6 protein-coding genes (2 of these 6 cut by a window edge) are annotated in these 57,671 nt (G+C 73.8%); 4 read left to right on the forward strand and 2 right to left on the reverse strand.

Annotated elements, in window-relative coordinates:
* The 4 genes in view from ABZU76_RS35165 to ABZU76_RS35180 are tightly spaced (at most 42 nt apart) and all read left to right on the forward strand, a layout consistent with a single transcriptional unit that may run on beyond the window.
* On the forward strand, window positions 1-10,746 hold the 3' portion of the coding sequence (locus ABZU76_RS35165) for a type I polyketide synthase (RefSeq protein WP_354877469.1). It extends 3,732 nt beyond the left edge of the window; 10,746 of the gene's 14,478 nt are visible here — the last part of the coding sequence; its start codon lies beyond the left edge, outside the window; its stop codon occupies window positions 10,744-10,746.
* A 15-nt stretch (window positions 10,747-10,761) separates the two neighbouring features.
* Window positions 10,762-22,329: an SDR family NAD(P)-dependent oxidoreductase gene (locus tag ABZU76_RS35170; RefSeq protein ID WP_354877472.1), complete on the forward strand. Its 11,568-nt coding sequence runs from the start codon at window positions 10,762-10,764 to the stop codon at window positions 22,327-22,329.
* Between the two features lie 40 nt (window positions 22,330-22,369).
* Window positions 22,370-31,735 carry a type I polyketide synthase gene (locus ABZU76_RS35175; protein WP_354877475.1) on the forward strand — a complete coding sequence of 3,122 codons (9,366 nt, stop codon included), beginning with the start codon at window positions 22,370-22,372 and terminating at the stop codon, window positions 31,733-31,735.
* A 42-nt stretch (window positions 31,736-31,777) separates the two neighbouring features.
* Window positions 31,778-42,454, forward strand: a complete 10,677-nt coding sequence (locus ABZU76_RS35180) for a type I polyketide synthase (RefSeq protein ID WP_354877478.1) — start codon at window positions 31,778-31,780, stop codon at window positions 42,452-42,454.
* A 164-nt stretch (window positions 42,455-42,618) separates the two neighbouring features.
* On the opposite strand, the gene ABZU76_RS35185 is transcribed toward ABZU76_RS35180, so the two are convergent.
* Both ABZU76_RS35185 and ABZU76_RS35190 read right to left on the reverse strand, forming a co-directional pair.
* Window positions 42,619-48,906, reverse strand: coding sequence for a type I polyketide synthase (locus tag ABZU76_RS35185; protein WP_354877481.1), 6,288 nt, complete (start codon window positions 48,904-48,906; stop codon window positions 42,619-42,621).
* A gap of 45 nt (window positions 48,907-48,951) precedes the next feature.
* On the reverse strand, window positions 48,952-57,671 hold the 3' portion of the coding sequence (locus ABZU76_RS35190; protein WP_354877484.1) for an SDR family NAD(P)-dependent oxidoreductase. The gene runs 3,889 nt beyond the window's last position; the window shows 8,720 of its 12,609 coding nt (coding positions 3,890-12,609); its start codon lies beyond the right edge, outside the window; its stop codon occupies window positions 48,952-48,954.

Genomic DNA, 57,671 nt, shown 5'->3' on the forward strand with positions numbered 1-57,671 from the left:
CTGAGTCCGGCCGGGTCCGCGCGGCCTGGCCCCGACGAGGTGGCGGAGCGCACTGCGCTCGCCGAACTGGCCGCGGCGTGGGCCGGCCTCGACGCGTTCCTCGTGTTCTCCACGGTCGCCGGGATCTGGGGCGGCGCCGGCGATCCGCGGCACCTGGCCGCACACACCCGCCTCGCGGCCCTGGTGCACCGTCGCCGGCTCGCCGGGCAGCCCGCCTGCCTCGTCGCGTGGGGCCCGTTCGCGGGCTCCGGTGAGCGAGCCGGCGCCGCGGGTCTCGTGCCGATGGAGCCCGCCCGCGCGCTCGGCGAGATCGACGCGGCCGGGGACGCGGTCCAGGTGATCGCCGATGTCGACTGGCCGGTGTTCCACCCGACGTTCGCGGCTCTGCGGCCGCGGCCGCTCGTGTCGCTGCTCTACGAGGTCCGAGCTTTGCCGGCCGCGCCGGTACCACGACCGGGGCCGCTCGCCGGCCTGCCGGCGGCCGACCTCGACGGCCGACTGCTGACCGTCGTCCGGACGGCGGCGGCGCTGGTGCTCGGCCACTCGTCCGCGGACGCCGTGCCACCCGAAAGCCGGTTCCGGGAACTGGGTTTCGACTCGCTGCTCGCCGTGCGGTTCCGCGACGCACTGGCCGAGGCGACCGGGCTCGCGGTGCCGGCGACGGTCGGCTACGACCACCCGACCCCGCTCGCCGTCGCCGCGTTCCTCGGCGATCTCGTGCACGGCACCGAAAACACCGACGAGCAGCCCGCAACCGCGGTGCCCAGCGGCGATCCGATCGCGGTCGTCGCGATGGCCTGCCGGTACCCGGGCGGCGTGACCGCGCCGGAACAGTTGTGGGATCTCGTGTCCGGCGGGCGCGACGCGATCGGGCCGTTCCCGGCCGACCGCGGCTGGGACCTGCGTGAGCTGCGACAGGCCGGCGACGCCGAAGCGGGCCGCGCGCTGCCGCTCAAGGGTGGTTTCCTGGCCGGCGCTGCGGAGTTCGACGCCGCCTTCTTCGGTATCTCGCCCCGCGAGGCGACCGCGATGGATCCGCAGCAGCGGGTGTTGCTGGAGGTCTGCTGGGAGTCGCTCGAACGAGCCGGGCTCGACGCGGGCGCGCTGCGCGGCAGCCGGACCGGTGTGTTCGTCGGCGTCGCCGGCTCCGACTACCAAGGCGTGCTGGACCGGGCCACCGGGGCCGAAGGCCACGCGATGACCGGCACCGCCTCGAGCGTCGTGTCCGGCCGGGTGAGCTACACGTTCGGCTTCGAAGGCCCGGCTCTGACGGTGGACACCGCGTGCTCGTCGTCGCTGGTGGCCATCCACCTCGCCGCCCGCGCGCTGCGGGCCGGCGAGTGCGACCTCGCGCTCGCGGGAGGCGTCACCGTGATGAACACGCCGGGTGGTTTCCTCGAGTTCGCCCGCCAGGGTGGCCTCGCGCCCGACGGCCGCTGCAAGTCGTTCGCCGCCACCGCGGACGGGACGGGCTGGTCCGAAGGCGCCGGAGCGCTTGTGCTGCAACGGCTTTCCGACGCCCGGCGCGACGGCAACCGGGTGCTGGCCGTGATCGCCGGCAGCGCGCTGAACTCCGACGGCGCGTCCAACGGCCTCACCGCCCCGAACGGGCCCGCGCAGCAGCGCGTGATCCGCGCCGCGCTGGCCGACGCCGGCCTCCGTCCGTCCGATGTGGACGCGGTGGAGGCGCACGGCACGGGCACCGTGCTCGGCGACCCGATCGAGGCGCAGGCGTTGCTCGCCACCTACGGCCGGGCCCGCGCGGACGAGCAGCCCCTCTGGCTCGGCTCGCTCAAGTCGAACATCGGGCACACCATGGCCGCCGCCGGCGTCGGCGGGGTGATCAAGATGATCCTCGCGATGCGGCACGGGCACCTGCCCGCCACCCTGCACGTGGACCAGCCGACCGGCAAGGTCGACTGGACGGCCGGGGCGGTCCGCCTGCTGACGGAGACCCGGCCGTGGCCGGAGACCGGGCGTCCGCGCCGCGCCGGCGTGTCGTCGTTCGGGATGAGCGGTACCAACGCGCACCTGGTGCTGGCGCAGCCCGACCCGGAGCCCGCAGCCGATCCGGTGTCCGACACCGCTACGCCGGATGCCCGGGAAACCGTTCTGCCCTGGGTGCTCAGTGCCCGCTCGCCGGAGGCGCTGGCCGGGTTGGCGGGACGGCTGACCGAAGAGGTCGCAGGCGGTGCGCTGGCGGACGTGCCGCCCGCGCTGCTCGGGCGGGCGCTGCTGGATTCGCGGACCCGGCTGGAGCACCGCGCGGTGGTCCTCGGCCGGGATCGCGCGCAGCTGCTCGACCGGCTCGCCCGGCTCGCGGTCGAGCCCGAGCCCGCCGGTGTGGTGCGGGGTGTCGCCGTGCCCCCGGTTCGCGGGCACGTCTGGGTGTTCCCCGGACAAGGTGGCCAGTGGGCCGGGATGGCGGCCGCGCTGCTCGAAAGCTCGCCCGTGTTCGCTGCCCGCTGGGCCGAGTGCGAACGCGCGCTGGCGCCCTACCTCGAGCGGTCGCTCACCGAGCTGGCCGCAGCGGACGAGGGGCACCTGGCGGGCGCCCGGGTGGACGTGGTGCAGCCCGCGTTGTTCGCGATGATGGTTTCGCTCGCCGAGGTGTGGCGGTCGTTCGGAGTCGAGCCCGCGGCCGTCGTCGGCCACTCCCAGGGCGAGATCGCCGCCGCGTGTGTGGCCGGCGTGCTGTCGCTCGAAGACGCCGCGAAGGTGGTCGCGCTGCGAGCCAAGGCCCTCACCGCGCTGGCCGGTGCCGGCGGCATGATCTCGCTCGCGGCGCCGGTCGACGTCGTCACCGAGCTCGTGGACGCCTGGTCGGGCCGGGCTTCCGTGGCCGCCGTCAACGGCCCGTCCGCCGTCGTCGTGTCCGGTGAGCCGGACGCGCTCGCGGAGATCCTCGCCGAGGCGGGCGAACGCGGCATCCGCAACCGGCGGATCGACGTCGACTACGCGTCGCACTCCGCCCAGGTCGAGGTGATCCGGGACGAGGTCGAGTCGGTGCTGGCCGGCGTCCGGCCCCGCCAGGGAACCGTGCCGTTCTTCTCGACCGTGACCGGCGAGTGGCTGGACGGGACCACGGCGGACGCCGCCTACTGGTACCGCAACCTGCGTGCGCAGGTGCGTTTCCACGAAGCCGTGGAAACGCTGATGGCCGAAGGGTTCCGCTCGTTCGTCGAGGTCAGTCCGCACCCGGTGCTGGGTGTCGCGATCACGGAGGCCGCGGACCTGGCCGAGCTCGAGACCGCCGTCGCGGGAACGCTGCGCCGGGACGACGGCGGGCTCGAGCGGATGCTCACCTCCGTGGCCGAGGTGTTCGTGGCCGGTGCTCCGGCGGACTTCTCGCCGGTGCTGCCCGCGGCCGCCCGGCCGTTGCCCGAACTGCCGACGTATCCGTTCCAGCGCAAGCGGTTCTGGCCCGAAGGCGCGCCGGCGACCGCGACCGGCGACCCCGAGGACGCCCGGTTCTGGGAGCTGGTCGACGGCCTGGACGCCGAGAAGATGGCCGGCACCCTGGGGCTCGCGGACACCGCCCCGCTGAGCGAAGTGCTGCCGGCGCTCTCGTCGTGGCGGCGTGGCCGCCGCGATCAGGCCGTGCTCGACTCGTGGCGCTACGCCGAGACATGGCAGCCGCTCCCGCCCGCGGCGGTGCGCGGCGGCCGGTGGCTGGTGGTGGTCCCGGACCGGCTCGCCGCCGACCCGGCGGTCGCCGTCGTGCTGAGGGCCGTCCCGGACCACGTGCTCGTTTCCGTTGGCACGGACGATGTCCGGACCAGTGGCGAAAGGCACACTGCAGCCGGAACTCTCACGGAGCGGTTGCGCACGGCGCTGGCCGACCCGGCGATCACCGGGATCCTGTCGCTGACCGCGCTCGACACCGGCGCGCACCCGGCCGACGACGTGGTCCCGGCCGGGCTCGCGCTCACCCTGGCGCTCGTCCAGGCCTTGGTGGATCTAGGCGGCGGGGTCCCGCTGTGGTGCTGCACCGACGGGGCGGTCGGGGTGCCTGGCGACGGCGGCCCGCGCCGGCCCGAGCAGGCGGCGGTCTGGGCGCTGGGCCGGGTCGCCGCACTTGAGCACCCCCGGCTGTGGGGCGGCCTGATCGACCTGCCGAGGCACCTGGACCAGCCGGTGATCGACAGGCTCGCGGCCGCGCTCGGCCGCGACGACGGTGAGGACCAGCTCGCGCTTCGCGAGGACGGCCTGTACGGCCGGCGCCTCACCCACGGCGACAGCGGCCGCGTCACCGGCGGCGGATGGCGGCCGTCGGGCACGGTGCTGGTCACCGGGGGCACGGGCGCGCTCGGCCTGCGCGTCGCCCGGGCGCTCGCCGCCGGCGGGGCCGGGCACCTCGTCCTGATCAGCCGGAGCGGGGACGCCGCGCCGGGGGTCGCCGACCTGGTCGCCGAACTCGCCGGTGCACACGGCGTCGGGGTCACCGTCGCCGCCTGCGACACCGCCGACCGGGCCGAGGTCGCGGCCGTTCTCGACCGCGTGCAGCGGGAATCCGGGCCGATCACCGCCGTGGTGCACGCGGCCGGCGCCGGTGTGCTGGGCCCCCTGGCCGAGGCGTCGTTCGCCGACCTGCGGACGGTGCTGGGCGCGAAGGTCGCCGGGATCGAGAACGTCGAGGCGGCGCTGGAGACCGCCCGGCTGGAGGCGGTCGTGTACTTCTCGTCGATCACCGCCGTCTGGGGCGCGGGTGACCACGGGGCCTACGCCGCGGCCAACGCGGTGCTCGACGCCCGCGCCCAGAGGCGGACGGCCGACGGCGTGCCGACCCTGTCGGTGGCCTGGGGCCCGTGGGCGGGTGGCGGCATGGTCGCCGACGAGATCCACGACACCCTGCGCCGGCGGGGGCTGCCGGTGCTCGACCCCGACCTGGCGGTCGCCGGTCTGCTCCGCCTGCTGGCCGAGGGCAGCGGTGCCGCGATCCTCGCGGAGGTCGACTGGGCGCGGTTCGTGCCGGTGTTCACCTCCGGCCGCGCTTCCCGCCTGCTCGACGCCCTGCCCGAGGCCCGGCCCGAGCCGGAAGTCGCGGAAACCGGCCCGGTGGCGGGAAACGCGACGCTGCGCCGGCTGTCCGAACTGGACGAATCCCAGCGGGTGCGCGCGCTGCGCGAGCTGGTTCGCGAACACACCGCCGCGGTCCTCGGCCACCCGGACGCGGCGGCCGTCGAGCCGCGGCGCGCGTTCTCCGACGCGGGGCTCGACTCGCTCACCGCCGTCGAACTGCGCGACCGGCTGACCAAGGCCACCGAGGTCCGGTTGCCGACCACGGTCGTGTTCGACCACCCCACGCCCGTCGCCCTCGCCGCCTTCCTGGACCGGGTGGCGTTCGGTGTGCGAACCACCGCCGCGGCCCCGGGCCCGGCACGGATCGTGGCCAAGCCCGAGACCGCCGACCCGATCGCGATCGTCGCGATGAGCTGCCGGTTCCCGGGCGGCATCGACTCGCCGGAGCAGCTGTGGCAGGCAGTGTCCGGTGAAGCCGACCTCATCACCCCGTTTCCGGCCGACCGCGACTGGCCGCTGGGAAGCCTGTTCGATCCGGACCCGGACGCGCCCGGGACCAGCTACGTCGACCACGCCGGATTCCTGCCCGACGCCACGATGTTCGACCCGGAGTTCTTCGGCATCTCGCCTCGCGAGGCCGTGGCGATGGATCCGCAGCAGCGGGTCCTGCTCGAGACGGCATGGGAGGTGCTGGAGCGTGCCGGGATCGACCCGAAGTCGTTGCGGGGCAGCCGGACCGGCGTCTACGTCGGCACGACGGACCAGGCCTACGGCGGCCGCCTGACGGCACCGGGCGCGGGCATGGAGGGCTACCTGGCCACGGGTGGCTCGACCAGCGTCGCGTCCGGCCGGATCTCCTACCTGTTCGGGTTCGAAGGACCCGCGGTCAGCATCGACACGGCCTGCTCGGCCTCTCTCGTCGCACTGCACCTCGCGGCGGGTTCGCTGCGCAGCGGCGAGAGCGACCTCGCGCTCGCCGGTGGCGTGATGGTGATGTCGGACCCGACGTCGTTCGTCGCCTTCAGCCGCCAGCGCGCGCTGGCGGCCGACGGGCGGTGCAAGTCGTTCGCCGCGGCGGCCGATGGGTTCACGCTGTCCGAAGGCGCCGGCCTGCTGCTGCTCGAACGGCTTTCCGACGCGCGCCGGCACGGCCACGAGGTCCTCGGGCTGGTGCGGGGGAGCGCGATCAACTCCGACGGCGCGTCCAACGGGCTCACCGCGCCCAACGGTCCGTCGCAGGAGCGCGTGATCCTCGGCGCGCTCACCGACGCCGGGCTGGAACCGTCCGAAGTGGACGCTGTCGAAGCGCACGGCACCGGCACCCGGCTCGGCGATCCCATCGAGGCCCAGGCGCTGCTCGCGACCTACGGCCGGGCGCACTCCGCCGAGGCCCCGCTCTGGGTCGGGTCGGTGAAGTCCAACATCGGCCACACCCAGCACGCGGCCGGTGCCGCCGGGATCATCAAGATGGTCATGGCCATGCGCCACGCGACGTTGCCGCGGACCCTCCACGTCGACGCGCCGTCGCCGCACGTCGACTGGTCGGCCGGCGCGGTGGAACTGCTCACCGAGGCCCGGCCGTGGCCGGAAACCGGGCGTCCGCGCCGCTTCGGCGTGTCGTCGTTCGGCATCAGCGGCACCAATGCGCACGTGGTGCTGGAGCAGGCACCGGCCGCCGAGCCGGAGCCGGTACCCGATCCCGTGGCGGAACCCGGACCGTTGCCCGTGGTCGTCTCGGCGCGTAGCCGGGCGGCGCTGGCCGAGCAGGCCGCGCGCCTGGCGGCCCTGGTGACCGCGGATCCGGCCCTGCGCTCCGCCGACCTCGCGTTCTCCTCGCTGACTTCACGCGCGGTGCTGGACCACAGCGCCGTGCTGGTGGCCGGGGACCGTGACGAACTGCTGTCCGGACTGGCGCGCCTCGCCACACCGGACGGCTCGGACGTGATCCGGGAACGTTCGGCCGAGGGCGAGCTCGCCGTGGTGTTCGCCGGACAGGGCGCGCAGCGGCCCGGCATGGGAAGTGCTCTGTACCAACGGTTCCCCGGGTTCGCCCGAGCCCTCGACGACGTGTGCGCTCAGCTCGACCGGTACCTGGAGCGGCCGCTGCGGACCGTCATGTTCGCGGAGGGGGGCACCGAGGACGCGGCGCTGCTCGACCGGACCGAGTACGCCCAGTGCGCGCTGTTCGCGTTCGAGGTCGCGCTCTTCCGCCTTCTCGAACAGTGGGGCGTGCGCCCGGACGCGCTGCTCGGGCATTCGATCGGCGAGCTGACCGCGGCGCACCTCGCCGGCGTCTGGACGCTGGACGACGCGGCTCGGGTCGTCGCCGCACGGGGCCGGCTGATGCAGGAGCTGCCGGCCGGAGGCGCGATGGTCGCCGTCGCCGCCGCGGAGCCGGTGGTGCGCGAGTGCCTGGCCGGGTTCGCCGGGCAGGCGACGATCGCAGCCGTCAACGGACCCGAGGCCGTGGTCGTCTCGGGTGCCGAGGACGCCGTGCTCGCGGTCGCCGCCACCCTTTCGGAGCGCGGTGCCCGCACCCGGCGGCTGGCGGTCTCGCACGCGTTCCACTCGCCGCTGATGGAGCCGATGCTCGCGGAGTTCGCCGGGATCCTCGCCGGCGTCGAGGCCACCGAACCGGCGGTGGTGGTGATCTCCGACGTCACGGGCGAACCCGTGACGGCCGGGCAACTGGCCGATCCGGCGTACTGGGTCGACCAGGTCCGCCGCGAGGTCCGGTTCGCCGACGGGGTCCGCACCCTGGTGTCCCGGGGCGTCACCACGTTCCTGGAGGCCGGCCCCGGGGCCGAGCTGACGGCCGCGGTGCTGTCGGTGGTCGAGGAACCGGCGGGCGCGCTCGCGTGCCTGCGCCGCGACGGGGACGAGGTGCGGGCCTTGTTCACCACCCTCGGCCGGCTGCACGCCCGCGGCGTGGTCGTCGAGGTTCCCGCGGTGTTCGAGGGCACCGGCGCCCGCCGGGTCGAACTGCCGACGTACGCGTTCCAGCGCCGCAGGTTCTGGTTGCAGCGCGACCACACGACGACGGATCCGGCCTCGGCCGGGCTCACCGCGACCGGGCATCCGGTGTTCACGACGAGGGCCGATCTCCCTGGCGGCGCCCGGCTCTACCACGGCCGCGTGACCGGTGCGGGGGAAGCGGACCTGACCGCGGCCGCACTGTGGGTGGCCGCCGACCTCGGCTGCGCGCGGATCGACCGGCTCGGCGCGCACCGGCCTGTTCCGGCCGGTGCCGACCTGGCCGTGCAGCTTCGGGTGAGCGCACCGGAATCGGACGGCCGCCGGGAGCTGACCGTGCACCACCGGCTCGCCGCCACTCCCGAGCAAGCCTGGGAGCACACGATCACCGCCGCACTGCGGCCGGCGGCGGGCGAACCGTCGTTCGACCTCTCGGCGTGGCCACCGGCCGGTGCGCTAGAGCTCGACGGGAGCGGCGGCACCGCGGTCTGGGCCGCCGGTGCGGACCTCTTCGCGGAAGTGCGCCTCGATTCCGGCGCAGGCGAGGCAGACACGCGCGGTGTCCTGGCCCCGGATCTGCTCGCCGCGCTCGACGCGCTGGTCCCGCAAGCCGACCGCGCGCGAGGTGGGCAGGGGCGGCGGATCCGCGCCTGGCACGGCGTCACGCTCGTCGCGACCGGCGCCGAAACCCTGCGCGTCCACCTCACGCCCAGCGATCCCGATGGGCTCACCCTGCGGCTCGCGGACCCCGCCGGCCGGCCGGTCGCGGTGGTCGAACGCCTGGAGCTGGGTGATCCGGCACCCGTCCGGCCCACCGTGGCGGGGGCGGCGCTGCACCGGCTCGACTGGGTGCCGTCGAGCCCCGCCGTGGAGCTCGACGGCAGCTGGGGCGTGCTGGGCGGGCACGACGGTGTGGACTTCGCCCGCGCGCTCGGATCGCAGCCGGGGCAACAGATCCGCAGCTGGCCCGACCTCGCCGCGTTGCGCGAGGACCTCGCCACGGGAGGAACCGACGCCGTCGCACCGGACCTGCTCGTGGTGGTCGTCGAGCCACCGGTGCGCGGTCTCGCCGACGCCGCGCACCACAGCGCCGAAGAGGTGCTCGAGCTGGTTCGTGCGCTCGTCGCCGAGGAACACCTGGCCGGCACGCGGTTCGTGACGCTGACCCGGGGTGCGACCGGCGCCGCGACGAGTGCCAGGCCCGCCGCGGCGGCCGGGTGGGGGCTGCTGCTCTCCGCCCAGGCCGAGTACCCGGACCGGTTCGTCCTCGTGGACCTCGACGACTGGGCGGGTGACGCCGAGCAGGTTCCGGCGGCGGTGGCCGTCGCACTGGCCACCGGTGAGCAGCAGCTGGCGATCCGCGCAGGTGAGGTGCTCGTGCCGCGGCTCGCGGTCGAGGTGCCCGGCCCTGATACCGAACCCTGGCCTGCGGGGACGGTCCTCGTCACCGGCGCCACCGGCGCGATCGGCGAGGTGATCGCCCGGCACCTGGCCGCGGCGGGTGCCGAGCGGCTGCTGCTGCTCAGCCGCGGCGGGCCCGGTGCCCCGGGTGCCGACCGGCTCGTGGCCGACCTCGCGACGCACGGCACCGTGGCCGAAGTCGTCGCCTGCGACGTCGCCGACCGGGACGCCCTCGCGGCGGTCCTCGACGACATCCCCGCCGAGTTCCCGCTCAGCGCGGTCGTGCACGTGGCCGGCGTGGTCGACGACGGCACCCTCACCGCGCTCACCCCCGCGCGGTTGCACGCCGTGCTGCGGCCGAAGGTCGACGCGGCGGTGAACCTCCACGAGCTGACCGCGGGGCTCGACCTCGCCAGGTTCGTGCTCTTCTCCTCCGCGGTGGGCACGCTGGGTGCCGCCGGGCAGGCGAACTACGCCGCCGGCAACGCCTTCCTCGACGCCCTTGCCCGGCAGCGCCGCGCAGCCGGGTTGCCCGCGACGTCGCTCGCGTGGGGGCTGTGGGGCACCGTCGGCGGCATGAGCGGTGGGCTCGACGCCCTCGACCGGCGGCGGATGGCTCGCGCGGGTGTCGTCCCCCTGACCGAGGACGCCGGGTGCGGGCTTTTCGAGGCGGCGTGGGCGTCCGGCGAGGCGGTGCTGCTGCCGATGCACCTCGATCTGGGGGTGCTGCGCGGAAACGCGCGGTCGGGCACGCTGCCCGCCGCCTTGCGGGGCCTGGTGCCGGCCCCGTTGCGCCGGGCCGCGACCGCGGAGGTCGCCCAGGTCTCGTTCGCCGAACGCCTCGCGGGCCTGCCCGCGCAACGGCGTGCCGAGGAGCTGCTCGACGTGGTGCGCCGGCAGGTCGCCGCGGTGCTTTCTCTCGGCGACCCCGCAGGCGTGGACGAGCGCAAGCAGTTCCGCGACCTCGGCTTCGACTCGTTGACCGCGATCGAGCTGCGCAACGCCCTGACCGCCGCCACGGATGTGGCGCTTTCCGCGGCCGTCGTGTTCGACTACCCGACCCCCGCGGAGCTCGCCGCGCACCTCGAAGCCGGCTTGCGCAAGGCGGAACCGGGTGGCCCGCCGCCGGTGGTGGCGACCCAGCTGGACCAGCTCGAGGCCACCGTCGCCGGGCTCGCCGCGGACGACCGTGAGCGCTCGCGCATCGCGGAGCGGCTCAAGGCGCTGGTCCTCGCGTGCGAGCAGGCCGACCAGTCCACTTCGGACGTTTCCGTCGAAGCGCGGCTCGACACCGCGTCCGACGAAGAGATCTTCGATTTCATCCGCACCGAGCTCGGGCGGGACCGATGACGAGGAGTGCTTTCGATGGCCGATGAGCAGGAGCTCCGGGACTACCTGAAGTGGGTCACGACCGACCTGCACCGGACCCGGCAGCGGCTGGCCGAGCTGACCGACGGTGCCACCGAGCCGATCGCCGTCATCGGCATGGCGTGCCGTTACCCGGGCGGGATCAAGTCGCCCGCCGATCTGTGGCGCACGGTCTCCGAGGGCGTCGACGTGATCGGGCCGCTCCCGGACGACCGCGGGTGGGGAGATCTGGACGCGCTCTACGATCCCGACCCCGACAACCCCGGCACGTGCTACGTGCGTGAAGGCGGCTTCCTGACCGACGTCGCGGAGTTCGACGGCGGGTTCTTCGGGATCTCGCCCCGGGAGTCCACCGCCATGGATCCCCAGCAGCGGCTCCTGCTGGAATCCTGCTGGGAGGCCGTGGAACGGGCCGGCCTCACCGCGGACGCGTTGCGCGGCAGCCGCACCGGGGTGTACGCCGGAGTGTCGCAACAGGACTACGCGACGCTGCTGGCGTCGTCGGAGATCGGCATCGACGGGTACGCCGCGACCGGCATCGCGAACAGCGTCCTGTCCGGCCGGGTGTCGTACGTGCTCGGGCTGGAGGGCCCGGCGGTCACCGTGGACACCGCGTGCTCGTCGTCGCTCGTGGCGCTGCACCTCGCGGTGCAGGCCTTGCGCACCGGTGAATGCGATCTCGCGTTCGCCGGTGGCGCCACGGTGATGTCGACCCCCGCGGTCCTCGTCGCGCTGTCGCGCCAGCGCGCGCTCGGCCAGGACGGGCGGTGCAAGGCCTTCTCGGCCGATGCCGACGGCGCGGGCTGGAGCGAGGGCGCCGGTGTGCTGCTCGTGGAACGGCTGTCCGACGCCCGGCGGCTGGGCCACCCGGTGCTGGCCGTGGTGCGCGGGAGCGCGGTGAATCAGGACGGCGCGTCGAACGGCCTGACCGCCCCGAACGGTCCCGCGCAGCAGCGGGTGATCCGCGCTGCGCTGGCGCAGGCCGGGCTGACGCCGGCCGACGTGACGGCGGTCGAGGCACACGGCACCGGCACGAAACTCGGCGATCCGATCGAAGCGGACGCGCTGCTCGCCACCTACGGCCAGGCCCACACACCGGCCGACCCGCTGTGGCTGGGCTCGGTGAAGTCGAACCTCGGCCACACGCAGGCCGCGTCCGGGGTGGCCGGGGTGATCAAGATGGTCGAGGCGCTGCGCCGCCGCGAGCTGCCCCGGACGCTGCACGCCGACGAGCGGACTCCGTTCGTGAACTGGGATTCCGGTGCCGTCGAGCTGCTCACGCACGCCCGTCCGTGGCCGGTCGCCGAAGACGGGCCGCGTTCGGTGCGCCGCGCCGGGGTGTCGTCGTTCGGCATCAGCGGGACCAACGCGCACGTCGTGCTCGAGGAGGCACCGGCCGACCAGACGCCGGTCGCCGGCCCGGTCCCAGCGCTGCTGCCGTGGGTGCTGTCCGCGCACTCGCCGGCCGCGCTGCGCGGGCAGGCCGAGCGGGTGGCCGCCCGGGTCCGTGCGGACGCGGACCTCGACGTGGCGGATCTCGGGTTCGCGCTCGCGACCACCAGGACGGCTCTCGAACACCGTGCCGCCGTGGTGGGCGAGGACCGCGAAGGCATGCTGCGCGGGTTGGACGCGATCGCGAGCGGCGGCCGCGCGGACGGCGTGGTCGACGGCACGGCCGTCGGGGGCAAGGTCGTGTTCGTCTTCCCTGGCCAGAGCTCGCAGTGGCGGGGGATGGGCCGGCACCTCCTGGAGTCCTCGGAGGTGTTCGCCGAGTCGGCGCAGCGGTGCGCCCGGGAGATCGAGCGACTGGTCGACTGGCGCGTGCTCGACGTGCTGCGTGACGAGCCGGGCGCCGCCTCGCTCGACCGGATCGACGTGATCCAGCCGGTCCTGTTCACCATGATGGTGTCGCTGGCCGAGGTCTGGCGTTCGCTGGGCGTGGTGCCGGACGCCGTCGTCGGCCATTCGCAGGGCGAGATCGCAGCGGCCTATCTCAGCGGCGGGCTCTCGCTCACCGACGCCGTCCGCGTGGTGGTGCTGCGCAGCAAGGCGTGGGTTCCCTTGGAGGGCAAGGGCGGGATGGCGTCGGCTCTGCTGTCGCCCGCCGAGGCCGAGGCCCGGATCGAGAAGTGGGGCGACCGGCTTTCGGTGGCCGCGAAGAACAGCCCGCAATCGTGCGCGGTGGCCGGTGAGGCGCAGGCGTGCGACGAGTTCGTCGAGGCGTGCCTCGCGGATGGGATCCGTGCGCGCCGGCTCCACGGGATCGGTGGTGCGGCAGGACATTCGCGTGGTGTCGAGGTGGTGCGCGACCACATCCTCGACGTGCTGGCGCCGGTGGCGCCGACGTCCGGCACAGTGGCGTTCTACTCGACGGTGACCGCGGGACCGCTCGACACCGCGCAGCTGGACCACACCTACTGGTACCGCAACATGCGGGAGCCCGTCTCGTTCGAGGGCGCCGTGCGCGAGCTGCTGGCCGACGGCCACCGGCATTTTCTCGAGATGAGCCCGCACCCGTTGCTCGCGTTGTCGCTGCAGCAGACCATCGACGACGCCGGCGTGACGGCGCGGGTGGTCAGCAGCCTCCGCCGGGACGAGGGTGAGCTCGCCCGGCTCCTGCGGTCGGTCGCGCAGGCGAACGCGAACGGCGTCGCGCTCGACTGGGACCGGGTCTTCGGTGGTGCGCGGCCGCGGGTCGACCTGCCGACGTACGCGTTCCAGCGGAGCCGGCACTGGTCGGACGTGCGCGCGGAGACCGGAGACGTGTCGGCCGCGGGGCTGGACGCGGCCGAGCACCCGATGCTCGGCGCACTGGTCCGGCTGGCCGACGGCGACGGCGTCGTGCTCAGCGGTCGGATCTCGGTGCGGACCCACGAGTGGCTGGCGGGCCACCGCGTCGGCAGCGACGTGATCTTCCCCGGCACCGGGTTGATGGATCTCGCGATCTTCGCGGGCGACCAGGTCGGCGCCGGCCGCCTGGCGGAGCTCGTGCTGCACACGCCCCTGGTCGTGCTCGACGGGGCCGGGGTGTTCGTGCAGGTGCGGGTGGAGGCCCCGGACGAATCGGGGCAGCGGGCGATCGGTGTCTACTCGCGCCCGGACGGTACCGGGCTCGATCCCGTGTGGACCCGGCACGCCGCAGGCACCGTCACCGCCCCCGGTGCCGCGCCGGCCGCGCTGCCGCCGGGGCAATGGCCACCGTCCGATGTGGATACGGTCGATGTCGGTGCGCACTACGAGCGGATGACCGCGTCCGGCTACGGGTACGGCCCGCAGTTCCGCGCCCTGTCGGCATTGTGGCACCGCGGCCGGGAAGTCTTCGCGGAAGTGAGCCTCGGCGCGGACCTGCCGGTCGACGGGTTCGGCATCCACCCGGCGTTGTTCGACTCCGCCCTCCACGCGATGTACGTGCTCGGCTCCGGCCAGGACGGCGTGCGGCTGCCGTTCACGTGGACGGGTGTCCAGCTGCACGCCGCCGGGGCCGGCCGGCTGCGAGTGCGGATGACCGCGCGTGACGACGACTCGGCGTCGGTCGAGCTGTTCGACGAAACCGGGCTTCCCGTCCTCACCGCGGAATCGCTGGTGGTCCGCCCGCTGCGCGACACCGCCCGGCCGGACCGGGCCGATTCGCTGTACCAGGTTCGCTGGCAGCCGATGCCGATTGCGGAACCGGTGTCCGTCGCCGTGCTCGGCGACTGCCCCTCGCCCGACGGCGCGGTCGTGGTCTCGGACCTCGCCGGCGTTACCGCCGCACTCCCGGCCGGCGGCCACCTCCTGCACCGGATCGCACCGGCCGGTCCGGGTGACATTCCTTGGCAGCCGGCCGAATCCGCGCTGGAGCTCGTGCAGACGTGGCTCGCGGACGAGGCCTTCGCCGATACCCGGCTGGTGCTCGTCACCCGCGGCGGCGTCGGCGTGACGGACGAGGACGTGCCCGATCCGGGCGCCGCCGGTGTCTGGGGCCTCGTGAGGTCGGCGCAGTCGGAACACCCGGGCCGGCTCGTGCTCGCGGACCTCGACGGCGCGGCCGAGTCGCTCGCCGCACTGCCCGGCGCGCTCGGCACCGGAGAGGATCAGCTCGCCTTGCGTGGTGGGGCTCTGCTCGTGCCGCGGCTCGTGAACTGGGACCCCGGCCAGAAGCTGCTGCCGCCGGCGGGCGAACCCACGTGGCGGCTCACGAACACCCGGCCGGGCACCTTCGAAGGACTGGAGCTCCTGCCGTACCCGGAGGCGCTGGCGCCGCTCGGGCCGCGCGCGGTCCGGCTGCGGATCCACGCGGCCGGCATCAACTTCAAGGACGTCGTGGTCGCCTTGAACCTCGTGCCGGGGCTGACCGGCCTCGGCGGTGAGGTGGCCGGTGAGGTCCTCGAGATCGGCGACGAGGTCACGTCGGTCGCGGTCGGTGACCGCGTGCTCGGCCTGAGCACGGAGACGTTCGGTCCGATCGGGACCACCGACGAGCGGTACCTCGTGGGGGTTCCGGAGGGCTGGGGCTGGGTGGAAGCGGCGTCGGTGCCCGTCGCCTACCTGACCGCGTACCTGGGCCTGGCGGAGCTCGCGAAGATCGGGCCGGGTTCGACGGTGCTGATCCACGCCGCCGCGGGTGGCGTGGGGACCGCGGCCGTGCAGATCGCGCGCCTTTCGGGGGCCACGGTGTACGCCACCGCCAGCCCCGGCAAGCACGCCGCCGTCATCGCGGCCGGTGTCCCGGCGGAGCGGGTGTTCAACTCCCGGACCGCGGATTTCGAGGATGAGGTGCGTGCCGCGACGGAGGGCCGGGGGGTTGACCTCGTCCTCAACTGCCTGACCGGCGAGCTCACCGACGCCGGCCTGCGTCTCGTCGCCCCCGGCGGCTTTTTCCTGGAGCTCGGCAAAACCGACCGGCGCGATCCCGGCACCGTCCACACCGGCTACCCGGGGATCCGTTACCAAGCCTACGACCTGCGCGACCTGACTCCGGACGACACCCACACCCTCCTGAAGCGGCTGACCGCCCTGTTCGGCGGAGGGCAGCTCACTCCTCCGCGGGTCACCGCCTACGACGTCCGCCAGGCCCGGACCGCGTTCCGCCACCTCGCACAGGCCACCCTCACGGGCAAAGCGGTGCTGACCATGCCGGCCGCCGATCCGCTGTCAGGGACCGTGCTCATCACCGGTGGCACCGGCACCCTCGGCTCGTTGCTGGCCCGCCACCTCGCCACCCACCACCGCACCCCGCACCTGCACCTCGTCTCCCGCCGCGGCCGCGGCGCCCCCGGCGCCACCGCGCTCGAACACGACCTCGAACAACTCGGCACCACGGTCACCATCACCGCCGCCGACGTCACCGACCCGGAGACGCTCACCGGCCTCATCGCCGGTACCGACGACCTCACGGCGATCATCCACACCGCGGCCGCCCTCCTCGACACCCCCTTCCACACCCAGACTCCCGCCACCCTCACCACCACGGCGCACCCCAAAGTCACGCCGGCGCTCACGATCCACCACCACGGCCACCGGCCTCCGCCGACCCTCATCACCTTTTCCTCCCTGGCCGCGACGATGGGCGGTCCGGGTCAGGCCAACTACGCGGCGGCGAACGCGATGCTCGACGCGCTGGCGCAGCACCGCCGAGCTCACGGCCTGCCGTCGCTTTCCCTCGCCTGGGGTTTCTGGGAGCAGCGCAGCGAAATGTCGGCGCACCTGGACGAAGTGGACATGCGCCGGCTCAGCCGGGGTGGCGTGCTGCCGCTGTCCACGGAGGAGGGTCTGGCGCTGTTCGACCTGGCGCTGCGCACCGGCGAACCGTTCCTCGTCCCGGCGAAGCTGGACGTCGGACGGCTCGCCTCGTCGACCGAACCGGTATCCGCGATGCTGCGGGCCCTGGTGCGCCGGCCGGAGCGCCGGCGCATCCGCGCCGCCGCCTCGACCGGCGAGGAATCACTGCGCGACCGGCTCGCCGCGATGACCGAGGGCGAGCGCCGCCGGAGTGTGCTCGCCCTCGTGCGGGACAACGCCGCCACCGTGCTCGGGTACGGCGACGCCGACGCGATCGGCGCGGACCGCGCGTTCAAGGAGCTCGGGTTCGACTCCCTCACGGCCGTGGAGTTCCGCAACCGCCTCACCACGGCCACCGCGCTCAAACTCCCCGTGACCCTCGTTTTCGACCACCCGACACCGGACGAGCTCACCGAGTTCCTCCACACGGAGCTGCTCGGTGACACCCCGGCCGCGCCCGCCGTGCCGGTGCTGGCCGCACCGGTGGTGTCCGAAGTGGACGATCCGGTGGTGATCGTGGGTATGGCGTGCCGGTATCCCGGCGGGGTCGCCTCGCCCGACGAGCTGTGGCAGCTCGTGCTCGACGAGCGCGACGCGGTCGGCGGGTTCCCGGCCGACCGCGGCTGGACCGGGCCGGAGCGGGCCGGTGGATTCCTCACCGATGCCGCTTCGTTCGACGCCGGCTTCTTCTCGATCACGCCCCGCGAAGCGCTGACCATGGATCCGCAGCAACGCGTGCTGCTCGAGATCTCCTGGGAGGCGATCGAGCGGGCCGGAGTCGCTCCCGGTTCGTTGCGGGGCAGCAGGACGGGGGTGTTCGTCGGTGCCTCCGCCCAGGGGTACGCCACGCTGTTCGCGCCCGGCTCGGAGAACATGACCGGCTACGGCGTCACCGGGACGTCGACGAGTGTCGTGTCGGGCCGCGTCTCCTACGCGCTGGGACTGGAGGGCCCGGCGGTCACCGTGGACACCGCCTGTTCCTCGTCGCTGGTCGCCCTGCACATGGCGGCGCGGTCGCTGCGCTCGGGTGAGTGCGACCTCGCGCTGGCCGGGGGCGTCGCGATCATGGCCGGCCCGTTCCTGTTCGACGACTTCGCCAAGCAGGGCGGGCTGGCAGAAGACGGCCGGTGCAAGGCCTTCGACGCCTCGGCCGACGGCACCGGCTGGTCAGAAGGCGCGGGCGTGCTGGTGCTGGAGCGGCTTTCGGCCGCCCGCCGCGCCGGGCACCGGGTGCTCGCCGTGCTGCGGGGTTCCGCGATCAACCAGGACGGCGCGTCGAACGGGCTGACCGCGCCCAGCGGCCCCGCGCAGCAGCGTGTGATGCGGGCGGCGCTCGCCGACGCGGGCCTCGAACCGTCCGATGTGGACGCGGTCGAGGCGCACGGCACCGGCACCGTGCTCGGCGACCCGATCGAGGCCCAGGCGGTTCTGGCGGTGTACGGCCAGGACCGCGCGGGCACCGGGCCGCTGCGGCTCGGCTCGCTGAAATCGAACATCGGCCACTCCCAGGCCGCGGCGGGAGTCGGCGGGGTGATCAAGATGGTGCACGCGCTCACCGAGAGCGTGCTGCCGAAGACCTTGCACCTGACCGAACCCACGCCGTTCGTGGACTGGACCGACGGTGCGGTCGAGCTCCTCACGACCGCCCAGCCGTGGGCCGGAGACCGGCGGCGTGCGGCGGTGTCCTCCTTCGGGATCAGCGGAACCAACGCCCACGTCATCCTCGAACAGGCGCCCGATCTCACCGCCCCTGCGGGCCCGGAAGCGGTGACGTCGCTGCCGGCCCTGCCCTGGGTCCTTTCCGGACACGACGAGACCGCGCTTCGGGCTCAGGCCCACCGGCTGCACGAGTACCTGGAGCGGAACCCGGAACTGTCCTCTGTGGATGTCGCATGGTCGTTGGCCACCAGCCGCGGCCCGCTCGCCTGCCGGCTCGGCTTGCTCGCCGCCGACCGGGCGGCCGCGCTCGCGGCTCTGGCGGGTTACGCCGCCGGTGAGGCGCCGCGAGAGATCGTCGCGGGCACCTCGGCGACCGGCGGGCCGGCCTTCGTGTTCTCCGGTCAGGGCGCCCAGCGGCCTGGAATGGGCGCGCAGCTCTACGACACGTTCCCCGTGTTCGCCGCGGCCTTCGACGAGGTCTGCGCGCTGGTCGACGAGCCGATGGGCGCGTCGCTGCGGGAGCTGGTTTTCCGTGCTGACGCGGCGGAACTGGACCGCACGGCCGTGACCCAGCCGGCGTTGTTCGCGGTCGAGGTTGCGCTGTACCGGCTGGTCGAGTCGTGGGGTGTCACGCCGGACTACGTGCTCGGGCACTCGGTCGGCGAGATCACGGCCGCGCACGTCGCCGGCGTGCTGAGCCTGGCCGACGCCGCCGCGATGGTCGTCGCCCGCGGCCGGCTGATGCAGGCGCTGCCGTCCGGTGGCGGCATGCTGGCGGTGGCCGCTCCGGAAGCGGACGTGCACGCGCTGCTCGGCGACGGTCCCGTGGTGATCGCCGCGGTGAACGGGCCCGCCGCCGTCGTGCTGGCCGGACCGTCGGCCGCGCTCGGCGAGATCAAGGTCCGCGTGGAGGCCGCCGGGCACCGGACGCGGGAGCTGGCGGTCAGCCACGCGTTCCACTCGCCGCTGATGGCGCCGATGCTCGGCGAGTTCGAGGCCGTGCTCGGCGAGCTGACCTACCGGCCGCCGCGGATCCCGGTCGTGTCCACCGTGACCGGTGCGGTCGTGGACGCCGACGAGCTGTGCTCACCCGGGTATTGGGTCCGGCAGGTCGAACGGACCGTCCGCTTCGCCGACGGTGTCAGCGCCCTGGGGCGCGCCGGGGTCCGGGCGGTCCTGGAGCTCGGGCCCTCCGGTGCGCTCGCGGCGGCCGCGGGCGAAGTGCTCGACCGCGACCTGCCCGCTGCCGCCCTCACGTGTGTGGCGGCGGCGCGCCGGGACCGGCCCGAGGTGGAAAGCCTGCTCACCGCCGCGCTCGGGCTGCACGTGCACGGCTGCGCGGTCGACTGGGCCGCGGTCCTCGAAGGCACGGGCGGGCGGACGATTCCGCTGCCGACGTACGCGTTCCAGCGGCGCCGGTACTGGCCCGACCACGAACGAGGGGCGCGCGCGGATCTCGGCTCGGCCGGGCTTCGCGGCACCGGGCATCCGTTGCTGGCGGCGGAGGTCGCCGCCGCGGGTGGTGAGTCGATCTTCACCGGCGAGTTGTCCGCGGCCGCGCTGCCGTGGCTCGCGGACCACGTCGTCGGCGGCCGGATCCTGTTCCCCGCCACCGGTTTCGCGGAGCTGGCGCTGGTCGCCGGACAAGCGGTGGGCTGCGAGACCCTCGACGAGCTCACCCTGGCCGCGCCACTCGTGCTGCCGCCGCGTGAGGGCGTGCAGGTGCAGGTCGTGGTCGGCGTGCCCGACGAGGACGGCGCGCGGGCCGTGACGGTGTACGCGCGGCCGGAAGAAGGGGAGTGGACCGCGCATGGCCGCGGTTTCCTGCGGCACGAGTCCGCGCAGGCGCCGGCGGCGGCACCCGGTGCGTGGCCGCCGGCCGGGGCGGTCCCGGTTGACGTCACGACGTTCCACGAGAACCTGGCCGAGGCCGGATTCGCCTACGGGCCGGCGTTCCGAGGCCTGCGGACGGCGTGGCGACGCGGTGGCGAGATCTTCGCCGAGGTCGCGGCGCCGCCCATGGTTGCCGGCGGAGAATCGGCGTACACCCTGCACCCGGCTCTGCTGGACGCCGCCCTGCAGATCCTCGCGTTCCGCCCGTCCGCCCCGGCGGGTGGCCGGCCGCAGCTGCCGTTCTCCTGGCGCGGGGTCACCGTCCACCGCCGCGGCGCGGGCGAGCTGCGTGTGCGGTTGACCGAAGCCGGGCCGGACACGGTTTCCGTGCAGCTCGACGACGCCGCGGGGCAGCCCGTCGCGCGGATCGGCGCGCTCGCGTTGCGGGAAGCCGTCCTCGACCGCCTCGGCGGCGGGACGCCCGGGGGTGCACTGTTCACTGTGGACTGGTCACCCGCACCGGAACCCGAAGAAGCGGGCGATCCGGCTGGAGCGGTCCTGGGGATCCTCGAAGCTCCGGTGCCGCCGGACGCGTCCGGAGAGAGCGCGCCCGGGGAAACTGCGCCCGGAGAAACGGTCGCCGAGCGCGTGCACGACGCGGTGCACGAGACGCTGCGCCTCGTCCGCGCCCGTCGCGCGGACGGTCCGATCCTGGTCCGGACCTCGGCCGCGGTGCGGGTCGGGGCTGGTGACTCCGCGCCCGACCCGGCCGCCGCGGCCGCCTGGGGTGTCCTGCGCTCCGCCCGGCTGGAACACCCGGACCGGTTCGTCCTCGTCGACTCCGACGAAGCCCTCGACGACGTGATGGCCGGCCGGGCGCTGGCCCTCGCCCGCACCACCGGGGAGACCGAGTTCGCGCTGCGCGACGGACAGCTGCTCGTACCGCGGCTGGTCAAGACCGTCGCGGACGCACCCGCCGCGGTGGCGCCGTTCGGACCGGACCCGGCGGCCGGCACGGTGCTCGTGACCGGAGCCACCGGTCTGCTGGGGGGCTGGGTGGCCCGCCACCTGGTGGCCGAACACGGCGTGCGGCACCTCCTGCTCGCCGCGCGGTCCGCGGCCGGGGCAGTGGACTCCGCGCTCGCCCGGGACTTGGCCGCACTGGGCGCGACGGCGCGGTTCGCCGCGTGCGACGTCACCGACCGCGAGCAGCTCGCGCGGTTGGTCGAAGCGATCCCGGCCGGACACCCGCTCACCTCGGTCGTCCACGTGGCGGGCGTGGTCCGCGACGGGGTGCTCGAATCGCTCGGCACGGAGCAGGTGGACGAGGTCCTGCGGGCGAAGGTTGACGCCGTCGCCCACCTGCACGAGCTGACGCGGGAGCTGCCGCTCTCGTCGTTCGTGGTGTTCTCCTCGCTCGCGGGCACCCTCGGCTCGGCCGGGCAGGCCAACTACGCGGCCGCGAACGCCGCGGTCGACGCGCTCTGCGAGCAGCGGCACGAGGCCGGGCTACCGGCGTGCTCGTTGGCCTGGGGGCCGTGGGAAGGCAGCGGCGGCATGGTGGCCGCGCTCGCCGAGTCCGACCGCCGGCGGATCGAGCGTGGTGGCCTGCGCCCACTCACGGAGGAGCAGGGCCTGGTTCTGTTCGACCGCGGTTTGGGCGCGGGTCAGGCGGTGGTCGTGCCCGTGCGGGTGGACACCCGTGCGCTAGAGGAGCTTCCCGATGCAGCGGTGCCGGCGTTGCTGCGCGGCCTGGTCCGGCCGGGCCGGGCGGTCACCGCACCGGCCGTCGGACCGGCGCTGCGCGACCGCCTGGCCGGACTGTCCGAATTGGACCGGACCACTACGCTCGTGGATCTCGTCCGGTCGGAGGCGGCGGCCACGGCGGCGCTGGCCGTGCCGGAGGTCAGCGCCGGGAAGACGTTCGCCACCGTGGGTTTCGACTCGCTGATGGCGCTGGAACTGCGCAACCGCCTCACGCAGGTCACCGGTCTGCGGCTGCCCGCGACCATGATCTTCGACCATCCGACCCCGGCCGCGCTGGCGGAGTTCCTCCGCGCGGAGCTGAAGCTGGATCCCGTCCCGGTGCTCACCCCGGCGTTGACCGCGCTCGCCGCTCTGGAAGAGGTGGCGCTGGGCCCGAACGCCGACGGTGAGCACGTCGCGGTGGCCGCGCGGCTGCGCCTGCTGCTGGCACAGCTGGAAGACCGCTCGGCGGGTGCGGCGCCCGATCGGGTGCCGGACGCCGATCTGGCGTCGGTCAGCGCCGAGGAGCTGCTGGACATGATCGGCGACGAGTTCGGGATCCGATGAGGCAACAGTGGGAACAGCAGCGAACAGTGGGAGCCCCGTGATGAGTACTTCCGCCACCGAGGTTGTCGACGCCCTGCGTGCGTCGCTGGTGGAGAACGAGCGCCTGCGCCGGCAGAACCAGCGCCTGGCCTCCGCCGCGGCCGAACCCGTCGCGATCGTCGGGATCGCGTGCCGGTTCCCGGGCGGGGTGCACGGGCCGGAGGAGCTCTGGCGGCTCGTCGCCGACGGCCGGGACGCCATGACGGCGTTCCCGGCGGACCGCGGGTGGGACGGTTTCGACGTGCCGACGGCCCGCGAGGCCGCCTTCCTCACCGAGGCGGGGGAGTTCGACGCGCCGTTCTTCGGGATCTCGCCCCGCGAAGCGCTGACGATGGACCCGCAGCAGCGGCTCCTGCTGGAGGCGGCCTGGGAGGCGGTGGAACACGCCGGTGTCGACCCGGTTTCCCTGCGGGGCAGCCGGGCCGGGGTGTTCGTCGGTGGTGCGTCGCAGGAGTACGGCGCCCTGCTCGCGGAGTCCGGCCAGGCGCCGGGTTACGCGCTCACCGGGGTGCCGGGAAGCGTGATGTCCGGCCGGATCGCCTACTGCCTCGGGCTGGAAGGTCCCGCGGTCACGGTCGACACCGCGTGCTCTTCTTCGCTGGTGGCTCTGCACCTGGCGACCCGGTCGCTGCGGTCGGGGGAGTGTGACCTCGCGCTCGCCGGCGGGGTGCTGGTGATGTCCACTCCGGCCATCTTCGCCGAGTTCGCTGGCCAGGGTGGCTCGGCCGGCGACGGGCGGTGCAAGCCGTTCGCCGACGCGGCCGACGGCACGGGCTGGGGCGAGGGGGTCGGGCTGCTCGCGGTGATGCGGCTGTCGGACGCGCGCCGGCGGGGGCTTCGCGTGCTCGCGACGGTTCGCGGCACGGCCGTGAACTCCGACGGCGCCTCCAACGGCCTGACCGCGCCGAGCGGCCCGTCGCAGCAGCGGGTGATCCGGGCGGCGCTCGCCGATGCGGGCCTATCACTGTCCGATGTGGACGCCGTCGAGGCGCACGGGACCGGCACGCGGCTCGGTGACCCGATCGAGGCCCACGCACTGCTCGCGACGTACGGCCAGGACCGCTCCGGCGACCGGCCGCTGTGGATCGGTTCGATCAAGTCGAACATCGGGCACACGCAGTACGCCGCCGGGGTGGCCGGGGTGATCAAGATGGTGATGGCGCTGCGGCACCGAGTGCTGCCGCGGACGCTGCACGTGGACCGGCCCACCTCGCAGGTCGACTGGACGGCCGGCGCGGTGGACCTGCTGCGGGAGAACCGGCCGTGGCCGGATCCGGGCCGGGTCCGCCGGGCGGGGGTGTCCTCGTTCGGCATCAGTGGCACCAACGCCCACGTCGTCCTCGAACAGGCCGAACCCTCCGAACTCACGGAACCCTCGGCAGCCGAGCCGGCCCACGTCCCGCTGCCGCCGGTGCTGGTGTCCGCCAGGGGGAGTGACGCGCTGGGTGAGCAGGCCGCGCAGCTGGCCACCTGGCTGAGCCGCACCCCCGACGCCGATCCCGGTGACGTCGCGCGGGCGATGGCGGCCGGCCGGGCGAGCCTCGAGGAGCGGGCCGCCGTCGTCGCGGGGGATCGGGCCGGCGTGCTCGCCGGGCTCCGCGCCTTGGCCGGCGGCGAGGTCGCGCCCGGCGTCGTGCGCGACCGGGTGCGGGAGGGCCGGCTCGCATTTTCCTTTGCGGGACAGGGAGCCCAGCGCCCGGGGATGGCCCGGTCGCTGTACGAGGCGTTCCCGGTGTTCGCGGCCGCGTTCGACGAGATCTGCGCGGCGTTCGCGCCGGGGCTCGACCGGCCGCTCGCCGACGTCGTTTTCGCCGTCGAGGGCGCGGACGCCGCGGCGGCGCTCGGCACCACCACCTACACCCAGCCGGCGTTGTTCGCGGTCGAGGTCGCGCTGTACCGGCTGCTCGAGAGCTGGGGTGTGCGGCCGGACGTGGTGCTCGGCCATTCGATCGGCGAGCTGGCCGCGGCGCACGTGGCGGGGCTGTGGACGCTCGCCGACGCCTGTGCCGTGGTGCTGGCCCGCGCCCGGCTGATGGGGGAGCTTCCGGCCGGTGGGGCGATGGTGGCCGTCGGGCTGCCCGAGGAGCAGGTGCGGGCCGTGCTCGCCGAGCACGGGGACCAGGTCGGCGTGGCGGCGGTGAACGGGCCCGCCTCCGTGGTCGTGTCCGGCGTCGAGCCGGCGGTGCTGGAGGTGGCCGCGCAGTTCGCCGCGCAGGGTGCTCGCACCCGGCGGCTCGCGGTGAGCCACGCGTTCCACTCGCCGCTGATGGCACCGATGCTCGAAGCCTTCCGCGCTGTCCTCGAGCGGGTCACCTTCGGTGTCCCGCAGCTGCCCGCGGTCTCGGGTCTCACCGGTGCGCTCGTCACCGCGGAGCAGTGGCGCGATCCGGGCTACTGGGTCCGGCACGTGCGCGAGACCGTGCGGTTCGCCGACGGCGTGGGCACGCTCGTGGACCGCGGGGTCGCCACGATCCTGGAACTGGGACCCGGCAGCGCCGGTACCGCGATGGCCGAGGAATGGCTGGCGTTTCGGGAAATCGAGCCCGGCGCGGTGGTGTGCGCGGCGGGGATGCGCGGTGACCGAGGTGAGGTCGACTCCCTCTACGCCGCCGTCACGCGCGCCTACGTCCGAGGCGCGGCCCTGGACCGGGAAGCCTTCACCGGCGGGCGGCCGCGCTCGGCCGTCGAGCTCCCGACATACGCGTTCCGGCACCGCCGCTACTGGCTCGACGGCGAACCCGGCTCGCGAACCCCGACCCCGCCCGCCGATGCGGAATTCTGGGCCGCGGTCGAGCAGGCCGAGCCGGCTCGGTTCGCAGAACTGCTGGGCTCCGACGCGGCGGTGTGGGAACCGGTGCTGCCCGCGCTCGCGCGGTGGCACCGTGACCGCGACCGCCATGCGCTGCTCGGGTCCTGGCGGTACCGCACGGACTGGTCGCCGGTGCCGGTGGCCTCCGCCCGGGCGCTCGGTGACTGGCTGGTGGTGTTGCCCGAGGGCGAGGACGAGTTCGCGGCCCGCGTGACCGGAGCGCTTCGGGAGCACGGCGCGACCGTTCGCACGGTGTCCGCGACGTCGGCCGAGGACCTGGCGGCCCGGCTTTCCGGGGCGTTGGACGGTTTCACCCCGGCCGGCATGCTGTCGTTGCTCGGCCTGGCCGAGGGCGCGGATCCCGAATTCCCGGCGCTGTCTTCGGGCCTGAGCACCACGGTGTCGCTCTTCGGGAGACTGGCCGGTGTCGACGCTCCACTGTGGATTCTTACGCGGTCGGCCGTGGCCGTCGGCCGGACCGACGAGGCCGTCTCCCCGGTGCAGCGGCAACTGTGGGGTCTGGGCCAGGTCGCGGGGCTGGAGCTGCCACGGTCCTGGGGTGGACTGGTCGATCTCCCGGCGGATCCGGACGAGCGGGTGCTGGACCGGCTGGCCGGGGTCCTCACCGCGACCGGCGGCGAGGACCAGGTCGCGATCCGCGCCGCCGGGGTGTTCGGCCGCCGGCTGGTCCGGGCAGCGGGCGGGCCGGGGCGCGGCCGGGGCGGCTGGCGGCCGCGGGGCACGGTGCTGGTGACCGGTGGCACCGGCGGCCTCGGTGCGCAGGTGGCCCGCTGGCTCGTCGCCAACGGTGCGGAGCGGCTGGTGCTCGCGAGCCGACGCGGACCGGCGGCCGCCGGTGCCGCCGAACTGCGTGCGGAGCTGTCCGCGGCGGGCGCCGAGGTCGTGATCGAGGCGTGCGATGTGGCCGACCGCGAAGCTGTCACGGCGTTGCTGGCCCGAGTACCGGACGAGCAGCCGCTGCGCGCGGTCGTGCACGCGGCCGGAATAGCCGAGTACCGCGATCTGCTGAGCAGCTCGGTGGCCGATTTCGCCGTGGCCGCGGGGGCCAAGGCAGCGGGCGCCCGGCACCTGCACGACCTGACCGCGCAGCTCGACCTCGACGCGTTCGTGCTGTTCTCCTCGGGCGCGGCCGCCTGGGGCGGTGCCGGTCAGGCCGCGTACGCGAGCGCGAACGCCTACCTCGACGGCCTTGCCGAGCACCGACGAGCACGAGGACTCACGGCCACCTCGATCGCCTGGGGCCCTTGGCGGGCCGGAGGGATGGCCGCCGACGTGGACGACGAGGCGCTGCTGCGACGTGGCCTGCGAGCCATGGACCCGGAGCCGGCGCTCGCCGCGCTCGGCGAGGCGGTCGGGTCCGGAGCGGCGACTTGCACGATCGCGGCGATCGACTGGGCGCGGTTCACCTCCGCGTACACGATGTCGCGGCGCCGTCCACTGATCGAGGGCGTGCCCGAGGTCGTGGGAATCCTGAGTGCGGAGGAGGAGCCGGCCGGCACCGAGGCCGGCGACGAGCTGCGCACCCGCCTCGCGGCGATGGCGGAGGCCGAGCAGCGGATGAGCCTGCTCGAGCTGGTCCGCCGCGCGGCCGCGGAGGTGCTGGGCCTGCCCGGGCCCACCTCGATCGGGGCCGGCACGGCGTTCGGCAGTCAGGGGTTCGACTCGCTGACCGCCATGGAGCTGCGGACCCGCCTCGGTACCGCGACCGGCCTGACGCTGCCCGCGGCGCTCGTGTTCGATTTCCCGACGCCGGCGGAGCTGGCCGACGCGCTGCGCGAGCGGCTGCTGGGCGTCACCACCGCACGGGAAGTGGCCGTGGCCCGGTCCGTTGCCGACGAGCCGGTGGCAGTGGTCGGGATGGGCTGCCGGCTGCCGGGCGGGGTGAGCTCGCCGGAGGATCTGTGGCGGGTGGTGTCGGACGAGGTGGACGCCGTGTCAGGGTTTCCGGCTGACCGCGGCTGGGAGTTGTGGCCAGGTTCTGCCGGTGGGCGTGGTGGGTTCGTTGCCGATGTGGGTGGGTTCGACGCGGGGTTTTTCGGGGTGTCGCCGCGGGAGGCGTTGGCGATGGATCCGCAGCAGCGGTTGTTGCTGGAGGTGTCGTGGGAGGCGGTGGAGCGGGCGGGGATCGATCCGTTGTCGTTGCACGGCAGCCGCACCGGTGTCTACGTCGGCGGGACGGTGCAGGAGTATTCGACCGTCCTGGTGAACTCCGCCGAATCCGACTCCGGCTACGTGCTGACCGGTGCCGCCGGGAGTGTCCTTTCCGGACGGTTGTCGTACTTCCTCGGCCTGCAGGGCCCGGCGGTCTCGGTGGACACGGCGTGTTCGTCGTCCTTGGTCGGGCTGCACCTGGCGGCGCAGGCATTGCGCGGCGGTGAGTGCGACCTGGCGCTGGCCGGTGGGGTCGCCGTGATGTCGACGCCGGGCAACTTCGTCGAGTTCTCGCGGCAGGGCGGGTTGGCGGCGGACGGCCGGTGCAAGGCGTTCTCCTCCGCCGCCGACGGGACCGGCTGGGCGGAAGGCGTCGGCGTACTCGTTCTGGAGCGGCTTTCGGATGCGCGCCGCAATGGGCATCGGGTGCTGGCGGTGGTGCGGGGTTCGGCGGTGAACCAGGATGGTGCGTCCAATGGTCTGACGGCACCGAACGGTCCTTCGCAGGAGCGGGTGATCCGGGACGCGCTGGCCGCTGCCGGCCTTGAACCGTCCGAAGTGGACGCGGTCGAAGGGCACGGGACCGGCACGAAACTCGGGGACCCGATCGAGGTCGAGGCGCTGCTGGCGACCTACGGGCGCGACCGGCTCGGTGGTGAGCCGCTGTGGCTGGGTTCGCTCAAGTCGAACCTCGGCCACACACAGGCGGCCGCGGGCGTGGCGGGAGTGATCAAGGCGGTGGCGGCGCTGCGGCACGGAATGTTGCCGGCGACGCTGCACGTCGACGAGCCGTCGGGAGAGGTGGACTGGTCGTCGGGCGCGGTGGAATTGCTCACGGAGGCCCGGGAATGGCCGGCGACGGGCCGCCCCCGGCGGGTGGGAGTGTCGTCGTTCGGCATGAGCGGGACGAACGCGCACGTGGTGCTGGAGCAGGCTCCTGAGGAAGAGCCGGCGGTTTCCGAGCCGTCGGACGGTGTGGTGCTGGTGCCGTTGTCGGGGGTGACGGACGCGGCGTTGGCCGTTCAGGCCGGGCGGCTGGCCGCGCATCTGGCTTCACATCCGGATGTTTCGGAGGTGGAGGTCGCGCACACGCTCTCGGTGGGGCGGTCGCGGTTCGAGCATCGTGCCGTGGTGATCGGTGACCGGACGTCGATGCCGGCGGGATTGTCCGCGCTCGCGGAGGGCACCGAGTCTCCGGATGTGGTGCGCGGGACGGTGTCGGGTTCCGGTGGTGTGGCCGGGATTTTCGCTGGGCAGGGCGGCCAGTGGGTCGGCATGGGCCGGGCGCTGTGGGAAGCGTCGCCGGTGTTCGCGGAGTCGATGGCCGCGTGTGAACGGGCTCTTGCTCCGTGGGTCGACTGGTCGTTGTCCGACGTGCTGGACGATCCGGTGGCGATGGGCCGGGTCTCGGTGGTGCAGCCCGTGTCGTGGGCCGTGGCGACCTCTCTCGCGGCGCTGTGGGCGGACGTGGGTGTGGTTCCGGCCGTGGTGGTGGGCCATTCGCAAGGGGAGATCGCGGCCGCGGGTGTTGCCGGGGCGCTGAGCCTCGACGACGCGGCGCGGGTCGTCGCGGTGCGATCGGGCTTGATCGAACGGTCCTTGTCCGGGCTGGGCACGATGGGGTCGATCGCGTGGCCGGCCGAGCGGGTCGAGGAAGCGATCAGCACGTTGGCTTTGACCGGTGTCGGCGTTGCCGCGGTGAACAGCCCGGCCGCGGTGATCGTATCCGGCACCATCGAAGATCTTGAAACTCTGGTCGCGCACTGCGCGGCCGAAGGCGCGCGGGCGCGTCGGATTCCGGTGGACTACGCCTCGCACTCGGCCCAGGTCGACACGATCGCCGACGAACTGCGTACCGCGCTGAAGGGAATCACCCCGCAGACCTCGGTCATCCCGATGGTCTCCAGCGTCACCGGGCAGCGCATCGACACGACCACCCTCGACGCGGACTACTGGGTGCGGAACCTGCGCTCCACCGTGCGGTTCGCCGACGCGATCGCCGCCGTCGCCGAGAGCGGGTTCAGCCGGTTCCTCGAGATCAGCGCCCATCCCGTGCTGAGCGCTGCCGTCGAAGACACCACGTACGAGTCCGGGGCACCGGCCACCGTGCTCACCACCCTCACCCGCGACAACGGCGACCACCGCCAGTGGCTCACCGCCGTGGCCACGGCCTACGTCAAGGGGATCGACCTCACGTTGCCACAACCGACGCCTCGGCCGGCGTACCTGCTCGAACTGCCGACGTATCCGTTCCAGCACCAGCACTTCTGGCTCACCCCGCGGACCGCGGCCGCGGGCGGCGCGGCGGACGACGCGTTCTGGTCCGCGGTGGAGAAGCACGACGTGCCCGCGTTCGCGGAAGTCCTCGGCGGCGACCCGCCGGCGGAGTTCTGGGGGCAGGCCTTGCCGGTGCTGGCTCAGTGGCACGAAGGGCGCCGGCGCAGCGAGCGCCTCGACGCGTGGCGCTACCGCCTCACCTGGAAACGGGAGACCGGGAACCGAACGGCGAGGCCGTCGGGAACCTGGCTCGTCGTCGCCCCGGCCGCAGCGCAGAGCACGGTCGACGCACTGCTCGCCGAAGGCCTCGACGGCGTCGTCGTGCCGGCCGAGGCCGAGGCGACCCGGGAGCGGATCGCCGAGGACATCACGGAAGCCCTGGCGCGGCACGGGAACCAGGCCGGCGACCTGACCGGTGTCCTCTGCCTGACGCCGCTGGACGAACGTCCGCTGACCCGGTACCCCGTGGTCCCCGCCGGTCTCGCCGGCACCGTCGCGGTGACGCAGGCGTTGGGCGCGCTGGAGATCGAGGCGCCGCTGTGGCTGTTCACCCGGCGCGCGGTCGCGGTTGCGGTCGACGACGCCGAGCCGGTGTCGGCCGGCCAGCGCGAGAGCTGGGGCCTCGGGCAGGTGCACGGGCTCGAGAACCCCCGGTCCTGGGGCGGCCTGGTGGATCTCCCGGCCGCGCCGGACGAGCACACCGCCCGGCGGGTGCTGGGCGTGCTCACCTCCGGTGAGGACCAGGTCGCGGTGCGGGCATCGGGAGTGTGGGCGCGCCGGCTCGTGCGCGGCGCGGGCGGCCCCGGGACGTGGACCCCGCGAGGGACGGTGCTGGTCACCGGCGGGACCGGTGGCGTGGGCTCGCACCTCACCCGCTGGCTCGTCGCGAACGGCGCCGACCGGGTGGTGCTGGTGTCGCGCCGCGGTGCCGACGCCGTGAGCGAGCCGGATTCGGTGGGTTCCGTGGTTTCGGTGGTCCGCTGTGACGTGGCGGATCGGGATGCGCTGGCGGAAGTCGTGGCCGGCCTTTCGGATGAGCTCACCGCCGTTGTCCACGCCGCCGGTGTCGCCAGCTACGGGCCCACTGCCGGCCTCACCCCGGACGATCTCGCCGAGGCGACGCTCGGGAAGGTCGCGGGCGCGAGGAACCTCGACGAGCTGACCGCGGATCTCGACCTCGACGCCTTCGTGCTCTTCTCGTCGGGCTCGGCGGTGTGGGGCAGCGCGGGCAACGGCGCCTACGCCGCCGGCAACGCGTTCCTGGACGGGCTGGCGGAGCAGCGCCGGGCCCGCGGTCTGCCGGCGACGGCGATCGCCTGGGGCGCGTGGGGATCCGGTGGCATGCTGCAGGACAACGAAGGCGCGGCCGAGGCACTGACGCGGCTGGGCCTGCGGATGATGGACCCCGAGCTGGCCGTGACGGCGATGGCCGAGGCCGTGGGCAGCGGCGAGACGGCGTTGACGGTGTCCGATATGGACTGGGCCCGGTTCACCCCGGCTTACACGATGGCGCGGCGCCGTCCGCTGATCGAGGACATCCCCGAGGTCGCCGCCGTGCTGAGGGAGCAGGCCGAGACCACAGTGGACACCTCGACCGGAGACGAGCTGCGCGAGCGCCTCGCCGGTCTGCTGGAGGCCGAGCGTCACGCGATGCTGCTCGGGCTCGTCCGCAAGCATCTCGCCGCGGTGCTGCGATACGACTCGCCGGACGCCATCGCCGACGACCGGGCACTGGCGGAGCTTGGGTTCGACTCGCTCACGGCGGTCGAACTGCGCACGCGCCTGGGTGCCGAGACTGGGCTCGTCCTGCCGGCCACGCTCGTGTTCGACCACCCGACGCCCGCGGCGTTGGCGCGGTTCGTGCTCGCCCGGCTCGTGCCGGCCGAGCAGTCGCTCACCGACTTCGTGGACGTCGCCCGCGAGCTCAACCGGATCGCCGGCGCGCTGCCGGGCCTCGGCCCGGCGCGGGACGATGTCGCCCGGCGGCTGCGGGAGCTCCTGGCCGCGCTCGACGGCCCCGGCGAGGACCCGGACGCCGACGTCGACCTCGACACCGCGTCCGACGACGAGATCTTCGACTTCATCGATCACGACCTGGGTGTGTCCTGACCCGTCCCCGCTTACGCGACCATCGCCCCGGAATGAGGAAGCATGACCGAGGACAAGCTGCGCACCTACCTCAAGCGCGTGACGACCGACCTGCAGCAGACGCGTCAGCGGCTGAAGGAGAGCCAGGATCGGCAGCGCGAGCCGATCGCCGTGGTCGGTATGGCCTGCCGGCTGCCGGGTGGGGCCGACACGCCTGAGCAGCTGTGGCAGCTGGTCGTCGACGAGGTGGACGCGGTCGGCCCGTTCCCGACCGACCGCGGCTGGGACCTGGCCGCGCTGTACGACGCCGACCCGGATCGGTCGGGCACCACGTACACGACGCAGGGCGCATTCCTGCGCGGCGCGGGCAACTTCGACCCGTCGGTGTTCGGCATTTCGCCGCGCGAGGCCTCGATGATGGATCCGCAGCAGCGGTTGCTGCTCGAGATCTCGTGGGAAGCGGTGGAGCGGGCGGGGATCGCGCCGTTGTCGTTGCGGGGCAGCCGGACCGGGGTGTTCGTCGGCGGTGCGGCGCTCGAACACACCGCGGCGCTGATGGGCGTGCCGGGCGGGGAGGCGTACGCGCTGACTGGCGGCACCGGCAGCGTGATGTCCGGCCGCATCGCCTACGTCCTCGGGCTCGAGGGACCGGCCGTGTCGGTCGACACGGCCTGCTCTTCGTCGCTCGTCGCGATGCACACGGCCATCCAGTCCCTGCGGCAGAACGACTGCTCGCTCGCCCTGGCGGGTGGCGCCGCGATTCTCGCCACCCCGTCGGGGTTCGTGGCGTTCGCGCGTCAGCGCGGGCTGGCGGTCGACGGCCGGTGCAAGGCGTTTTCCGACGCGGCCGACGGGATCGGCTGGGGCGAGGGTGCCGCGGTCGTGCTGCTGGAGCGGCTTTCGGATGCGCGCCGTAACGGGCATCGGGTGCTGGCGGTGGTGCGGGGTTCGGCGGTGAACCAGGATGGTGCGTCCAATGGTCTGACGGCACCGAACGGTCCTTCGCAGGAGCGGGTGATCCGCGACGCGCTGGCGAGTGCCGGGCTTTCGGCGGCCGAGGTGGACGCCGTCGAGGCACACGGCACGGGCACGAAGCTGGGTGATCCGATCGAGGCGCAGGCGTTGCTGGCGACGTACGGGCGCGACCGGCTCGGGGGCGAGCCGCTGTGGCTGGGTTCGGTGAAGTCGAACATCGGCCACACGCAGGCCGTTTCCGGTGTAGCGGGTGTGATCAAGATGGTCGAGTCGCTGCGGCACGGGGTGCTGCCGGCGACGTTGCACGTCGGGGAGCGGTCGGCGGAGGTCGACTGGTCCGCGGGCGCGGTGGAACTGCTGACCAAGGCGCGGGAGTGGCCGGAAACGGATCGGCCGCGGCGGGCGGCGGTGTCGTCGTTCGGGATGAGCGGCACGAACGCGCACGTCGTGCTGGAGCAGGCACCCGAGGAGGAGCCGGCCGAGGCGGGCGCCGGTTCCGGCGGGCCGGCGTCGTGGGTGGTGTCCGCTGGGTCGGAAGCCGCCTTGCGGGACCAGGCCCGGCGGCTGGACACGGTGGCGTCGGAGTCGGCGTGGCAGGCCGGTGACCTCGGGTGGGCGCTGACGGTGGGGCGGTCGCGGTTCGATCATCGCGCGGTGGTGATCGGTGACGACCGTGCGACGCTGCTGGCGGGTGTGCGTGCGGTGGCCGACGGTGCCGAGTCTCCGGATGTGGTGCGTGGGGTCGTGTCGGGTTCCGGTGGTGTGGCTGGTGTTTTTGCCGGGCAGGGCGGTCAGTGGGTGGGCATGGGCCGGGCCTTGTGGGAATCGTCTCCGGTGTTCGCGGCTTCGATGGAGGCCTGTGAGCGGGCTCTTGGTCTGTGGGTTGACTGGTCGTTGTCCGAGGTGCTCGATGATCCGAACGCGATGGAGCGGGTGTCGGTGGTGCAGCCGGTGTCGTGGGCTGTTGCGGTGTCGTTGGCGGCTTTGTGGGCTGAGTCTGGTGTGGTTCCGGCCGTGGTGGTTGGGCATTCGCAGGGTGAGATCGCGGCTGCTTGTGTTGCCGGAGCGTTGAGTTTGGAGGATGCGGCGCGGGTGGTGGCGTTGCGGTCGGCGTTGATCGAACGTTCGCTGTCCGGCCTGGGAACGATGGGGTCGATTGCGTGGCCTGCCGAACGCGTCGGGGAGGCCATCACCACGCTGGGGCTGGCCGGTGTTGGTGTCGCTGCGGTGAACAGCCCCGGTGCGGTGATTGTGTCGGGCACGGTCGACGATCTCGAAACGCTGGTCGCGTATTGCGCGGCCGAAGGTGCGCGGGCACGTCGGATCCCGGTGGACTACGCCTCCCACTCGGCGCAGGTGGACACGATCGCTGACGAACTGCGTGCGGCGCTCAGTGAAATCACGCCTCTGGCTTCCGTTATTCCGATGGTTTCCACGGTTACCGGGCAACGGATCGACACGACGACGCTGGACGCGGATTACTGGGTGCGGAACCTGCGTTCGACGGTGCGGTTCGCCGACGCGATCACCGCGGTCGCGGAGAGCGGATTCAGCCGATTCCTCGAAATCAGTGCCCACCCCGTCCTCACCACACCGGTCGACGAGATCACCGGTGGCACTGTCCTGCACACGTTGACCCGCAACGACGGAACTCACCGGCAGTGGCTCACAGCCCTCGCCACCGCGCATGTCAAGGGGATCGACCTCACTCTCCCGCAACCGACGTCCCGGCCGGTCCATCTGCCGGACCTGCCGACGTATCCCTTTCAGCACCAGCATTTCTGGCTGACTCCGGAGGCTTCGCCGGAGCGAACACCGGCCGACGATGTGTTCTGGTCCATTGTGGAGCAGCGGGACGCGTCGGTGATCGCGCAGGCGGTGGGTGGTGATGTCCCGGCCGAGTTCTGGGAACAGGCACTGCCGGCGCTGAACCGGTGGCGCGATCGGGACCGCCGCCGCCACACCCTCGACGACTGGCGTTACCGGGTGACCTGGGCGGCCGCGGCCGCGCCGCCCGCGCACCTGGCCGGCACCTGGCTCCTCGTGACCACCCGTGACGAGGTCTGGCCCGACCGGATCCACGACGCGCTGGTCGCCCACGGCGCCAAGGCCGAACGGCTCGTCGTCGATCCCGCTCGCGACGACCTGACCGCCCTGCTCGGCGAGAAACTCGACGGGCTCGGCGACCTCGCCGGGATCCTTTCCCTGCTGGGCCTCGACGAAGAACCACTGCCCGCGGCGCCCGGAGTCGGCGCCGGCCTCTACGGCACCGTGTCGCTCAGCCAGGCGCTGCGGCACCTGGAGATCGACGCCCCGCTGTGGGTCGCGACGCAGGGAGCCGGCGCGCTCGACGGCGAACCGCCGGTCCGCCCCGGCCAGGCCCAGGTGTGGGCGCTCGGCCAGGTCATCGGACTGGAACAGCCGCGAACCTGGGGCGGTCTCGTCGACCTGCCCGGGAAGTGGGGGCGTCGGAGCGCCGAGCTGTTCGCCGCCGCGCTCTCCTGGGGCACCGGCGAGGACCAGCTGGCGGTGCGCGGGTCCGGGGTGTGGGTGCGCCGGCTGGTTCGTGCCGCCGGTCGTCCGGGCGTGTGGGCTCCGCGAGGCACGGTGCTGGTGACCGGTGGCACCGGCGGCATCGGCCGGCACGTGGCCCGCTGGCTCGTCGCGAACGGCGCGGAGCGGGTCGTGCTCCTCTCGCGCAGCGGGGCGAACGCCGAGGACGAGCTGGAACCCGGGGTTTCGGTGGTGCGCTGCGACGTGGCGGACCGGGCCGCGCTGGCACAGGTGCTGGCCGACCTCTCGGCCGAGCTGACCGCCGTTGTCCACGCCGCAGGGGTCACCGCGTACGAAGAGACCGCCACGACAAGCCTCGAGAACTTCGCTTCCGTGCTTTCGGCCAAAGTGGACGGTGCCAGGAACCTCGACGAGCTGACCGCGGATCTCGACCTCGACGCCTTGGTACTCTTCTCCTCCGGCGCCGCGATCTGGGGCAGCCACGGCAACGGTGCCTACGCCGCCGCGAACGCCTTCCTCAACGGCCTGGCCGAGCAGCGCCGCGCCCGTGGCCTGCCGGCGACGGCGATCGCCTGGGGCGGCTGGCGGAACTCCGGCATGGCGGCCGGCGACGCCGGTCAGCTGCTGACCCGGCTGGGCCTGCGGATGATGGATCCCGAGCTCGCCGTGGCGGCGATGGCCGAGGCCGTGGGCAGCGGCGAGACGACACTGACGGTGTCCAATATGGACTGGGCTCGGTTCACCCCGGGCTACACGATGGCACGGCGCCGTCCGCTGATCGAGGACATCCCCGAGGTCGCCGCCGTGCTGAAGGAGGAGGCCGAAAGCGCCGCGACCACCGGCTCGGGCGACCCCGCCTTCACCGCCGGCCTCGTGCCGCTGGCCGAGACCGAGCGGCGCGGCGCGCTCGCCGATCTCGTGCGCCGGGAAGCCGCGGCCGTCCTCGGCCACGCCTCCGCCGCGGATGTCTCGCTCGGCAAGCCCTTCCAGTCCCTGGGGTTCGACTCGCTGACCGCGTTGGAGCTGCGCAACCGGATCGGCGCAGCCACGGGCCTGCGGCTGCCCGCCACCCTGATCTTCGACTACCCGACCGTGCCGCAACTGGCCCGGCACCTCGACGACGCGCTGTTCGGCGGCGCGGCCGACGCCCTCACCCTGGCTCCCGCACCGGCGCCGGCGCAGGACGACCCCATGGTGATCGTCGGCATGGCGTGCCGGTTCCCCGGTCGCGTCTTCGCCCCCGAGGACCTCTGGCAGCTGGTCGCCGGCGAACGCGACGAGATGACCGGGTTCCCTGCCGACCGCGGCTGGGGCGGCGCCGGGCTCTTCGACCCGGGACGTGGGGCACTGGCGTCGGGCCAGGGCGCGTTCCTGGCCGAGGCCGGCGACTTCGACCCCGCGTTCTTCGGCATCTCGCCGCGCGAAGCGCTGGTCATGGACCCGCAGCAACGACTGCTGCTCGAGTCCGCGTGGGAAGCGCTGGAGGACGGCGGGATCGACCCGCTGGCCCTGCGCGGCAGCCGGACCGGCGTGTTCGTCGGCGGCACGCCGCAGGAGTACGGCGCCGTGCTGATGAGCGCGCCGGAGGTGGCGGCGGGCTACGGCCTGACCGGGTCCGCGGGCAGCGTGATGTCGGGCCGGATCGCCTACACGCTCGGCCTGGAGGGGCCGGCCGTCACGGTCGACACCGCCTGCTCGTCTTCGCTCATGGCCCTGCACCTGGCCGGGCAGGCGCTGCGGGGCGGTGAATGCGACCTGGCGCTCGCCGGCGGGGTCACGGTCATGTCGACACCCGGCGCGTTCGCCGAGTTCTCCCGCCAGGGCGGGTTGGCGACCGACGGCCGGTGCAAGGCCTTCGCCGATGCCGCCGACGGGACGGGCTGGGGCGAGGGCGTTGCGATGCTGGTGGTCGAGCGCTTGTCCGACGCGCGGCGCAACGGGCACGAGGTGCTGGCGGTGGTCCGGGGGAGCGCCGCCAACCAGGACGGCGCCAGCAACGGCCTCACCGCGCCGAACGGCCCGTCGCAGCAGCGGGTGATCGCGCAGGCGCTCGCGAACGCAGGGCTCGGCCCGGCCGACGTCGACGCGGTCGAAGGCCACGGCACCGGCACCCGGCTGGGCGACCCGATCGAGGCGCAGGCCCTGCTCGCGACCTACGGCCGGGGCCGCGACGAGGACAACCCCGTGTGGCTCGGTTCGCTCAAGTCCAACATCGGGCACACGCAGTACGCCGCGGGCGCGGGTGGGGTGATCAAGATGGTGCTCGCGATGCGGCACGAACTGCTGCCCCGGACCTTGCACGTCGACAAACCGACCGAGCAGGTGGACTGGTCCGCGGGCACGGTGCGGCTGCTCACCGAGGCCCGGGCCTGGCCGGCCGGTGAGCGGGTGCGGCGGGCGGGCGTCTCGTCGTTCGGCATCAGCGGGACCAACGTGCACGTGATCATCGAGGAACCGGCGTCCGTCGCCGAACCCGTCCTGGAAACCCAGGCGCCGGAGGAAATCCGGCCCCCCGGCCTGTGGGCCTGGCCGCTGTCGGCCAGGTCGGCGACGGCCCTGCCCGCCCAGGCGGCCCGGTTGCTCGACTGGCTGGCGTCGGCGCCGGACGCCGATGCCGGCGACGTCGCCTGTGCCCTGGCCACGACGCGCGCCGCGCTGGAGCACCGCGCCGTCGTCCTCGGTGCCGACGAAACCGAGCTGCGCGCGGGACTCGCGGCGCTCGCCGCCGGCGATGCTGCGCCCGGCGTCGTGCGCGACTTCGTCCGCGACGGTCGCACCGCGTTCCTGTTTCCCGGCCAGGGCGCGCAGCGGCCGGGGATGGGCCGGGAGCTGGCCGAGGCCTACCCCGTCTTCGCCGAGGCGCTCGACGAGGTGTGCGCCCAGTTCGACGGCGAGCTGCCCCGGTCCCTCCGTGACGTGCTGTTCGCCGATGCAGGGTCCGCGGACGCGGCGGCTCTTGACGACACGGCCTTCACCCAGCCCGCGTTGTTCGCGATCGGCGTGGCCCTGCACCGGCTCCTCGAGCAGTGGGGCGTGCGGCCCGACGTGGTGGCCGGCCACTCGATCGGCGAGCTGACCGCCGCCCACGTCGCCGGGTTGTGGTCGTTGCCGGACGCCTGCCGCGTGGTGGCCGCGCGGGCCCGGCTGATGGCGGCTTTGCCGGCGGGCGGCGGGATGCTCGCCGTCGCCGCGAGCGAGAGCGAGGTCGCCGACGTGCTCGCCACCGCCGATCCGGCCGCGATCGGCATCGCGGCGGTCAACGGGCCGGCGTCGGTGGTGCTGTCCGGTGGGAAAACGGCGCTCGAAACGCTGGCGCGGCGGTTCGGCGACCTCGGCCGGCGGGTGAAGTTCCTGCCGGTGAGCCACGCGTTCCACTCGCCGCTCGTCGAGCCCGTGCTCGACGAGTTCGCCACAGTGCTCGATCAGGTCGGGTTCGCGCAGCCGCGGATCGCCGCGGTGTCCACGCTCACCGGTGAGCCCGTGTCCGCCGAGCTATGGGGCGATCCGGGGTACTGGGTCCGGCACGCGCGCGGCACGGTGCGGTTCGCCGACGGCGTGCGCGCCCTGCTGGGGTACGACGTCCGGACCGCCTGGGAACTGGGCCCGGGCGCCACGCTCAAGGCGATGGTCGCCGAGATCTGCGCTGAACCTGAAGACCTCGTTGTCCTCCCGGCGTTGCGGGGTGAAGACGGCGAAGCACGGGCGATCGTGCGAGCGGTGGGGCACGCGCACAGCCGCGGCGTCCCCGTGGACTGGACGGCGTTCGCCGGTGTCCCCGCGCGACGGGTCGCGTTGCCGACGTACGCGTTCGAGCACCAGCGCTACTGGCTGAAGCCCGGCGGCGGCGGTGCGCCGGCGGCGATCGGGCTCACGGCCAGCGGGCATCCGCTGCTCGGCGCCGAGACCCCGGTGGCGGGCAGCGACGAGGTCCTGTTCACCGGCCGGCTGTCGCGGGACACGCAGCCGTGGCTCGCCGACCACGCGCTCGGCGGGACCGCGATCCTGCCCGGCACCGCGTTCGCCGAGCTGGCGCTGCACGCCGGCACCCGGGTCGGCCTCGACTGCGTCGAGGAGCTCACCCTCGCCGCACCGCTGGTGCTCCCGCCCGACGGCGGAGTGGCCGTGCAGTTGATCGTCGGCGCGCCCGACGACGCCGGCCAACGCCCGGTCCGGATCTCCTCCCGGGGCGACGACGCTCCTGAATGGACGGTGAACGCGGCCGGCCTGCTCGGCTCGTCCGCCGTGGCGCCGGCCGGTTTCGCGGACACCGCCTGGCCTCCGGCGGACGCGGTCCCGGTCGACCTCGACGGGTTCTACGAAAGTCTGGCCGACGGTGCCGTCGTGTACGGCCCGGCGTTCCGGGGGCTGCGCGCGATGTGGCGCCGGGCGGGCGAGGTGTTCGCCGAGATCGAGCTTCCCGCCGAACAGGCCGGGTTCGCGGTGCATCCGGCGCTGGTCGATGCCGCGCTGCAGCCGCTCGCCCTCGGGGTGCCCGCCGCGGACGGGGAACCGGATGTCTGCGGGGTGCCGTTCGCGTTCGAAGGCGTGCGGCTCTTCGCCGAGGGCGCGGAGACCGCCCGTGTGCGCCTGTCGCGCGGACCCGGTGGCACCGCGTCGGTGCTCATCGCGGACGACGCCGGCGAACCGGTCCTCACGATCGACGCGCTGACGCTGCGGGCCCCGGCCGCGGGTCCGGTGCCGCAGAACGGCGGAGACCTGCTCGCCCTCGAATGGGGGGTGGTCGAGCCTGCCGCGGGCGAGGTCGGCACGGACTGGGCTGTGCTCGGGTTCGACCCGCTCGAGCTGCGACCGCGGCTGATCGAGGCCGGGATGTCGCTCAGCACCTACCTCGATCCTCAGTCGCTCGACGACGCCCTTGACGCCGGAGTACCGGTGCCGCGGACCGTCCTGGTGTTCTGCGCGGCCGGCCAGGAAGACGGCGTGGTGGCGCAAACCCACGCGCTCACCCGCCGCGTGCTGGAGCTCGTCCGGCACTGGCTCACCGACCACCGCCTCACCGAGCACCGGCTGGTGGTCGTGACCCGCCGAGCGGTCGCGACCGCGCCGGACGACGCGCCCGAGGACGTGAGCGCCGCGGCCGCGTGGGGCCTGCTGCGCAGCGCACAGCAGGAGAACCCCGCCCGGATCGTCGTGGTCGACCTCGACGACGAACCCGCCTCGCACCGCGTGTTCGCGGCGGCGGTCGCCACCGGGGAGGCGCAGCTCGCGCTTCGGGCCGGCACGGTGCTGGTGCCTCGCCTGCGCCGGGTCGAGGCCGCCGAAGCGGCCGGTGCCGAACCAGGCGACCGTGAACGCGGCTTCGAGGCGCGGGGCACCGTCCTCGTCACCGGGGCGGGCGGGGCGCTCGGTGGCCACGTGGTCCGGCACCTCGCCGCCGCGCACGGAGTGCGGCACCTCGTCCTGGCGAGCCGCCGTGGCACCGTCGACCCCGGTCTGCTGGCGGAGCTGACCGAGCTCGGCGCCGACGTGACCGTGGCCGCTTGCGACGTGGCGGACCGGGCCGCCGTGGCCGCCCTGCTCGCGGCGGTCCCGGCCGAGCGGCCGCTGGAGCGGGTGGTGCACGTGGCGGGTGCGCTCGACGACGGGCTCGTCACGTCACTCGATGGCGACCGGCTCCACGCGGTCCTCCGGCCGAAGGTCGACGGCGCCTGGCACCTGCACGAGCTGACCTCGGCCGAGCTGGTGCTGTTCTCCTCCGCGGCCGGGATCCTCGGCAGCCAGGGGCAGGCCAACTACGCCGCTGCCAACGCGTTCCTCGACGCCCTCGCCGCGCACCGCCGGGCCGAGGGGCTGCCCGCCCGGTCGCTGGCCTGGGGCGCCTGGGAGGTCGACGGCGGGATGACCGGGCAGCTCGACGAGACGAACCGGACCAGGATGGGCCGCAGCGGGATGATCGGGTTCACGCCCGAACGCGGTCTGGCGGCGTTCGACGCCGCCCTCGGCGTCGACGCGGCGGTCGTGGTGCCGATGCGGCTCGCCGGCGGCACTCCGCCCGCGGGGTTCGAGGTTCCGCCGGTGCTGCGGGACCTGGTCCGGCTGCCGGTCCGCCGCACCGCGCGGCGCGGCGGCCTGCGGGACCGGTTCGCGGGCCTGGCCGGACCCGAGCGGGAGGCGGCGCTGGTCGAGCTCGTGCGCGCGGAGACCGCGGCCGTGCTCGGCCACTCCGACCCGTCGGCGCTGGAGGCCGGCCGGGCCTTCGGGGAGCTGGGCTTCGACTCCCTGACGTCGGTCGAGCTGCGCAACCGGCTCAACACCGCGCTGGACCTGCGGCTCGCGCCGACCCTGGTCTTCGACCACCCCACGCTGGGCGCGCTCGCCGGCGAGCTGGCCACACTGCTCGACCAGACGGGCGCGGCCGTGTCGCCGCCGGCCGAGGTCGACCGGCAGACCGCGCTCGTCAACGGCATCGAGATGCTCTACCGCCAGGCGTGCGAGGCGGGGCAGTACGAGGTGGCCCACCGGGTGCTCACCACGACGGCCCGGCTGCGGAGCAGCTTCACCGACGCCGGCGCGGTCGAGAAGGGACCGGACCTGGTCCGGCTCGCCTCGGGCGACGGTGGGTTGCCGGTGGTCTGTTTCCCGTCGACGTCGGTGTGGTCCAGCGACCAGGAGTTCGTGAGCCTGGCGAGTACCCTGCGCGGGCGCCGGGACATGTGGTCGCTGATGCTCCCGGGCTTCGTGCCCGGCGAGGACGTGGCGGCCGATCTCGCCGCCCTCGCCGACTACGGCGCGCGGCGGATCGTGGCGCGCCTCGGCGACGGGCCCGTCGCACTGGCGGGCCGGTCCTCGGGCGGCATGGTGGCCCACGCCGTCGCCGCCCGCCTCGAGGCCCTCGGCGTGCCGGTCCGCGGTGTGGTCCTGGTGGACACCTACCTGTCCGACAACGAACAGACCCACTACATCATGCCGGTCATGGAGATGCGCACCCTGGAGATGGAAAAGGACTTCGGCCGCATGACCGGGGTCCGCCTCACCGCGATGGCGGCCTACCTGATGCTGTTCGAGCACTGGCTCCCCGCACCGGTGTCCGCGCCCACGCTCCTCGTGCGGGCCACCGAGTTCGTCGGCGCCGAACCCGACGCGGAACCCGTGCCGGGCGAGCAGTGGCAGACCACCTGGCCGCTGACCCACGACCAGGTCGACGTGCCGGGCAACCACTACAGCATGGTCGAGGAACACCGCGAGGTCACCGCCCGCGCCATGCAGGAGTGGCTGCTCGAACGGGAATGACGCGCACGCCCTGACCGGACCCCGCCGGACGCGCACCGCGTCCGGCGGGGTCTTTCGCTGGTGCGTGCGTGGTTTCCGGTGGGGAGTTCGTCCGCGCCGGGTACGAAAACAGCGCCACCCTTCGGGAGGGCGGCGCTGTTTTCCTGCCGGTGGACGGGTTCCGGTCAGTCCTTGCCGAGGCTTGCCAGGGCGAGGCGGACGAGTTCGGAGTCGTCCGCCTCGAGGATCCGGTCGGTGCCGTCCGGCGGGGGCTCGGGCGTCTCGGAGTCGGGCGTGCGGGCGAGGTCGAGGAGCGGGTCGAGGAGACCGGCCTGGCGCAGGCGGGCCACCGGGATGGCCGCGAGGGCTTGCCGGATCCCGTCGTCGGGGTCGGCGGTCGCACCGGCGTCGGCGTCGTCCGGGACGAGCTGCGCGGACAGGTGTTCGGCGAGTGCCGAGGTGCGCGGGTGGTCGAACACGAGGCTCACCGGCAGCCGCAGGCCGGTTTCCGCGGCGAGGCGGTTGCGCAGCTCCACCGAGGTCAGCGAGTCGAAGCCCAGGTCGCGGAAGGACTTGTCGAGGCCGACCGACTTCGGGTCGGTGTGGCCGAGCACGGTGGCGACGTGGCGGCGCACCATCTCGACCAGCAGGTCGAGGCGGTCGGGACGGGACATCCGCGCGAGGCGTTCCCGCAGCGCGTCGCCGTCGCCGACGAACTCGGCGGCGCGCCGGGTGGCGGGGCGGACCAGGTCGCGCAGCAGGGCCGGTACGGGCTGGGTCTGTCGGCGCAGGCCGGCGAGGTCCAGGCGCGCGGTGACCAGGGCCGGGTTTCCGGCGCCGAGCGCCGCGTCGAGGAGCGCGAGGCCCTCGGCGGTCTCGAGGGGCAGCGCGCCGCCGCGGCCGAGCCGGCGACGGTCCCGTTCCTCCAGGTGTCCGGTCATGCCGCTCGCGGCCGCCCACAGTCCCCAAGCAAGGGAAGTGCCGGGGAGGCCGTGCCGGTGACGGTGGCGGGCCAGCCCGTCGAGGAAGGCGTTGCCCGCCGCGTAGCCGGCCTGACCCGCGCTGCCGAAGGTCCCGGCGGCCGACGAGAAAAGCACGAACAGCGACAGGTTCATCGGCTCGGTCAGCTCGTGCAGATGCCAGGCACCGTCCACTTTGGGCGCGAGGACCCGGCGCAGCCGGTCGGGGTCCAGCGAGTCCAGCGTCGCGTCGTCAGTGATCCCGGCGAGGTGCACGACCCCGGCGATCGGGTGCCGGGCGCCGACCTCGGCGAGCAGGCCCGCGACGGCCGCGCGGTCGCCGACGTCGCAGGCCGAGACCGTGACCGCGCCGCCGAGCCCGGACGCCTCGGCGGCGAGTTCGAGGACCTCCGGGGTCGTGGTGCCCGACCGGCTCGTGAGCACCAGGTGCCGGAAGCCGTGGCGCCGCAGGAGGTGCCGGGCGACGAGCAGCCCGAGCCGGCCGGTGCCGCCGGTGAGGATCACCGTTCCGTCGCCCGCGTCGAACGTCAGCACGGCCTTGCCCGTGATCGCGGCCTGGCTCAGCGCGCGCAACGCCTGCGGCGCCTCGCGAACGTGCCAGGTCGTCACGCGGGGCGGCTCGAGGACCCCGCCCGCGAAGAGCCGGGCGAGCTCGCCGAGGATCTCACCGACCCGGTCCGCGGACACCGCGCTCAGGTCGAACGCCGTGTACCGCGTGCCGGGGTGGTCCCGGCCGGCCGTCTCGGGGTCGCGCAGGTCCGTTTTGCCCATCTCCACGAACCGGCCACCGGCGCGCAGGGACCGCAGGCCCGCGCCGACGAACTCCCCGCTCAACGAGTTCAGCACCACGTCGACACCGTCCGAACCGTCCGAAAAGGACTTCTCGAACTCCGTGGTCCGCGACGAGGCGATGTGGTCGTCGGCCAGGCCGGCCGCCCGCAGCGCCGGCCACTTGCCCTCGCTCGCGGTGCCGAAGACCTCCGCGCCGAGGTGCCGGGCCAGCTGCACAGCCGCGGTCCCCACCCCGCCGGCGGCGGCGTGCACGAGCACCCGTTCCCCGGCCCGCAGCTCCGCGAGGTCGACCAATCCGTGGTAAGCGGTCAGGAACGCGACCGGCACCGCGGCGGCCGCGGCGAACGACCAGCCGTCGGGCATCGCCACCACGGTCCGTTCGTCGCACACCGCGACGGGGGCGAAGGCGCCGTCGAACATGCCCATCACCCGGTCGCCGGGCGCGAACCGGGTGACCGCGGAACCGACCTCGACCACGACCCCGGCACCTTCACTGCCCGGGCGTGCGGCACCGGGGTAGACGTCGAGCGCGATGAGCACGTCGCGGAAGTTGACGCCCGCGGCCCGCACCGCGATCCGGACTTCACCCGGCGCGAGGGGCGCGGCGGCGGCCGCGTTCGCGACCACCGCGAGGCCGTCGAGCGAACCCCGTTGTACGCAATCCAGCCGCCAGGCGCTTTCGCCGGCCGGGGGCAGCGCCAAGGTGCCGGGTGCGGGGCGAGCCGGGCCCAGCCGGGGCGCGTGCAGCCGGCCGTCGCGCACCGCCAGCACGGGCTCGCCGGTCGCGAGGGCGCGGTTCACCAGCTCGGCGTCGGGCTCCGTCGAGTCGTCGAGGTCCAGCAGGACGATCCGGCCGGGGTGCTCCGCCTGCGCGGAGCGCACGAGGCCGGTGATCGGCGCGTGCGTGAGGTGCACGTCCTCATCGGCGACGGCGGCCGCGCGGCGGGTGACCACGACGACCGCGGGTTCGTCCTGCGCGAGCGCATTCCGCAAGGCGGCGACCGTCCAGCCGGTGACCTCGTACGCGAGGTCGGCGACGTCGCCGGCTGCCTTGTCGGGGCACCGCAGCAGGACCACCGGTCCGCCGCCGGATTCGCCGGCGGACACCGGTTTCCAGCGCACGTCGTACAGCGGGTCAGGTGCGGCCGAGCCGAGACCGCTCAGCTGGGCCGGGCGCAGCACGAGGGACTCGACGGTGACCACCGGCAGTCCGGCGCCGTCGTAGGCGCGCACCGTCACCCCGCCCCGCGCGTCCCGCGAGAGATGGACCCGCAGGGCGCGGGCACCCGTCGCGTGCACGCGCAAACCCGTCCACGAGAACGGCAGGTGTGCGGCGCCGGTGCCCGGGCCGCCGAGCGGGTGCAGCGCGGCGTCGAGCAGTGCCGGGTGCACCGCGAACGCGCCGGGCTCCAGCGTGTCCGGCAGGGCGACCTCGGCGTACACCTCGTCCCCGGCACGCCACGCGGCGCGAACCGCCCGGAACGTCGGGCCGTAGCCCAGACCGGCTTCGTGCAGCGCGGAGTACAGCTCGTCGACGTCGGCTGGTTCCGCGACCGCCGGCGGCCAGGCACCCGGCCAGGCGGGCTCGGCCACCTCGCCGGCGTCCTCGAGCACCCCCTCGGCGTGCAGTGTCCACAGTGGATCCGGATCGCCGGCGGGACGGCTGTGGAGCGTGACACGCCGGGACCCGTCGTCGTCCGCCTCGTCGACGAACAGCTGCAGTTCGACCCTGCTCCGCTCCGCCAGCACCAGGGGAGCGGACAACGTCAGCTCCCGGACCGTGGCACACCCCAGCCGCTCACCGGCCCAGGCGGCGAGTTCGGCGAACGCGGTGCCGGGGAACAGGACGGTGCCGACGACGCGGTGGTCCGCCAGCCAGGACGGTGTGCTCGCTGACAGCGTCCCGGTCCAGACCGCTGTGCCCGTTCCCGCGACCTCGACCGGCATGCCGAGCAGGGGGTGCCCGCCTTCGTTCCTGACCGTCGAGGTGCCGGCGGTGATCCAGAAGTGCTGGTGCTGGAAGGGATACGTCGGCAGATCCACCGGACGCCCGGAGCCGGGGGCGGGCTGGGGGAGGGTGAGGTCCAGGCCGGCGGCGTGGGCAGTGGCGACCGCGGTGAGCCACTGCCGGAGGTCGCCGTGGTCACGGGTGAGGGTGTGCAGGGCGGGCGTGCCGGCGGTTTCTTCGACGGCGGTGGTGAGCACGGGGTGGGCGCTGATCTCCAGGAACCGGCTGAAGCCGCTCTCGGTGATCGTGGTGACGGCGTCGGCGAACCGGACGGTGGAGCGGAGGTTCCGCACCCAGTAGTCCGCGTCGAGCGTGGTGGTGTCGATGCGCTGCCCGGTGACGGTGGAGATCATCGGGATCGTCGAGTCCCGCGGGGTGATTCCGTTCAACGCGGTGCGCAGTTCGTCGGCAATGATCTCCACCTGCGCCGAGTGCGAGGCGTAGTCGACGGGGATCCGCCGGGCCCGAGCACCGTCGTTCGCGCAATACGCGACCAGCGCGTCGAGGTCCTCGGTGGTGCCGGACACGATGACCGCGCTCAGGGAGTTGACCGCGGCAACGCCGACACCGGCCAGGCCCAGCGTGCTGATCGCTTCCTCGACTCGTTCGGCGGGCCAGGCGATCGACCCCATGGTCCCGAGGCCGGAGAGGGAGCGTTCGATCAGTGCGGACCGCACGGCCACGATCCGGGCGGCATCGGCCAGGCTCAACGCTCCCGCGACGCACGCGGCCGCGATCTCACCTTGGGAATGCCCCACCACCACGCTCGGAACCACACCCACGCCGGCCCACAGCGCGGCCAGCGACACCGCGACCGCCCAGGAGACGGGCTGCACCACCGATACCCGCGCCATCGCGTCCGGGTCGTCGAGCACCCTCGACAGCGACCAGTCGACGTACGGCGACAATGCCTCTTCACACGCGGCCATCGACTCGGCGAACATCGGCGACGCTTCCCCCAGCGCGCGGCCCATGCCGACCCACTGGCCACCCTGCCCCGCGAAAACCCCGGCCACACCACCGGAACCCGACACCACCCCGCGCACCACATCCGGGGATTCGGTGTCCTCCGCGAGCGCGGACAACGCGGCCGGCACCCTCGCCCGGTCACCGATCACCACCGCGCGATGCTCGAACCGCGCCCGGCCCGCCGCCAGCGAGTGCGCGACGTCCGCGACCGGCACCTCCGGATGAGCGGTCAGGAAGTCACCCAACTGCGCGGCCTGCTCAGACAGCGCCGCACCGGTCACCGCCGACAACGACAACAACACCTCACCGTCCGGCGGTACCGGCACCACCGCGGTTTCCTCCGGTGCCTGCTCCAGGACCACGTGCGCGTTCGTGCCACTCATGCCGAACGACGACACGCCCACCCGCCGCGGCCGTCCCGTCTCCGGCCAGTCCCTCGCCTCGGTCAGCAACTCCACGGCACCCGCGGTCCAGTCGACTTCACGCGAGGGCTCGTCCGCGTGCAACGTCGCCGGAAGCACCCCGTGGCGCAGCGACTCCACCATCTTGATGACACCGGCGACACCAGCGGCGTACTGGGTGTGGCCGATGTTGGACTTCAGGGACCCGAGGAGCAGGGGCGTATCGCGGTGGCGGCCGTAGGTGGCGAGCAGTGCGTGGGCTTCGATGGGGTCGCCGAGAGTGGTGCCGGTGCCGTGGGCTTCGACGGCGTCCACTTCGGACGGATCAAGCCCCGCGACGGCCAGCGCGTCGCGGATCACGCGTTCCTGGGAGGGGCCGTGGGGTGCGGTGAGTCCGTTGGAGGCGCCGTCCTGGTTGATCGCCGAGCCCCTGACGAGGGCGAGGATCCGGTGGTTGTGACGGCGGGCGTCGGCGAGGCGTTCCAGCACGACCATGCCGACGCCTTCGGACCAGCCCGTGCCGTTGGCGGCAGCGGAGAACGCCTTGCACCTTCCGTCGGCCGCGAGCCCGCCCTGTCGCGAGAACTCCAGGAACACGCCCGGCGTGGACATCACCGTCACCCCGCCGGCCAGCGCCAGGTCGCACTCATCACCGCGCAACGCCTGCGCCGCCAGGTGCAACCCCACCAACGACGACGAACACGCCGTGTCCAGGGTGACGGCGGGTCCTTCCCACCCGAAGGTGTAAGACAGGCGTCCGGACAGCACACTGCCCGAGCCGCCGGTCAGCAGATGGCCCTCATCGCCGTGGCTCGACGTCGCGAGCAGCCCGCCGAAATCCTGCGACATGCCGCCGACGTAGACACCGGTGCGGCTGCCGTGCAACGACGACGGATCGATCCCCGCGCGCTCCACCGCCTCCCACGACACTTCCAGCAGCAACCGCTGTTGCGGATCCATCGCCAACGCCTCCCGCGGCGACACCCCGAAAAATCCCGCGTCGAACCCGCCCGCGTCGGCGAGAAAGCCGCCCTCGACTGTGCGTGCCCGTGCCTCACCGTCCACTTCGGACTCATCAGGGTAGAGGTCCTCGGCCGGCCAGCCGCGGTCGGCCGGGAACGGCGTGATCGCGTCCCGTCCGTCGGCGACGAGTTGCCAGAGGTCCTCCGGGGTGCGCACTCCACCAGGGAACCGGCAGGCCATCGCCACGATCGCGACCGGTTCGGCCGCCCTGCCCTCGAGCTCCTGAAGCCGGCGCTGCAGGTTCCGGCCGTCGGCGATCGCGCGTTTCAGGTACTCGCGAAGCTTGGCTTCTTCGGACATGACGTTCTTCAGCTCCTACGGATTCGCGCGATCGCCTGCCGGGATTCAGGACAGCCGGAAGTCGTTGTCGATCATGGAGAACAGCTCGTCGTTGCTCGCGGCGTCGAGGTCGCTGTCGTCGTGGGTCTCACCGCGCCCGTTCCAGAGCGTGAGCAGCGCCTGGAGCCGTCGGGACACCTCGCCGCGACCCTGGTCGTCGTCGCCGATCGAGGTGAGCAGGGCACCGAGCCCGTCGAGGCCGGCCAGCGCGGCGTCCACCGGCGAGGCCGACTCCGGTGCCAGTTCGGTCAGCACGTGCGCGGCCAGCTCGGCCGGGGTCGGGTGGTCGAACACCAGTGTCGTCGGCAGTCGCAGCCCGGTGAGCGTGCTCAGTCGGTTGCGTAGTTCCACCGCCGCCAGCGAGTCGAAACCCAGCTCGCGGAACGAGCGCTGACGGTCCACTCCGGACGCGGAACCGTGGCCGAGCACCGTGGCCACCTCGGACACGACGACTTCGAGCAGCTCCCGGTGCTGGTCGGCCGCGGTGAGCCCGGCCAGCCGCGCCACGAGTGCCGGCCCGTCGGCGGTGGTCTCCCCGCCACTCGCCCGGCGGGGGCCGCTCCGGACCAGGTTCGCCAGCAACGGCGGAAGAGCGCCGTTGCCTGCCTGCGTGCGAAGCGCCGCCGGGTCGAGGCGGATCGGGGCGAGTAATGCCGAGTCCGTGCGCATGGCCGCGTCGAACAGCGCCAAGCCGTCTTCGGGTGAGAGCGGCCTGACGCCACCGCGGGCCATGCGCTGCCGGTCGGCTTCGCTGAGCCCGGCGGTCAGGCTCGACTCGGAATCCCAAGCGCCCCAGGCGAGGGAGAGCGAAGGGAGGCCGCGGGCCCGGCGGTGCACCGCCATGGCGTCGAGGAAAGCGTTGGCCGCGGCGTAGTTCGCTTGGCCAGCGGCACCGAAAATGCTTGCCGCGGAGGAGAAAGTGATGAGGGGGATGGCGGGGTTGTGCTGGTGGATGGTGCGGGCGGGGGCGATTTTGGTGTGGGTGGTGGCGAGAGTCGTGGGGGTTTGGCCGTGGAGGGGTGCGTCGTGGAGGGTGGCGGCGGCGTGGATGACGGCGCTGAGGTGGGGGGTGGTGTCGAGGAGATGGGTGAGGGTGTGGGGGTCGGTGATGTCGGCGGCGGTGATGGTGACGGTGGTGCCCTGGGATTCGAGGTCTTGTTTGAGGACCGCGGCGCCGGGGGCGGTGGCGCCGCGGCGGGAGACGAGGTGGAGGTGGGGGGTGTGGTGGTGGGTGGCGAGGTGCCGGGCGAGCAGCGAGCCGAGGGTGCCGGTGCCGCCGGTGATGACGACGGTTCCCGACAGGAGGCCGGCGGTGGGGATGGTGAGCACTGCTTTGCCGACGATGGCGGCTTGGGAGAGGTGGCGGAACGCGGTGCGGGCGCGGCGGATGTCGTAAGTGGTGACGGGTGGCGGGGTCAGCTCGTGCCGGCTGAAGTGGTGGGTCAGGTGGGTGAGCAAGGTGTGGGTGTGCTCGCGCGTGATGTCGCGGAGGTCGTAGGCCCGGTACCGGATCCCGGGGAACCGGCTGTGCACGTCCTCGGGGTCGCGCAGGTCGGTTTTGCCCAGTTCCAGGAAGTCCCCGCCGGACGCGGTGAGGCGGAGGCCGGCGTCGGTGAACTCACCGGAGAGGCAGTTCAGGACGAGGTCGGCTCCCCGGCCCTCGGTGGCGGCGGAAACCTGCTGTTCGAAGTCGAGGGTGCGGGAGTTGAACACCCGCTGGGCCGGTACCCCGGCGGCGATCACCGCGGAGTGTTTGCCCGGGCTGGCGGTGGCGAACACCGTGGCGCCCAAGTGGTGGGCGATCTGAACCGCGGCGGTGCCGACACCGCCCGCGGCGGCGTGGATCAGGACCGTGGACCCGGGACCGATCTTCGCCAGCTCCACCAGTCCCAGGTACGCGGTGAGGTAGGCGATCGGGACCGACGCGGCGTCGGCCCAACCCCATCCTTCCGGAACGCGCGCCACGAACCGACGGTCCACAATGGCCCGCGGCCCGAAGGAACCGGGCACCACGCCGAAGACGCGGTCACCGACCTCGAGACCGGTCACTTCGGCGCCGACCTCCAGCACGACTCCGGCCGCTTCACCGCCGATCCCGGCCTGGCTGGGCACCAGGCCGAGCGTGGTGACCACGTCGCGGAAGTTGACCCCGGCCGCGCGGACGTCCAGGCGGATCTCGTGCGGTTCGAGCGGGCGCTCGACGTCCGAGACGGAGAGCAGGCGCAGCCCGTCGATGGTGTCGGTGCCCGTGGTGTCCAGCCGCCACGACGTGCCGGCCGGCGGGAACAGCGCCTCTCCTGTGGAAGCGAGGGCCAGGCGGGGCACGCGGGCCTCGCCCCGGCGCACCGCGACCTGGTCGTGCCCGGCCACGCGGGGCAGAAGCAGCAGCGACGCGGGATCGTCGTCGACGTCCACGAGCACGATCCGGTCCGGGTGCTCGGTTTGCGCCGACCGCAGCAGCCCCCAGGCGGCAGCGCCGCCGAGGTCGAGTACGTCCTCACCGTCGTCGACGGTTTGTGTCCGGCGCGTCAGCACGACCAGCCGGGCCGGGGCGAACTCCTCACCGGTGGTCCACTCCTGGGCGAGTGACAGCACCTGTTCCAGTGCTGTGGCCGGCTCGTCGGACCCCGAAGCCACCAGAGCCGCCAGCACGAAGTCCGGTGCCGGCGTGCCCGCGTCGAGCGCGGTCCGCAGCGCGGCGAGATCGGCGTAGGCCTGCGCACCGAGACCGGCTTCGGCCAGGACAGCGGAATCACCCAGCGCGGCCCAGGTCCGGGTACCGGCGACGGCGTCCGGTTCGGTGACCGGCCACTCGAGCCGGTACAGCGAGTCGAGACTCCGGTCCGGTGCCGCTTCGGCCACGACCTCCCGCAGGACCAGTGAGCCGGCGGTGGCCACGGGCAGCCCGGCCGGATCCGCGAGCCGGAGCGAGAACGAGTCCGGGCCGGTCGGCGTGAGCCGCACCCGCACCGCCGACGCACCCGTGGCGTGCAACTCGATCCCGGTCCAGGCGAAAGGAAGCCGGCCGGTTTCTTTGTCCACATCGAACGTTCCGCTCGCGCACACGGCGGCGTGCAGCGCGGCGTCGAGAAGCGCGGGGTGGAGCAGGAAACCGTCGGGGGTGGCCGGCTCGGGCAGCTTGATCTCCGCGAGCACGTCGTCACCGTGGCGCCAGGCGGCGGTGAGCCCGCGGAACGCCGGCCCATAGGAGAACCCGGTTTCCGCGAACCGATCGTAGAGCTGCGAAACGTCCACCGGCTCCGCGCCCGAGGGCGGCCACGCCGCGGGCTCGTCGGTCACGGTGTCGGCGGCGTCGGTGAGCCGGCCACTCGCGTGGCGCGTCCACGGCTCGCCGTCACCGTTGGCCGAGTGGACGGTGAGGGCCCGGGCGCCGTCGGCGTCGGGGCCGCCGACTCGCACTTGCAGCCGCACGGTCCCGGTCGGCGGGACCACGAGCGGTGTCTCGAGCGTCAGCTCGTCGACCCGCCCGAGGCCGACCTCGCCGGCGCAGTGCAGGGCCAGCTCGACGAACGCCGTGCCCGGCAGGAGGGTGGTGCCGGCGATCGTGTGGTCGGCCAGCCAGGGGTGCGTCGCCGTGCCGAGCAGACCGGTGAAGACCATTCCCTCGGACTCCGGCAGCGCGACGGCCGCGCCCAGCAGCGGATGCCCGGCCGGGGTGAGCCCGGCCGCGGCCACGTCGGCGCTGCCGGTCGGCCGGTCGAGCCAGAACCGCTTGCGCTGGAAGGCGTACGTCGGCAGCGAGACGGACCGGTGGCCTTGCCCGGCGAACACCGCCGTCCAGTCCACCGGCACGCCGTGGGCGTGCAGTGCCGCCAGCGCGCCGAACGCGGTGCGGGTTTCGGGACGCCCGGATCGCATCGCCGGGACGCGCACCGGGTCTCCGTCCTCGGGCACCAGTGCGCTCAGCACCGCGTCCGGCCCGAGTTCGAGGTAGGCCGTGATGCCCGAGCCCGCCAGCTCACGCAGCACCGCGTCGAACCGGACGGTGGCCCGCACCTGCCGGACCCAGTAGTCCGGCGTGGCCGCCGTCTCGGGGTCCAGCCGGGTTCCGGTGACGGCCGAGACGATCGGGACCTCCGGTCGGCCGAACTTGAGTCCACTCGCGACGGTCGCGAACTCGGCGAGCATCGGCTCCATGAGCGGCGAGTGGAACGCGTGGCTGACCTGCAGCCGTTTCGTCTTGCGGCCGCGGGCGGCGAACGCGCCGGTGATTTCGAGCACCGCCGCCTCGTCGCCGGACACGACCACCGAGGCCGGGCCGTTGACCACGGCCAAGCCGGCTCGGCCGGCCAGGTTCTCGAGCAGCGGCCGCACTTCGTCGACGCCGGCTTCGAGCGAGACCATCGCGCCGCCGGCGGGCAACGCCTGCATCAGGCTGCCCCTCGCCGCGACGAGGACCGCCGCGTCCGGCAGCGAGAGCACCCCGGACACGTGCGCGGCGGAAAGCTCGCCGACCGAATGGCCGGCTACCACCTCCGGCACCACGCCCCAGGATTCGAACAGCCGGAACAGCGCGACCTCGAGTGCGAACGTGCTCGCCTGCGTGTAGCGGGTCTGGCCGAGCAGCGCCGCCTCCGGTGAGCCGTCCGGGGCGGACATCAGGTCACGCAGCGACCGGCCCAGCGGGCCGTCCAGCTCCGCGCAGACCTCGTCCAGTGCCGCGGCGAACACCGGGAACTCCTGGTACAGGACGCTTCCCATGGTGGCCCACTGCGCGCCCTGACCGGTGAACACCATCGCACACCGGCGTTCGCCGGCCGTCGCGGTGCTGCCGTGGGCGATCGGCCGGTCGTGCTCGATCGTGTCGAGCCCGGCGAGCAGCTCGTCGCGGTCCGCCGCGACGAGCACCGCGCGGTGGCTCAGGTGGGCGCGTCCGGTGGCGAGGGTGTGGGCGACGTCGCCGAGCGCGAGGTCCGGGTGCGCGCCGAGGTACTCACGAAGGCGGTTTGCCTGAGCCCGCAGGGCTTCCCCCGACCGCGCCGAGAGCGGTACCGGCAGCACCGACGGTGGCGTGGCCTCGGCCACCGGCCGCGTGGGTGCGGGTGGTTGTTCGAGGATGAGGTGGGCGTTGGTGCCGCTGACACCGAAACTGCTGACGGCGGCCCGCCGGGTGCCGGTGGCGGGCCAGGGCCGGGCCCGCGTGAGCAGCTCCACCGTGCCCTCCGACCACTCGATCTTCCGCGACGCCTCGTCGGCGTGCAACGTCGCCGGAAGCACCCCGTGCCGCACCGACTGCGCCATCTTGATCACGCCGGCGACTCCCGCGGCGGCTTGCGCGTGCCCGATGTTGGATTTCAAACTTCCGAGCAGGAGCGGGGTGGCGCGGTCGCGGCCGTAGGTCGCGAGCAAGGCGTTCGCTTCGATGGGGTCGCCGAGCGTCGTACCGGTGCCGTGGGCTTCGACTGCGTCCACTTCGGACGGTTCGAGTCCGGCGTTGGTCAGGGCGTCGCGGATGACGCGTTGTTGGGAGGGGCCGTTGGGTGCGGTGAGTCCGTTGCTGGCGCCGTCTTGGTTGGTGGCGGTGGCGCGGATGAGGGAGTGGGTGGTGTGGTTGTGGTGGGTGGCGGTGGTGGTGCGGGTGAGGAGGATGAGTGCGGTGCCTTCGGCCCAGCCGGTGCCGTCGGCGTTGTCGGAGAAGGCTTTGCACCGCCCGTCGGGCGCCAGCCCGCGCTGGCGGCTGAAGCCCACGAAGGGCGTCGGGTTGGACATCACCGTGGCGCCGCCTGCGATGGCGTAGTCGCATTCTCCGTTGCGCAGCGCCTGGATCGCCAGGTGGATCGCGACGAGGGAGGACGAACAGGCGGTGTCGAGGGTGATCGCGGGGCCTTCCAACCCGAGCGTGTAAGCGATCCGTCCGGAAGCGACACTGCCGGACACGCCCGTACCGATGTAGTCCTCGGTTTCCGGTGAGCCTGGGGCCACCCAGGAGCCGTAGTCGTGGTAGATCACGCCGGTGAAGACGCCGGTGCGGGTGCCGCGGAGTGTGGCGGGGTCGATGTTGGCGTGTTCGAGGGTTTCCCAGGCGGTTTCGAGTAGAAGTCGTTGCTGGGGGTCCATGGCGAGGGCTTCGCGGGGGGAGATCCCGAAGAAGTCGTTGTCGAAGTAGGCGGCGTTGTGGAGGAAACCGCCGTGGCGGACGTAGGTGGTGCCGGGGTTGTCGGGGTCGGGGTCATACAGCGCGTCGAGGTCCCAGCCCCGATCCACCGGGAAGGGGGTGATGGCGTCGATCCCTTGGGATACGAGGGTCCACAGTTCGTCCGGGTTGGACACTCCGCCCGGCAGGCGGCACGCCATCCCGATGACCGCGATCGGCTCGTCCACCGGCGCGACCGGGTCCGGGGTCCGCGCTGTGGTGGTCGCCGCCGCCGCGCGCTCGTCCGGCGTGGCGAGCTGATCGATCAGGTAGTCGGCGAGGACTCGCGCGCTCGGGTAGTCGAAGACCAGGGTGGCCGGCAGCCGCAGCCCGGTCAGGGTGGTCAGCCGGTTGCGCAGCTCCACCGCCGTGAGGGAGTCGAAACCCGCGTCGCGGAACGCCCGGTTGGGCTGCACCGACTCCACCGAACCGTGGCCGAGCACGGTCGCGGCGTTGGTGCGCACCAGGTCCACGAGCAGCCGGCGCTGTTCCTGGCCGGTCAGCCCGCGCAGCCGGGCCGGCAGCTCCGGCTCACCGGCCGTCGCCGGCTTCGCGGCCCCGGCGGACGGCCGGACGACGGTACCCACCAGGTCGCGCAGCAGCGGGCCGACGGGGCCGCTGCGCAGCGCGGCGAAGTCCAGCCCCGCCGGTGCGACGAAGGCGAGGTCGGCCGACAGCGCCCGGTCGAACAGGGCCAGGCCCTCGTCGGTCTCGATCGGGCGGGCGCCGGACCTCTCCAGGCGGGTCACGTCGGCGTCGCTCAGATGGGCGGTCATCCCGCCGCGTTCGCGCCAGAACCCCCACGCGAGGGACTGGCCCGGCAGGCCGTGCGCCCGGCGGTGCTGGGCGAGTGCGTCGAGGAACGCGTTGGCGGCCGCGTAGTTGCCCTGCCCCGCGCCGCCCTGGACGCCGGAAAGGGACGAGAACAGCACGAACGCCGTGAGGTCGAGGTCGCGGGTCAGCTCGTGCAGCACCAGGGCTCCACCGGCCTTCGGTCGCAGCACCCGGGAGATCTGCTCCTCGGTGAGCGTCTCCACGAGCCCGTCGTCGAGCACCCCGGCCGTGTGGACCACCGCGGACAGCGGGTGCGCCGCGGGGATCGTCGCCAGTGCGGCAGCGACGTCGTCGCGGTCGGCGACGTCGGCCGCGGCGAACGTGACCGAACAGCCGAGCCCGGTCAGTTCCGCGGCCAGCTCGGCCGCGCCGGGCGCGCCGGCTCCGCGCCGGCTGAGCAGCAGCAGATGCCGCACCCCGTGCCGGTCGGCGAGGTGCCGGGCGACCCGGGACCCGAGCATGCCGCTCGCGCCGGTGATCACCACGGTCCCGCCGGCCGGCAGGGGCCGCGGCATCGTCAGCACCACCTTGCCGACCAACCGGGCCTGGCTCAGCGCGCGGAACGCCTCCCGCCCGCGGCGCACGTCCCACGTGGTGATCGGCGGCGGGGTCAGCACGCCTTGCTCGAAGAGCGCGAGGATCTCCCGCAGCATCTCCTGCGTGCGTTCCGGCCCCGCCTCCAGCACGTCGTAGGCCTGGTACCGCACGCCGGGATGCCGTTCGGCGACCTCGGCCGGGTCCCGCCGGTCGGTTTTGCCCATCTCCAGGAACCGTCCGCCCCGGGGCAGCAGGCGCAGCCCGGCGTCGACGAACTCGTCGGCCAGGCAGTCGAGCACCAGGTCGACCCCCTCGCCGCCGGTCACGGCGAGGAACTCGGGCTCGAAATCCAGGGTCCGGGAGTTGGCGATGTGCGTGTCGGCGAAGCCGTTGGCGCGCAGGGTGTCCCACTTGCCCGTGCTGGCGGTACCGAACACCTCGGCCCCCAGGTGCCGGGCGAGCTGCGTCGCGGCGACACCGACGCCGCCGGCGGCAGCGTGCACCAGCACCGATTCGCCCGCGCGCAGTCCGCCGAGATCGACCAGGCCGTAGTAGGCCGTGAGGTAGATGACCGGCACGGCCGCGGCGAGCTCGAAACTCCAGCCCTCGGGCATGCGGACCAGCCAGCGCTGATCGGACGTGGCGATCGGGCCGAACGCACGGGCGCACAACCCCATCACGCGGTCTCCGGGCACGAGGTCGGTCACCTCGGAGCCGACGTCGAGGACCACGCCCGAGACCTCACCGCCCAGGTTCGCCATCCCGGGAACGAGGTCGAGGGCGACGACCACGTCGCGGAAGTTCAGCCCGGCGGCGCGCACGGAGATCCGGACCTCGCCGGGTGCGAGCGGCTCGGTCGCTTCGGGAGTGGGGACCAGCTGCAGGTTCTCCAGGGTGCCGTGGCCGGTGCTGTCGAGGCGCCAGGCGGGTGCGTCCACGGGCGGGAGCAGGGCGCCGTGCCCGGACAGCGGTGCGAGCCGAGGAGCCAGCAGCTCGCCGGCGCGGATCGCGAGGGTCGGCTCGCCCGCGGCCACCGCGGCCGGGATGAGCGCGGCCGATCGTCCGTCGGCGTCGAGGTCCACCAGCACGAACCGGTCCGGGTTCTCGTTCTGGGCCGACCGCAGCAGTCCCAGCGCTGCCGCGGCGCCCAGGTCGGTGACGTCCTCGGAGTCCGAACAGGACAGTGCGCCGCGCGTGACGA

Source organism: Amycolatopsis sp. NPDC005232, from assembly GCF_040607795.1.
GTDB lineage: Bacteria > Actinomycetota > Actinomycetes > Mycobacteriales > Pseudonocardiaceae > Amycolatopsis.

What these genes read in the sequence shown, in the direction of transcription:
- ABZU76_RS35170 (WP_354877472.1), top strand. Translation starts at nt 10,762, where the DNA reads ATGGCCGATGAGCAGGAGCTCCGGGACTACCTGAAGTGGGTCACGACC.
- ABZU76_RS35175 (WP_354877475.1), top strand. Translation starts at nt 22,370, where the DNA reads ATGAGTACTTCCGCCACCGAGGTTGTCGACGCCCTGCGTGCGTCGCTG.
- ABZU76_RS35180 (WP_354877478.1), top strand. Translation starts at nt 31,778, where the DNA reads ATGACCGAGGACAAGCTGCGCACCTACCTCAAGCGCGTGACGACCGAC.
- ABZU76_RS35185 (WP_354877481.1), bottom strand. Translation starts at nt 48,906, where the DNA reads ATGTCCGAAGAAGCCAAGCTTCGCGAGTACCTGAAACGCGCGATCGCC.